Origin of the sequence: Kosakonia sp. YIM B13588 (assembly GCF_042788165.1) — a bacterium.
In the GTDB taxonomy this organism is placed as follows: Bacteria; Pseudomonadota; Gammaproteobacteria; order Enterobacterales; family Enterobacteriaceae; genus Kosakonia; species Kosakonia sacchari.
In genome coordinates, this window is the sequence record NZ_JBHZPO010000015.1 from 56602 (window position 1) to 110494 (window position 53893).

Consider the following 53893-nt stretch of genomic DNA (forward strand, 5'->3'; position numbering starts at 1 on the left):
GCGAGAAGTCGGCTTTTACCGACAAATCTTTCACTTTTGCCAGGCGGATAAAGCAGAAGCTCAGGTTGACCAGCGCACCGCCGCCCATAATCACTACATAGCTTGGCAACGCGGTATAGAGCGGATCGATACCCAGCGCAGCAGCGGCTTCGTGCATTGGTTTGGCGGCGTTCATCGCAAAGGACATCCCGGCAGAGAACACGCCGCACATCACCGCCAGCGCTAACCCTTTTCTCAGGTTGAACTCTTCGGCTTTGATGCCCATTTTGCGCTCTTTCAACTGACCGGCACGGGTGACAATGCCAACGCCAATCAGCGCTACCAGCACACCCAGCAGTGTCATCCGACCGCCTTCGGTGTTGATCAGCACGTCGAAGTGACCGTTGAGGATCGGCGTCATCAACGTACCGACAATCAGCGTAATGCCAATGGCAATACCAATGCCCATCGACATGCCTAAGTAGCGCATGGTCAGGCCATAGTTGATGTTACCGATGCCCCACATTGCGCCGAAAAGAAACACCGGCAGCAGAGTTGAGGCGCTAAACGAACTGAAATAAGCCCAAAAATCAGGCAATAACAGCGCGCTGATAGTCCAGGGAAGAATCAACCAGGAGACGATGCCGCCGATTGACCACATGGTTTCCCAGGACCAATTTCTTACCTTTTTAAACGGGGCATAGAAACAGGCTGCACTGGCTGCACCTATCAAATGCCAAAAAATACCCATCGTAATCGCGTTACTCATTTCACAATCCTCTTTGTTTTTATCGCCGGGATACGAGCAGCCGACCTGATGAGTGTAAAAATCGGTCAGAAGATTAACCTTGAGGCGTTTGCCGCGTTGCGTTGCAGGCTGGCAATGAGCACGTGATGAGGGTGAGCGGCTTCACAATTTCAATAACATAACCAAAAGTTATAACCTTATAAAAACTACGGCATTGATAAACATTTTCAATATCATTTAATTAACTATAATGAACCAACTGCTTACGCGGCGTTAACACAATAGCCGCTTACCCTTAATGGAGATGAATATGAGCTATACACTGCCCGCTCTGCCGTATGCATACGATGCCCTCGAACCGCATTTCGACAAGCAGACGATGGAAATCCATCACACTAAACATCACCAGACCTATGTGAACAACGCTAACGCCGCGCTGGAAAGCCTGCCGGAGTTCGCCAGCCTGCCGGTTGAAGAGCTGATCACCAAACTGGACCAGCTGCCAGCAGACAAAAAAACCGTACTGCGTAACAACGCAGGCGGCCACGCTAACCACAGCCTGTTCTGGAAAGGCCTGAAAAAAGGCACCACCCTGCAGGGCGATCTGAAAGCCGCTATCGAGCGTGATTTCGGTTCCGTGGACAATTTCAAAGCTGAATTCGAAAAAGCAGCGGCGACTCGCTTTGGCTCCGGCTGGGCATGGCTGGTGCTGAAAGGCGACAAACTGGCTGTGGTTTCTACCGCTAACCAGGATTCCCCGCTGATGGGTGAAGCGATCTCTGGCGCGTCTGGCTTCCCGATCGTGGGTCTGGATGTGTGGGAACACGCTTACTACCTGAAATTCCAGAACCGCCGCCCGGACTACATCAAAGAGTTCTGGAACGTGGTGAACTGGGACGAAGCTGCTGCGCGTTTCGCTGCGAAAAAATAAGCCGCTTTCGTCACGCATTAGCGCGTGAGTCGAAACCCCGCCAGGCGTTGCCAGCGGGGTTTTTTTATTCTTTTTGTCCGCCACAAAACAAAAGGAACGATGATCCTAAAATAATGAAATAATGTTTTGTTATGGTTGTTTGATCACTTTTCTCGCCTAAATCCGGGTCTACCCTCTCTTCATCCGCGCGGCTGTTGTTCCCTTCAACCGGAGTGCCTGCGCCATAAAAATCGAACGGTTTTTACAGGTGAAGATATGCAAATCAAGCGTGCAATAGAAAAAATCCCTGGCGGGATGATGCTGGTTCCATTGTTCATCGGTGCCTTGTGCCACACTTTTGCGCCCGGCGCAGGGAAATACTTCGGTTCATTCACCAACGGCATGATTACCGGCACGGTGCCTATTCTGGCGGTGTGGTTTTTTTGCATGGGTGCGTCGATCAAACTGAGCGCGACCGGTACGGTGCTGCGTAAATCCGGCACGCTGGTGGTGACGAAAATCGTGGTTGCCTGGGTCGTGGCGGCTATCGCTTCGCGGTTGATTCCCGAACATGGCGTGGAAGCGGGTTTTTTTGCCGGTTTATCGACGCTGGCGCTGGTGGCATCGATGGATATGACCAACGGCGGGTTGTATGCCTCCATCATGCAGCAGTACGGCACCAAAGAAGAGGCCGGGGCATTTGTGCTGATGTCGCTGGAATCCGGTCCATTGATGACGATGATTATTCTCGGCACTGCCGGCATCGCCTCTTTTGAACCGCATGTGTTTGTCGGTGCGGTGCTGCCATTCCTCGTGGGGTTCGCGCTGGGTAATCTCGACCCGGAATTGCGCGAGTTCTTCAGCAAGGCGGTGCAAACACTGATTCCGTTCTTCGCCTTCGCGCTGGGCAACACCATCGATTTAAGTGTGATAGCACAAACCGGGCTGCTGGGGATTTTGCTGGGCGTCGCGGTGATTGTGATTACCGGGATCCCGCTGATTATTGCCGATAAACTGATTGGCGGCGGTGACGGCACAGCGGGCCTGGCAGCCTCCAGTTCGGCTGGTGCTGCGGTGGCAACGCCGGTGCTGATTGCTGAAATGGTGCCGGATTTCAAAGCGATGGCGCCAGCGGCGACCGCGCTGGTGGCGACATCGGTGATCGTTACCTCGATCCTGGTGCCGATTCTGACTTCCGTCTGGTCACGAAAAGTGAAAGGGGCGGAAGCGGAAATGTCGATACGAAACACCGTGAAATAACAAAATGAGGCCGACCTTTACAGGTCGGCTTTTGCATTAGCTGATAGCAAAAACGGTGTCGATAATGTTGCACTGATCTTCATTGAGGGCGCCGCCGAAGTTACGGGCGACGGGTGTGCAATAACCAAATTTACGTGAGACGACGGTTTTGATGGTGGTAACAAAATCATCGCCGATGCTGTAGATGGACATAAATTTGCCGATCTCTTGCTGTACCTGATGCAGCGTTGCCAAATCACCTTGCCGCCACGCTTCCCGTGCTTTAACGAACAGCTCCGGCATCACGTTGTTTAAGCCCGAAATCACGCCAGCGCCGCCCGCCAGCAGATTGGGAATGAAGTATTCGTCGTAACCGCATAGCACTGCGAAATCATCGCGCACGTTCTTCGTTGCCAGAATCATATTGCGGGTGTGCGACTGGCAATCCACAGTGTCTTTAATGCCGACAAAATCGGGGAATTCGGCGGCCAGCGTTGCTACCAATTCGGGCGTTACATCGCAACCGGTTCGCGCCGGGAAGTTATAGGCAAACCATTTGCCGCTGATCGCTTTGCCCAGCGCGCGAAAGTAGCTTAAAAGCTGGTTGCTGGTTTGCCCGTAGTAATAAGGCGGCAGCACCATCACCGCTTCATAGCCGGTGCGGTAGGCTTCATCGGCCATCCACAGGATGTCGTTAAAACAGGTGGAAGAGACATTAGCCACCATCGAAATGGGCGACATGCCGCGCGCTTCACGAATCAACATTATTCGTTCATCCAGTGTGAAAGAGGCGAACTCGCCGATACTGCCCATCAGCAATACCACGTCTATTTTCGCCGCCGTCAGGCGGGTAATATGCTGCTTTAATCCATTGAGATCGATGTTGCCTTCACTGTCCATCGGCGTGATGGAAGGACACCAGACGCCGGAAAAGGGGATTGTTTGCGTCACGTCACTGCCTCCTCGATTAATGAAATCATGTTTCAAAAGCGTAAGGTAAGTGATAGCACGGCACCGCAGCGCGCACGTGCACGAATGTCTCATTTTTGCAGGTTTGGTCTGCGAACAATTGTGGTGTAATAACGTGATGAACGAAGCCTGTTGGAGGGAATATGCAACATCCGGTTGACGTGTTTGTAGGAAAAATAAGGGATTATCAGGGCAGCCGACCGAGCGCCATCGCAAAATTGCAGGTTGAAGGCGAACTCATGCTCACTGAAACCGGCATTGCCGGGGACGAGCAGGCGGAAAAAAGTTACCACGGCGGAACAGATCGCGCGTTGTGTCACTACCCGCGAGAACACTATGCGCACTGGGCGCAGATGTTTCCGCAGCAGGCGGCGTTGTTTTGCGCGCCCGCATTTGGCGAGAATCTTTCCACCAGCGGTCTGACAGAAAAAAATGTCTTTATCGGCGATATCTTTCGCTGGGGCGACGCGCTGATTCAGGTGACGCAGCCGCGTTCGCCCTGTTTCAAACTCAATTTCCACTTTGGCATCAGCGACATGTCAGCGCAGATGCAGTCCAGCGGCCGCATTGGCTGGCTTTATCGGGTGATTGCGGGTGGCAATGTGTCGGCGCAAGCGCCGCTGGAACTAGTTTCACGCGTGAGCGATGTCAGCGTCTATGACGCGGCGGCGATAGCCTGGTTTCAGCCGTTTGACGACGAGCAATATCATCGACTGCTGGCGGCTGCAGGGTTGTCGGCGAGCTGGACGCGTACGATGCAAAAGCGGCGTTTGAGCGGCAAGATTGAAGATAATTCACGCAGGTTGTTGGGAAAATAAAACGCCCCCTCCGGTGAGCGGAGAGGGCGAGTTATCAAGCGCGTTTATATAACGGCAGCCATATCGTCAGGCGCAAACCGCCGAGTGGGCTGTCGTCTGCTTTTACCCAACCTCGATGCTGCTGGATCGCGGTTTCGACAATCGCCAGGCCAAGGCCTGTGCCGCCGGACTCGCGATCGCGCGCTTCGTCGGTACGGTAGAAAGGGCGGAAAATCTGTTCCCTGTCTTCCGCGCTGACGCCGGGGCCGTCATCGTCCACGTTAATGGTGATGCCGTCTTTATCCACCGCGAAACTGACTTCGATTTTGCTGTGCGAGTAGCGCAGCGCGTTGCGCACAATGTTTTCAACCGCGCTTTCCAGCGCGCTGGGGTTACCGTACAGCGGCCACGGGCCCGGCGGGAAATTGATGGTCAGGGATTTGCCCATCTGCTCCGCTTCAAACGCCGCGTTATCCAGCACCTCATTCCACATCTGATTGGCTTTCACCGTTTCGCTGACCAGCGCGTTTTTCTGCTGATTGCGCGACATCACCAGCAGATCGTTGATCATGCTGTCCAGCCGCTGTGCTTCAGTTTCAATGCGTTCCAGCTCTTTGCTTTCGCCGCTGCGGCGACGCAGCAGGGCGGTGCCGAGCTGTAAGCGTGTGAGCGGTGTACGCAGTTCGTGCGAGATATCGGAAAGCAGTCGCTGCTGTGCGGTCATCATGCGTTCGAGCGCCGTCACCATCTGGTTGAAACTCGCTCCGGCGGCCAGAAACTCCTGCGGCCCGGATTCCAGTTCCGGATGCTGCCGCAAGTTGCCTTGCGCCACTTCATCCGCCGCATTTTTCAGCTTCCGCGCCGGTTTCGCCAGGCTCCACGCCAGCCACAACAGCAGCGGCGAGCTGATCAGCATGGTGACAATCAGCAGCAATAACGGGCGGTCAAACAACAGGTTGATAAAGTCAGATTGCGAACTGCTGGCGGGACGAATCAGATAGAGTTGGTAGTTATCTTCCCCGTCGCGAACGGAGAAGGGCCCTACCATTTCGACCCGGCCATATTTCTTCTTCTGCGGATGGTCGGAGTTGTCCGCCTGGCCGATGAAGTTACGGATGATCTGCATCTCGTTGCGTTCGGCACCAATGACGCGCCCTTCGCTGGTCACCAGCAGCAGACGTTGACCCGGCGGCGCCCATTTGTCGATGGCGCGGAAAAGCCTGCGCCACCACATCAGATCGTTCGGCGGGTCGTTCGACAGTTCCGCTTCAACATGCTGTTCAATCATCACGCCCTGACGCTGCTCGCTGTCCAGCAGCTCCGTCATCTGACGGGAGTCCAGCTTTGGCACCATCAAAACCAGCATCAATACCAGCGCCAGCGTTAACCAGAAAATGGCAAAGATGCGGGCGGTCAAACTTCCTATCATGAAGCGGACACCATCAGATAACCGCGGCCACGCAGGGTTTTAAACCACGGATGCCCATCTTTACGCTCCGGCAGTTTGCGGCGCAGATTGGAAATGTGCATATCAATAGCGCGGTCGAACGGCGTTAAACGTTTACCCAGCACTTCCTGGCTCAGATGTTCACGTGATACCACCTGGCCTAAATGTTGCGCCAGCAAGTAAAGCAGCGTGAATTCGGTGCCGGTTAGTTCCAGCGCCTGGCCTGCAAAGCTGGCTTCCTGACGACCCGGATTAAGACTCAGCGCGTCCACTTCAAGCGTGGGTGAGCCGTTATCATTGTTTTGCTGCTGCTCGCTCCAGTGCGAGCGGCGCAAGATTGCGCGAATACGCGCGACTAATTCACGATCGTTAAACGGTTTTGGCAGATAGTCATCCGCGCCCAGCTCAAGGCCGAGAACGCGATCGAGTTCGCTGCCGCGGGCGGTCAGCATAATGACCGGTGTCTGGTGTGTCTGGCGTAGCTCTTTAAGTGTGTCGATACCGTTTTTCTTCGGCATCATGACATCAAGCAAAAGCAGGTCGATGCTGTCGTCGAGGAGGTCGAGCGCCTGCTCCCCGTCATGGGCAACGAGCACGTTGAAACCTTCCATGTCGAGTAGCTCCTTTAACAAGGAAGTAAGCTCTCGGTCATCATCTACTAAAAGGATTTTATTCATTGTTTAAATACCTCCGAGGCAGAAATTACGTCATCAAGACTCGCTAATCCATGACTTTACGTTGTTTTACACCCCCTGACGCATGTTTGCAGCCTGAATCGTAGACTGATTATCGTTGAATCGTGAGACGAAAAGGTTACTGGAGTAAATGATGCGCATCGTTACCGCTGCCGTCATGGCCTCAACGCTGGCGTTTAGCACCGTTAGCCAGGCTGCTGGCGTCGTAACAGGCGATAACTGGCACCCGATTGATGGGTTTGCACAGCGCAGTGTTCAGAGCCATATGTTCGACGGTATTAATTTAACCGAACATCAGCGTCAGCAGATGCGGGATTTAATGAGACAGGCGCGGCACGATCAGCCTCCTGTAAATGTTAGCGAAATGGAGACAATGCATCGCCTTGTCACCGCAGAAAATTTTGATGAAAACGCTGTGCGCGCTCAGGCAGAAAAGATGGCGCAGGAGCAAGTCGCTCGTCAGGTTGAAATGGCGAAAGTCCGCAACCAGATGTACAACCTGCTTACGCCGGAGCAGCAAGCGGTTTTAAACCAGAAACACCAGCAACGGATGACGCAACTGCGCGAAATCGCACAGATGCAACAAAGTTCTTCGTCGACAGTTTTAAGTAGCAGTAGTACCCGGCATTACCAGTAACAAACCCTGTTTTCCTTGCCATAGACACCATCCCTGTCTTCCCCCACATGATGTGGGGGTTTTTTTTGCCCGCAATTCCACCGCTTAATTTCCCCATTGCTGTTGCCTGGCTTTCGTTATAATCCCTGCTGGATCCAAGCAGGAGCGTTTATGAATCAATCCTATGGGCGTCTGGTCACCCGGGCAGCGGTTGCGGCGACCGTCATGGCATCGTCACTGCTGGTAATTAAAATCTTCGCATGGTGGTTCACCGGTTCGGTCAGTATTTTGGCGGCGCTGGTTGATTCGCTGGTGGATATCGCCGCGTCGCTAACCAACTTGTTAGTTGTACGCTATTCGCTGCAACCCGCCGACGAAGAGCACACATTCGGTCACGGAAAGGCGGAATCGCTGGCGGCGCTGGCACAAAGTATGTTTATTTCTGGGTCAGCCTTGTTCCTGTTTTTGACCGGTATTCAGCACCTTGCTAAGCCTGAACCGCTTCGTGATGCTGGCATTGGTATTACGGTCACGTTGATCGCGCTGTTTAGCACTGTGATCCTTGTCACTTTTCAGCGCTGGGTAGTGCGGAAAACCCACAGCCAGGCGGTGCGGGCGGATATGCTTCATTATCAGTCTGATGTTATGATGAACGGCGCAATTCTCATCGCGCTGGGGCTCTCCTGGTATGGATGGCATCGTGCAGATGCATTGTTTGCGTTGGGTATTGGCAGCTATATTTTGTATAGCGCGTTACGCATGGGGTATGACGCAGTTCAGGCATTGCTGGACAGAGCTTTACCCGACGAAGAGCGACAGGAAATTTTCACCATTGTCACCTCCTGGCCGGGCGTCAGCGGCGCTCACGATCTTCGCACGCGGCAGTCAGGGCCGACCCGCTTTATTCAAATACATCTGGAAATGGAAGATAACCTGCCGCTCGTTCAGGCGCATCTTATTGCTGAGCAGGTAGAACAGGCGATTCTGCAACGTTTCCCGGGTTCTGATGTGATAATCCATCAGGATCCTTGTTCGGTAGTACCTCAAGGACGATAAGCACGTAGAGGCTTTCGTATTTCGTTGTAAAAAAGTGAGCCAGACCAACTTTTTGTGTATAAATTACCGCCATTTGGTCTGACCTGAATCAATTCAGCAAGCTGGGATTGATATACTATTTGCACCATAGCAGCATAGTTGTTCGCTCCCACAGGGGAGTCGCTTCGGGCCACAGAATTTTATTTTGCATTCCTAAGTTCAGAGGTAGTCATGATTAAAAAAATCGGTGTGTTGACAAGTGGCGGTGATGCGCCAGGCATGAATGCCGCGATCCGCGGTGTCGTCCGCGCAGCATTGACAGAAGGTCTGGAAGTAGCAGGTATCTATGATGGTTACCTCGGCCTGTATGAAGACCGCATGATCCAACTTGACCGCTACAGCGTGTCCGACATGATCAACCGCGGCGGTACATTCCTCGGCTCCGCCCGCTTCCCGGAATTCCGTGAAGAGCATATCCGCGCCGTGGCTATTGAGAACATGAAAAAACGCGGTATCGACGCGCTGGTTGTTATCGGCGGCGACGGTTCCTACATGGGTGCTAAGCGCCTGACTGAAATGGGTTTCCCGTGCATCGGTCTGCCGGGCACCATCGATAATGACGTGGCGGGTACTGACTACACTATCGGCTACTTCACCGCGCTGCAAACCGTGGTTGAAGCCATCGACCGCCTGCGTGACACCTCTTCTTCTCACCAGCGTATCTCCATCGTTGAAGTGATGGGGCGCTACTGCGGCGACCTGACGCTGGCGGCGGCGATTGCGGGCGGCTGCGAATTTATCGTACTTCCGGAAGTGGAATTCAACCGTGAAGACCTGGTCGCAGAGATCAAAGCGGGTATCGCCAAAGGTAAAAAACACGCCATCGTGGCGATTACCGAGCATATCTGCGATATCGACGAGCTGGCGAAGTACATCGAAAGCGAAACCGAGCGTGAAACCCGTGCCACTGTTCTTGGCCATATTCAGCGCGGCGGTTCTCCAGTGCCTTACGACCGCATTCTGGCTTCCCGTATGGGTTCTTATGCGATCGAGCTGCTGTTACAGGGTTACGGCGGTCGTTGCGTCGGTATTCAGAACGAAAAAATGGTGCATCACGACATCATCGACGCTATAGAGAACATGAAACGCCCATTCAAAGGCGACTGGCTCGACTGCGCGAAAAAACTCTACTAAATGCAAAAACGCCCTCAATAGCGAGGGCGTTTTTTTATCCTGATTTATTCCCCAAAGTTATAGCCAATCTTTTTTTATTCTTTAATCATTGGATGTCTTTCTGGCAGTCTGACGACATCAAAATCGATAACCTTAAGAGAGTGGGCGATGAATAAATGGGGCTTGGGGATTACATTACTGCTGGCTTCTACCAGCGTTCTGGCAAAGGATATCCAGTTATTAAACGTCTCTTACGATCCAACGCGCGAGTTGTATGAGCAGTACAACAAAGCTTTCAGCGCGCACTGGAAACAAGAGACTGGCGACAACGTTGTGATCCGTCAGTCCCATGGCGGTTCCGGCAAACAGGCAACATCGGTTATCAACGGTATCGACGCCGATGTGGTAACCCTGGCGCTGGCCTACGATGTTGACGCAATTGCAGAACGTGGCCGTATCGATAAAAACTGGATCAAACGCCTGCCAGACAACTCCGCTCCGTACACGTCGACCATCGTTTTCCTGGTGCGTAAAGGCAACCCGAAACAAATTCATGACTGGAACGATCTGATTAAACCTGGCGTTTCAGTGATCACACCGAATCCGAAAAGCTCCGGTGGCGCGCGCTGGAACTATCTGGCGGCCTGGGGCTATGCGCTGCATCAGAACGGTGGCGATCAGGCAAAAGCGCAGGAGTTCGTCAAGGCGCTGTTTAAAAACGTAGAAGTGCTGGATTCCGGTGCGCGCGGTGCGACCAATACTTTCGTTGAGCGCGGTATCGGTGATGTACTGATTGCGTGGGAAAACGAAGCGCTGCTGGCAACGAACGAACTGGGCAAAGACAAATTTGAAATTGTCACCCCGAGCGAATCTATCCTCGCGGAACCGACCGTCTCCGTTGTCGACAAAGTGGCAGAGAAGAAAGGCACTGAGAAAGTAGCGGAAGCCTACCTGAAATATCTCTACTCGCCGGAAGGTCAGGAGATCGCCGCGAAGAACTTCTATCGCCCGCGTGATGCGCAGGTGGCGGCGAAATACGCCAACGCGTTCCCGAAACTGAAACTTTTCACCATTGATGATGTGTTCGGTGGCTGGACAAAGGCGCAAAAAGAGCACTTCTCCAACGGCGGTACGTTCGACCAAATCAGTAAACGTTAATCTCCCCCCAAACGCCCTCGTAAGAGGGCGTTTTTGCTTTTCACCTGCGTAAAATCCAGGATTTCCAACTTGCCGTGCAATTTGCGCTATCATTCCGGTTCTTTCAGCAAAGGAAGCGGAAAAAATGAAAACAGTGCGTCGCATCGTCATTATTCTGTTGGTGCTGGCCTTACTGGCCGCGGCGGGAGCGTGGCTATGGTTTAAAAACAGCGGTAACCCGGATGCGCTGCGCCATATTGTCACCGAACAATGTTTACCGAACATGCGCGAGCATAACTCGCCAAAACCCTGCGCCCAGGTGAATCTGAAAAGCGGCTATGTGTTGATGAAAGATCGCAATGGGCCGCTGCAATTTTTGCTGATGCCGACGTATCGCATCAACGGCACGGAAAGTCCGTTGCTGCTGCAACCGACCACGCCCAACTTCTTCTGGCAGGCGTGGCAATCCCGCGATGTGATGAGCAAGTTGCGTGGCAGCGCGGTGCCGGATAATGCGATCTCGTTGACCATTAATTCACGCTCCGGGCGCACACAGAACCATTTCCATATTCATATCTCCTGCTTGCGTTCCGATGTGCGTACGCAACTGAATGACAATGCCGCACGTATCAGCAGCCAGTGGCTGGCGTTTCCGGGCGGCCTGCTCGGTCATCAATATTTAGCGCGCCGCGTGACAGAAGCGGAGTTGGTGCAACGCAGCCCGTTTGTGATGCTGGCTGAAGAAGTGCCGGAAGCAAAAGCGCATATGGGCCGCTTCGCGCTGGCAATGGCACAACAGGCTGATGGCTCGTTTGTGCTGCTGGCCACCGAGCGTGATCTGTTAGCGCTAAACCGCGCATCGGCAGAGGAAATTCAGGATCATCAATGCGATATCCTGAAATAACCCCACCATAATTCACGTTTACTCCGCCTGCCTGTCACCGTAGACTTGCTGAAAAAATCTACAGGAGACAGGCATGTCGCTCTGGCTTTCTCACCCTCTGTTCCTTCCCTCTGTCATTGTCGGCATCACCATCGTGCTGTGGGCAACCTCGTTATTGCCGGAATTTATCACCGCGCTGCTGTTTTTTACGGCGGCGATGGTGGCGAAAATTGCGCCTCCGGAGGTCATTTTTGGCGGTTTCGCTTCATCGGCCTTCTGGCTGGTGTTCAGCGGTTTTGTGCTCGGTGTGGCAATACGTAAAACCGGCCTGGCGGATCGGGCGGCGAGAGCGTTATCGGCAAGGCTGACCGACTCGTGGCTGCAAATGGTCGCAAGCGTCGTACTGCTCAGTTACGCACTGGCGTTTGTGATGCCTTCGAACATGGGGCGCATTGCGCTGTTGATGCCGATTGTCGCGGCAATGGCGGCGCGTGCGGGCATTAACGAAGGAACTCGTTCGTGGTACGGGCTGGCGCTGGCGGTCGGTTTTGGCACTTTTCAATTATCGGCGACCATTTTGCCCGCCAACGTGCCAAACCTGGTGATGAGCGGTGCGGCAGAAGGCTCGTACGGCATTCATCTAAACTATGTGCCTTATCTGCTGCTGCACACGCCGGTACTTGGTATTTTAAAAGGGCTGATTTTGATTGGTCTGATTTGCTGGCTTTTTCCTGGTCAGCCACGTGCGCCCCGCGAGCAAGCCCCTTCTGAACCGATGAGCCGGGCAGAGAAACGGCTGGCGTGGATGCTGGCGGTGGTGCTAACGCTTTGGGTTACCGAAAGCTGGCATGGCATCGGCCCTGCGTGGACGGGGCTTGCTGCTGCCTGCGTGACGCTGCTGCCGCGCGTGGGTTTTATCACGGGTGATGAATTTTCCAGCGGTGTGAACATTCGCACTTGTATCTATGTGGCGGGAATTCTCGGCCTGGCGATTACCGTGACGCAAACCGGGATCGGTAGCGCTGTCGGTGAAGCCTTGCTGCATGTGATGCCGCTCGATCCGGCGCGGCCGTTCACCAGTTTCCTGGCGCTAACCGGCATTACCACCGCCCTGAATTTTATTATGACCGCTAACGGCGTACCGGCGCTGTTTACTACGCTTGCGCAGAGTTTTGCCGACGCCACCGGTTTTCCGTTGTTGTCAGTGATCATGATTCAGGTGCTGGGATATTCCACGCCGCTGTTGCCGTATCAGGCGTCACCGATTGTGGTGGCGATGGCGCTCGGCAAAGTACCGGCGCGATCGGGGATGCTGCTCTGTCTGGCGCTGGCAGTGGTGACGTATCTGGTGTTGTTACCGCTGGATTACGCGTGGTTTAGCGTGCTGGGGAAATTGTGAGGTAAAACCCTCTCCCGGGCCGGGAGAGGGTAAACAGAATTACGCCTGTTTTGCAGCTTCTGCCGCTTTAACGATCACCGCGAAAGCGTCAGCTTTCAGGGATGCGCCGCCAACCAGTGCGCCGTCGATATCCGGCTGGGTGAACAGCTCAGCAGCGTTGCCAGCGTTAACGGAACCGCCGTACTGAATGATCACTTGTTCAGCCACTTTCGCGTCGGCTTTAGCAATGTGGTCACGGATAAATTTGTGAACAGCCTGCGCCTGTGCCGGGGTAGCGGATTTGCCGGTACCGATGGCCCAAACTGGTTCGTAGGCGATTACCGCGCCTTCGAATGCCGCCGCGCCCTGCGTTTTCAGCACGGCGTCGATCTGACGTGCGCAGACTTCTTCGGTTTTACCGGCTTCGTTTTCTGCTTCGGTTTCACCGATGCACAGAACCGGCGTCAGACCCTGCGCTTTCAGCACTGCGAATTTTTTCGCGATCAACTCGTCGGATTCTTTGTGGTAAGTACGGCGCTCAGAGTGGCCGATGATGATGTATTTCGCGCCAATATCTTTTAGCATTTCGGCAGAGGTTTCGCCGGTGAATGCGCCAGACAGGTTAACGTCAACGTTTTGCGCGCCCAGTACGATGTGGCTGCCGTCAGCGGCATGTTTAGCCAGATCGAGGTACATTTCCGGCGGAGCGATTGAGACAGCACAACCCGTTACGCCAGCCAGCTTGGTACGCAGGTTTGCAACCAGTTCGTTTACCATGTGGCGGCTGCCGTTCAGTTTCCAGTTACCCATCACTAAAGGATGTCGCATTTTTACTCTCCACGCGCTTGGCGAATTAAGGAATATGGCCGCCCCTCAGGGCAGCATGGTCTGTGAAACAGTATAGAGATTCATCCCCTGAAAGGCTTTGCTTTTTGTCATTTATTGTTCTCTTCCAGCGAATCAGATAGCGTCAGCTTAATCGGTTCAACAGCGAAGGTCAGCCCTTTTTCGCCGTTGTCTGCCACCACATAGCGAATCGCGCCTTCCGTTTCGGCGTAGTAAGGTTTGTTTTTGCCGTTAGTCAGCAATTTTTGCAGCTTTTGCGTACTTTGCGCCGCAGTTAGCGTCGGTGAAAAGGCGCGGATAAACGCCGCCATATACTCCTGAGCCTTTGCTTTTGCCGCTTTTTGCTCTGGGCCTTGCACCGGCAGCCAGGTTATCTGCATCGATTTGATTTTCAGCGTGCCGCGCTCCAGCGCCGTCGAGGCGTAGAGATAATCATTGATTTTCGTGGCTGCGCGCGTCAGGTTTGCCTGATCGCCCCGACTATCCACCGCGCGAAATTCACTGAGCGCCAGCGTCGGGTTATCGGTATTGAATTTCTCGCGAAACTGACTAATCGACTGATCAAATGTCGGCGCGCCCGGCAATAAATAGGGCGCAGTGGTGGCGGTCGGCGGTTCTTCTGCATGAATCGGCATGCTGAAAATCAGCGCGGAAAAGAGCAGCCAAATGGGATAACGCCATGCTTTCATTCACATCGCCCTCTGTTGAGTTTGCTCACGATTAAAACGATATCGGGCTGGCTTGTCAAAAACTCCCGCCGCCAGGGTAAACTACGCAGCACTACGATAATAAGGAGCCTTACATGGGCATACAGCAGTGGTTGTTCTCTTTTAAAGGGCGCATTGGGCGTCGCGATTTTTGGGTCTGGGTGATCCTGTGGGTGTTGAGTATGACGGTGCTGTTCACGCTGGCCAACGGCGGCATGCTCGATTTTCAGATGGCGGCATTTATCCTTGTATGTCTGATCTGGCCGACAACCTGCGTGATGGTAAAACGTCTGCATGACCGGGGTCGCCACGGGGCGTGGGGCTTGCTGATGGTGCTGGCGTGGATGCTGCTTTCGGGTAACTGGCAAGTGCTGGGCGGTACGCTGGAGTGGACGGTGGGACGTCTGATCCCGGTAGTGATTATCGTCATGATGCTGATTGACCTGGGCGCGTTTGTTGGCACCCAGGGGGAAAACAAATACGGCAAAGAGACGCTGGATGTGAAGTACCGTTGATCACCAATAGTGTTCGGCGGTGATATGCCCCGGGCGGCGGCGCAGGTGTTTTGCCATCTGCCGGGTATCTTTCAGTAACTGTGTGGTATCGCGCACCATTTGCGGGTTGCCGCACAGCATTACATGGCTGGTTTCGGCGTTCAACGCCAGCCCAACGGCCTCTTCCAGCGCACCGCTTTCAATCAGCGCCGGAACGCGCCCGGTCAGCGAACCGGAAAGGGTTTCCCGGCTAACTACTGTCTGAATCCGCAATTTCCCTTCGTAGCGCTTTTGCAGCTCCAGCATCAGCGGCAAATAACTTAAATCCGCCGCATAGCGCACCGCATGTACCAGCACCAGGTTTTTGAAGCGCTCCAGATCTTTGCCTTCCTGCAAAATCGACAGGTACGGCCCAATCGCGGTGCCGGTTGCCAGCATCCACAAGGTGTCGCAGTCCGGCACTTCTTCCAGCACGAAGAAACCCGCGGCTTCGCTCACCAGCAGCACTTCATCTCCCGGCTGGAGCGCGGCCAGGCGTGGGCTGAGTTTCCCTTCCGGCACGGTAACGAGATAGAACTCCAGATCGGGGTTGCTCGGTGCGTTCACGTAAGAGTAGGCGCGCTGTACGCGCTCGCCGTCAATTTCCAGCCCGAGCTTGGCGAATTGTCCGGCAGTAAAGGGGTGAACGGGGGCATGAACGGTGAGGCTGAATAGCGCATCGGTCCAGAACTGCACCTTTGTGACTTTTCCTGATACCCAGTCCGCCATGGTTTTCTCCTGTTCTGTAGCGTTGCCTTATCTTCGTGTCTGTCGGATGAGATTTCCAGCCCGCGAAGGCCGGAAAGCTCAATTGAACAAATACCCTTACAGTATATGACGCTGCACTTCCGGGTCTTTGCGATCCAGGTAGTGAATAGACTGAATACGGCGAATGGTGCGCGATTTGCCGCGGATCAGCAGCGTTTCGGTGGTGGCGATATTGCCTTTACGGGTGATGCCGTCCAGCAGGTCGCCTTTGGTAATGCCGGTGGCGGCGAAAATAACGTTGTCGCTGCGCGCCATCTCATCCAGACGTAGCACATTGCCCGCTTCAATCCCCATTCCGCGGCAACGTTTTAATTCGTATTCGCCGATACGACGGTTCTCTTCGTTGTCGCCTTTCACCTGATGGCGCGCCAGCAGACGGCCCTGCATATCGCCATCAAGCGCGCGGATGACCGCCGCAGAGACCACGCCTTCCGGCGCACCGCCAATGCCGTACAGGACGTCCACTTCGCTATCCGGCATGCAAGTGAGGATCGACGCGGCAACATCGCCATCGGGAATCGCAAAAACACGTACGCCCAGCGCCTGCATTTCGGCAATGGTGGCGTCGTGGCGCGGTTTAGCCAGAATAGTGACCGTCAGTTCGCTCAGCGGTTTGCCGAGCGCAGCAGCGACATTGCGCAGGTTATCAGCCAGCGGCAGATTGAGATCGATAGCGCCTTTCGCACCAGGACCAACAATCAGTTTTTCCATGTACATATCCGGCGCATTCAGGAAACAGCCCCTATCGCCGACCGCCAGCACCGCCAGCGCGTTGGCCTGGCCCATCGCCGTCATGCGTGTCCCTTCGATCGGGTCAACGGCGATATCGACTGCGTCACCTTTACCGGTGCCGACTTTTTCACCGATAAACAGCATTGGCGCTTCATCGATTTCGCCTTCACCGATCACGATGGTGCCGTCAATGTCGACATTGTTGAGCATGATGCGCATAGCGTTAACCGCTGCGCCATCCGCCGTGTTCTTATCGCCACGCCCCAGCCATTTGTAGCCAGCCAGCGCTGCGGCTTCGGTCACGCGGGAGAATTCGATGGCAAGTTCTCGTCTCATAACAAACTCTATAGTGAAAGAAATTGAGCGAAGTTTATCACAGCGAGAAGAGGAGGGTTTGTTGGGCAGCCCTCTCTCCAGGGAGAGAGGGCAAGGTTGAAGCCAATTACTCGTCGCGATCTTCCCACGCCAGTGCGCGTTTCACCGCTTTTTTCCAGCCGTCGTAGCGGAAGTTACGCTCGGTGGTTTCGATACCCGGGCGGAATTCACGTTCGATAACCGCTTTTTCCTGCAGCTCATCCAGATTCTGCCAGAAACCAACCGCAAGACCCGCAAGGTACGCCGCACCCAGCGCCGTAACTTCACGCACTTCCGGACGTTCTACGCGCGTGCCGAGAATGTCAGACTGGAACTGCATCAGGAAGTTGTTGGCAACTGCACCGCCGTCCACGCGCAGCGCGTGTAAACGAATGCCGGAATCTGCCTGCATCGCCTCCAGCACGTCGCGCGTCTGGAAGGCGATAGACTCAAGCGTAGCGCGGATAATGTGGTTCGCGTTGACGCCACGGGTCAGACCGAAAATAGCCCCGCGTGCATACGGGTCCCAGTACGGCGCGCCCAGGCCGGTAAAGGCCGGCACCACATACACACCGTTGGTATCTTTCACTTTGGTGGCGAAGTATTCGGAGTCGAACGCATCGCTGATAAGTTTCATCTCGTCACGCAGCCACTGAATGGATGCCCCTGCCATAAACACTGCGCCTTCCAGCGCATAGTTCACTTCACCTTTCGGGCCGCAGCCGATAGTGGTCAGCAGACCATGTTCGGATTTCACTGCTTTCTCGCCGGTGTTCATCAGCATAAAGCAGCCGGTACCATAGGTGTTTTTTGCCATCCCTTCTTTCACGCACAGCTGGCCAAACAGCGCCGCCTGCTGGTCACCCGCGATACCAGCGATAGGAATACGAGTACCGCCTTTACCACCAATGTTGGTCTGGCCGTAAACTTCAGAGGATTTACGCACTTGCGGCAGCATGGCGCGCGGGATATCCAGCGCTTCCAGCATTTTGTCGTCCCAGTCCAGCTCGTGGATATTGAACAGCATGGTACGCGAGGCGTTGGTGTAATCCGTCACGTGTACGCGGCCCTGGGTCATTTTCCAGATAAGCCAGGTATCAACGGTACCGAACAGCAATTCGCCGCGTTTCGCACGTTCGCGAGAGCCTTCAACGTGATCGAGGATCCATTTCACTTTGGTACCAGAGAAATACGGGTCAACCACCAGACCAGTGGCATTGCGTACATACTCTTCCATGCCGTCGCGTTTCAGTTTTTCGCAAATATCTGCGGTGCGGCGGCACTGCCAGACAATCGCGTTGTAAATCGGCTTGCCGGTTTCACGTTCCCAGACGATCGCGGTTTCACGCTGGTTAGTGATGCCGATGGCGGCGATCTCGTCGGAATTGATATCCGCTTTCGCTAACACTTCGACCAGCGTAGAGCTCTGCGATGCCCAGATTTCCATTGGGTCGTGCTCAACCCAGCCTGGCTTCGGATAAATTTGTTCAAACTCGCGCTGTGAGACGCTGATGATGTTGGCGTCATGATCCATCACGACGGCGCGGGAGCTGGTAGTGCCCTGGTCGAGCGCAACGATATATTTTTTGTCAGTCATGGTTATGTTCCCGTAGTCACATTACAGCGAAGCTTTTTGTTGAGTCGTGGAGGCGGTGCCTTTTTCTTCCGCCGCCTCACTGGTTCCAGACGGCAGATGGCGACCAATCAGTTTACGATAACCGAATGCGCCAAGCGCCGCGCCTACGATCGGCCCGAACAGCGGGACGAGGAAGTAGGGAATATCTTTGCCACCGGTAAAGGCAACGTTGCCCCAGCCAGCAAGCCAGGCGAATGTTTTCGGACCAAGATCACGTGCCGGGTTCATGGCGAATCCGGTCAGCGGGCCCATTGATGCACCGATAACCGCAATCAATAAACCGATCAGCAAAGGTGCCAGCGGGCCGCGCGGAATACCGTTACCGTCATCACCTAACGCCATGATCACGCCCATCAGTACAGCGGTAATCACCATTTCAACGGCGAAGGCCTGTACAAAGTTGATGTGCGGGTTCGGGTAGGTTGAGAAAATACCAGCCAGATCAAGGCTTTCAACACTGCCGCGCACCATATTGTGCGTGTGTTCGAAATCGAAGAAAAGATTGTAGTAAAGCCCGTAAACAAGTGCAGCCGCGCAAAACGCGCCGGCAAACTGAGAAATGATGAAGGGAACAACTTTGCGCCCATCAAAACTAGCGAAGAGCCATAATGCAATAGTCACAGCCGGGTTCAGATGTGCGCCGGAAACCCCTGCGGTCAGGTAGATGGCCATCGCCACGCCCAAGCCCCAGATGATACTGATTTCCCATTGGCCGAAGGTGGCGCCAGCCACTTTCAACGCCGCGACACAGCCGACACCGAAGAAAATCAACAACCCGGTGCCGAGAAACTCGGCGATGCACTGGCCTTTTAAGGTTGATGTCTGACTCATAATCGGATCCTGCAAAAGAGTAATGGTTATTGTTAGCACGGGCGATCGCTCCCCCATGATGTCGTGTAGACATAGTGTTAATTTATCGTTAACGAGCAAAAACGAGAAATATCGAAATTAAAATGTGTGTACTGCGTCAATAAAATGAGCGTTTTCGAGCGCTGAAGCGCGTTTTTGCACCATAGCGAAATGTGAGCTGAATCATTTTTGTAACCCAGGCCTTAACAATTTAGTGGTAGGCGCGCGCGTTGCACCAGGATGAGGACGAAAAGTGTTGCAAAGCGCAAACAGCGCGGCTCCGCGCTGGACAGGGGCTGGTGGGCTTCATACAATCGGGGACAAGCGAGATCCGCTCAATATCATAAGGCGTCGCCGATTTTCGGGACGGGGATTTTTAAAGACACGAATCATTCGGGTTGCAGGAAAGCGGCGACGCACCTGCAACGCGAAGAATCAAGTGTATATCCATCAGCGCCTTGCAACTCAGGAGAGGTATGACAATGTCATTAGAAGTGTTTGAAAAACTGGAAGCGAAGGTGCAGCAGGCGATTGATACCATCACGCTGCTGCAGATGGAAATCGAAGAGCTGAAAGAGAAAAACAATAGCCTGGCGCAGGACGTTCAGTCTGCTCAGCAGAGCCGTGAAGAGCTGGAGCGTGAAAACCACCAGCTGAGAGAGCAGCAACACGGCTGGCAGGAGCGCTTGCAGGCGCTGCTGGGACGTATGGAAGAAGTCTGATTACGCTTTTCGTGCTGTCGCGGCGTTAGCTGCGCGTATTCACCCCGGTGACTGTGTTTGCCGGGAAAACGGGCTTAGCTAAAGCGCGAGCGCGAAATTTGTAGTGAAAGTACCGATGTCGGATAAGCGAAACGCCATCCGGCAAAAAGAAAAAGGGCACCTGACGGTGCCCTTTTTTTACTCGATATCGAGGGGATCTTCGGAAAGGATAATGCCGGTGTTATCGGCATAAAGATGGTCGCCGGAGAAGAAGGTTACGCCGCCGAAATTGACGCGCACGTCGCTTTCACCGATGCCTTCGCCCGCTGCGCCAACCGGAATGGCGGCAATCGCCTGAATACCAATATCCAGCTCTTCAAGGTCGTCTACCTGGCGTACTGAGCCATAGACCACAATCCCTTCCCACTCGTTTTGCACCGCAGTGCGGGCGAGATCCGCGTCGATTAACGCACGACGCATTGAACCACCGCCGTCGACCAGCAAGACGCGACCACGGCCGTTTTGTTCGAGCAGATCGTACAGCAACCCGTTATCCTCGAAACATTTCACCGTGATGATTTGTCCGCCAAACGACGACCGTCCGCCAAAATTGGAGAACAGCGGTTCCACGACGTTGATCTCTTCCTGGTAAATATCACAAAGCTCAGAAGTATCGTATTTCATAGGATTAGCGTTCAGTTGCTGCGAGAACCGTCAGTATATCGCGCATCACGCGCTGTTGGCAAAATCATCAATTGTTCGTTGACATTTATCAGTTAAAAATGCGTTTGACTGATGATTATTCCTAATACAAACAATAAATTAGTTAACAGTGCGCCTTTTACCGTGCGTTCCAGCATCGGCGGCATGGCGCGCGGGTCAAGCTCGCGCAGCACAAAGCGCGCCTGTTTGATAAGCAGCGGCGCAGCCAGCACAAACAGCCAGCCCCACAGGCTTTGCAGCGAAAACAGGTTAAACAGCGCAAGGCATAACAGCGCACCAATCAGCAGACCGGCGTGGTAACGGCGTGCATTAATCGGTCCTAAACGGACGACAAGCGTATTTTTGCCGTTTTCGCGGTCGCTTTCGATATCGCGCAGATTATTGATATTCAGCACCGCCGTCGCCAGCAGGCCACAGGCGGTCGCGGGCAGAATAACGGCCGGGATCAGCATATGCGTCTGCAAATACCAACTGCCCATTACGCTTATCCAGCCGAAGAAAAGTAGCACCGAGATATCGCCAAGACCAAGATAACCATATGGACGTTTGCCGATGGTGTAAGTGATGGCGGCAATAATCGACAGCCCTCCGAGCGCAAGGAAGCCGATGAAATCCGCCATCGTTTGTGTCGCTGCGGTTACCAGCAGCAGCCCGGAGATACAGCTCAGCACGATGACAATCATCAGCGCGCGCTTCATCTGCGCAAGGGAGATTGCCCCTTTTTGCATGCCGCGCAACGGACCAATGCGATCCGGTTTATCGCTGCCTTTGACCGCATCGCCGTAATCATTGGCAAGGTTGGAGAGGATTTGCAGCAATCCTGCGGTGATAAGCGCGAGCACCGCCACCAGCGGATCAAAATAGCCCTGCCACCAGGCCAGCACTGTGCCAACGACAATCGCGGCGAAAGCCAGCGGTAATGTTTTCGGTCGCAGGCTTTCCAGCCAGGCCTGGGTGAGGCTAAGAGATTGCGTTTCGTTCATAAGGTCAGCCAACAAAAATGGGGGCATAAGCCCCCATCGAGTGTGATGAAAACGTTGTGACCGGGATTATAAGATAAAACGGCTCAGATCTTCATCTGCCACTAAAGCATCAAGATGCTTACTCACATAGTCTGCATCAATGATGATCGTCTCACCGCCCAGATCGCTGGCGTCATAAGAGATATCTTCCATCAGACGTTCCAGCACAGTATGCAAACGACGCGCACCAATGTTTTCGGTGGTTTCGTTCACCTGCCATGCGGCCTGAGCAATACGTTTAATGCCGTCGTCGGTGAAATCAATGTTTACGCCTTCGGTCGCCATCAGCGCTTTGTACTGTACGGTGACAGACGCGTTTGGCTCGGTCAGGATGCGCTCGAAATCTTCCGTGGTTAACGCTTTCAACTCAACGCGGATTGGCAAACGGCCTTGCAGCTCTGGGATCAGATCCGACGGGCTGGCAATCTGGAACGCACCAGAGGCAATAAACAGAATGTGGTCGGTTTTCACCATCCCGTGTTTGGTCGACACGGTGCAGCCTTCCACCAGCGGCAGCAGATCGCGCTGCACACCTTCGCGGGAAACATCCGGGCCAGAGGTATTGCCGCGTTTACAGATTTTGTCGATCTCATCGATAAACACGATCCCGTGCTGCTCAACGGCTTCGATAGCGTCCTGCTTCAGCTCTTCCGGATTTACCAGCTTCGCCGCTTCTTCTTCAATCAGCAGCTTCATCGCGTCTTTGATTTTCAGCTTACGCGGTTTCTGCTTCTGGCCGCCCAGGTTCTGGAACATGGACTGGAGCTGATTGGTCATCTCCTCCATGCCTGGAGGCGCCATAATTTCAACGCCCATCGGCGCGGCAGCGAGATCGATTTCAATCTCTTTGTCGTCGAGCTGGCCTTCGCGCAGCTTTTTGCGGAAAGACTGGCGCGCAGCGGAAGGTTCAGCGGCTTGTTCCGGCTGGCCCCAATTGTTTTTCGCCGGAGGGATCAACACGTCGAGAATGCGCTCTTCGGCCATCTCTTCCGCACGGTAGCGGTTTTTCTCGATCGACTGACTACGCACCATTTTCACTGCTGCATCGGTCAGATCGCGGATGATAGAATCCACTTCTTTCCCAACGTAGCCGACTTCGGTGAACTTGGTCGCTTCAACTTTGATAAACGGCGCGTTGGCCAGTTTTGCCAGACGGCGGGCAATTTCGGTTTTACCGACGCCGGTTGGGCCGATCATCAGAATGTTTTTCGGTGTGACTTCATGGCGCAGCTCTTCATCAAGCTGCATGCGGCGCCAGCGGTTACGCAGGGCAATCGCCACAGAACGCTTCGCCGCGTCCTGGCCGATAATGTGTTTGTCCAGTTCGCTGACAATTTCGCGTGGGGTCATTTCAGACATGGGAGATCCTTACGCTTTATAGGCTAATTCTTCGATGGTGTGGAAGTGGTTGGTGTAGATGCAGATATCGCCTGCAATTCCCAACGCCTTCTCAGCAATTTCACGTGCGCCAAGCTCGGTGTTTTCCAGCAACGCGCGGGCAGCGGCCTGGGCGTATGGCCCGCCGGAACCGATGGCGATCAGGTCATTTTCCGGCTGGATCACATCGCCGTTACCGGTGATGATCAGCGACGCGGTTTCGTCGGCTACCGCCAACAGTGCTTCCAGCTTGCGCAGCATGCGATCGGTGCGCCAGTCCTTTGCCAGTTCGACAGCCGCTTTCACCAGATGACCCTGGTGCATTTCCAGTTTGCGTTCGAATAATTCAAACAGAGTGAAGGCATCAGCCGTGCCGCCGGCAAAGCCCGCAATGACTTTGTCGTTATACAGGCGGCGGACTTTTTTCACGTTGCCTTTCATTACGGTGTTGCCCAGTGTGGCCTGGCCATCACCAGCGATAACGACATGGCCGTTACGGCGTACGCTTACGATTGTTGTCACGAGCAGACCCCTTGGTTACAAATGCACAATACAGCGCCCCGCACGGTGTACGGGGCAGAATGCAATTATAAATGGGGGGTGTTTTAGGGGTTTCAACCCCCGGCGGCAAGACGGATGCAGTTTGCGTGACCGGCCATTTTCAGGCGGCTGATGGTGGCATCGGCGCTCTCTTTACCTTTTACCGGGCCCATCACCACGCGATTCCAGCCGTTGTTGCTGGTAATACGCGAGTCGAAACCTTCAAATGCCAGCTGTGCACGTACCGTTTCAGCCTGATCCTGGCCTTTAAACGAACCGCACTGGATAAGCCAGCGGCGATCGTCTTTCTTCTCAGCCGTTTGCGGTGGTGCCTTCGGCGTTTCCACTTCACGCGTTACCGGCGCGGCTTGTTGCGTTTTCGGCGGCGTTGCAGCGGTATGCGGCGGCGTTTGCAGCAGATCCTGATACGGTTGCGAGGTGGTTGCCGGTTTTTGCTGCGTCGTGGTTTGTGTCTGGCGCGGCGGTGGCGTGGTCTGCGTAGTACGCGCCTGCTGCTGCATCGGCTGCTCCGTCACGCGCGGTTGCGTGCGTGGCTGCTGGGCCTGTACCGGCTGTGACTGCGTCCACTGCTGCTGCTGTTGCATCTGCACTTGCTGCTGCGCCTGGCGCTGGCGCTGCAGTGTCTGCTGGCGCTGCTCCGGCGTCTGTTCGTTCCACGGCACTTCGTTGAGCTGCGTCGGCTGCTGGCGCATGTCGGCCTGCATCTGCGCTAACAACTGGCGCTGCTCATCGGTCAACTGCTCCGGTTTTTGCACTTCACCACCGGCTGTCGGCTCGGTTGGCGCGCGTACGCCAGGCTGGCGGCTTTCCAGTTCTTTAATATAGCGCCAGCGCTCTTCCGGTTTCGGCGGCAGACCGTTGCCGGTCATTTTCTGGTTTTGCAGTGACTCGGATTCTTCTTTTTTGTGGTGCGTAATAAAGTACAAACCACCGATAAAGGCGACCAGCACAGCGGCCGCAATGGCGACCATAGCTGGAGAGACCGCAGACTTGCTGCGCTGTTTTTTCCTTGAGTTACTCGTCTTTCGCCGCGCAGGAGCCGACTGGCTGCGGCGTACATAATCTCGTTGTGCCACTATCGTTTCGCTGTATTTATTTCGTTTATCAGCCCGCCATGTTACTTAAGCGACGGGGTTTTGACCAGAAGAGGGCGTCTGAAAGCCCGCGCCTTTACTTCAGCGCCCGGGTGCTGCCGCGCAGGATTAATTCACACTCCAGCAAGCGCGAACCGCTACTTACGTTATGCCCCTGCAACTGCTCCAGCAGCAATAACATGGCTTCGCGACCAATCTGATAACGCGGTTGCGAAACGGTGGTCAGCGGCGGGTCGCAAAATTCAGCCAGTGAAATGTTATCAAAGCCGATGATCGATAAGTCGTCCGGTACTTTCAAACCCCGGCGTTTAGCTTGCGACAGCGCACCGAGCGCCATCACATCGCTATGGCAGAACACGGCAGTGGGAGGCTTCGGTAGCATCAACAATTGATCCAACGCCCGTGCGCCCGCCTCGAAAGTGAAATCGCCGCGCGTGATGTAATGCGGATCAACGGTCACGCCAGAGCGGCGCAACGCCTGAACATAGCCCTGCAAGCGGTAATGGCACAGCGGCATCTCTTCCGGCCCGGCAATACAGCCGATTCGCTGGTGGCCCTGTTCCTGCAAATAATTGACGGCATTAAAGGCGGCGGTCAGGTTATCGATATGCACCGTCGGCAGTTCCAGCTCCGGTGCGAATTCATTGGCCATCACCATAGGCGGTAAATTGCGTTGCTCTTCGATGCTGGCGTCAAACGGCAAACGTGAGCCGAGTAGCAGCATGCCGTCGATTTGTTTGGTAATAATCAGGTCGATAAAGGTTTTTTCTTGCTGATTTTGGTGGGCGCAGTCGCCAATCAGCACCAGATAGCCGTGTTCTGCAGCGGTCACTTCAATACCGCGAATAATCTCGCTGAAAAAGGGATCGCAAATATCCGGCACAATCACCAGCAGTGTGCGTGATTCATTGCGTTTGACGTTGCGTCCCATCGACTGAGGCAAATAACCCACTTCCATTGCCGCTTGTTCCACCCGGTTGCGGGTAGCCTGCGACACTTTTTCCGGGTTCATTAATGCACGTGACACAGTTGCCGTCGAAACCTTTGCTTTCATGGCAACATCTTTCATGGTCGCTGCCGCAACCTGATTTTTGGGTTTCACCTTGTTCTCCTCGCATGCACGGCGCAGGCGTTGTCACATTTTTATCAGATAGTTAAGCGCACCGGTTACAGAATTTTCATGAAAAGTGTGATGAAAGTTGAATTTTATATGTCGGCTCGCAGCCTTAACTTTCAATCGGGTCTACATCCAGCACCCATTTCACCCGCCGTGCGTCCGGCAGGGTGTTAATCAGGGCCAGCGCGCCGGTGACGATATGCTGCAGGCGAATACGGGAAGGGTGTTGTAGCAGTAACTGCCAGCGGTAACGACCGGCGCGTTTGGCCGCCAGCGCAGGAACCGGGCCCAGAACCCATAGCTGGTTGTCCGCCAGTGGGCTGGCTTGCAGCAGATTTTTAAGCTGTTGCAGAAACAGCGGTGCGTGCTGGTTGTTCTGATCTTCAGCGCGGATCAGCACATGACTGGTCCACGGCGGCAATTGCATGGTTTGCCGCTCCGCCAGCGCCTGTTCCGCGAAGGTGTCATAGCCTTTATGCAGCAGCGTTTGCAGAAGCGGATGTTCCGGGTGGTGCGTTTGCAGTACCACTTCGCCCTGTTTTCCCGCACGACCGGCACGACCAGAAACCTGGGTATAAAGCTGGGCGAAACGCTCGGCAGCGCGGAAATCTGCCGAAAATAATGCGCCGTCGACATCCAGCAGCGCAACCAGCGTAACATCCGGGAAGTGGTGGCCTTTTGCCAGCATTTGCGTGCCAATCAGAATGCGCGCGCCGCCGCGATGTACTTCGGCAAGATGCTGCTCCAGCGCGCCTTTGCGGCTGGTGGTATCGCGGTCAATGCGTGATAGCGGTACACCGGGAAACATCGGCGTTAACGCGTGTTCCAGCTGTTCAGTGCCAAGGCCAACAGGTAATAAATGTGTAGAACCGCAGGACGGACACTGACGCGGCACCGGGCGCTGGCTGTCGCAGTGGTGGCAGCGCAAATGCTGCTGCGCCTGGTGGAAAGTGTAATAGTGATCGCAGCGTGGGCATTCTGCTATCCAGCCGCAGTCATGACACAGCAATGCAGGAGAAAAACCGCGGCGGTTAAGGAACAAAATAACCTGATTCCCCGCCTGCAGATGCTGGCGCATACGGTTGATCAGCGCCGGAGCCAGACCAGCCTGTAACGGCTGGCCTTTCAGATCCAGCACATGCTGCATCGCCGGGCGCGCGTGGCCTGCGCGGCGAGTCAGGCGCAGCAGATGGTATTTGCGCGACCGCACGTTGTGCAGGGTTTCCAGCGCGGGCGTTGCTGAGCCAAGAATAATCGGGATCTGTTCGCTGTGGGCGCGGTAAACCGCCAGATCGCGGGCGTGATAACGCCAGCCTTCCTGCTGTTTATAGGAGCTGTCATGCTCTTCGTCGATGACGATCACGCCAAGGTTCTTAAACGGGGTAAACAGCGATGAGCGCGTGCCGATCACAATCGCCGCTTCACCGCTCTTTGCTTTTTGCCATGTTATCAGGCGTTCGCTGTCGTTCAGACCGGAGTGCAGCACTTCAACTGGCGCGTTAAAGCGCTCACGAAAACGGGCAATAGTTTGTGGTGTCAGACCAATCTCCGGCACCATCACCAGCGCCTGTTTCCCCTGCGCCAGCACGTTTTCCAGCACGCTTAAATAGACTTCTGTTTTACCGGAACCCGTGACGCCTGCCAGCAACCAGGCGGAAAAGCGATCGGCGGCGCTGTGAATAGCGCCAACCGCGGTGGCTTGTTCTGTGTTCAGGCGCAGCCGGTCGCCGCTCACGGAAAATGTTGTGCGCCAGTCGCTAAAGGCTGGCGTTTCGCTGTTCATCTCCGCCAGCCCTTTGGCGCGCAGCGCTTGCAGGGTAACGCTTTTCAGATCCAGCGCTGCCAGTTGATGCTGCCAGATTTTGCCTTTCCGCAGCGCCGAGAGCGCCTGTTGTTGTTTGGCTGATTTGACGCGGTTGATGTCCATTGCCTGGCCCTGCTCGGTCGCAAACCAGTAGCCCTGAAACTCCGCGCTGGCGGGCTTAGTCTGGCGCAGCAGAACGGGAAGGGCGTTGAACAATACATCACCGATCGGATGGTGATAATAATCCGCCGCCCAAAGTAGCAACCGCCAGACCGCCGGGGAAAAAACCGGTTCGCTGTCGAGCACCTCTTCCACGCTTTTGAGATCGGCCAGCGGCAACTCACTTTCTTCGCCAACCGCCATCACAATGCCGACGCGATGCTGGTTACCAAACGGCACGCGCACGCGACAACCCGCGCGCGCGGACATCTCATCCGGCAGCAGGTAATCGAACGTGCGGGGCAAAGGTACAGATAGCGCAACGCGGGCGACGGGCATCTCATCATCCTGACTTGAAAACTGGCGGGATAGTATACACATTGTTGCTACGGGCGAGCGGATCAGTTTGCATGTGCTGGCTAATTTCTGTATGATTCGCCGCCTTTGATGCGTTTTAAACGTGCCAAAGATACACTTACATATTAACTCGCGTGGTGTCTGGCGTTAGGGCTGGAAGAGCGACGCGGCCTTAAACTGAGGTTTCCCATGAAAAAAGGTATTCACCCGAATTATGTAGCGATTACTGCAACCTGTTCTTGCGGTAACGTAATCAAAACCCACTCCACTGTGGGTCACGACCTGAACCTGGACGTGTGCGGCAAATGCCACCCGTTCTTTACTGGTAAACAACGTGTTGTTGATACCGGTGGTCGTGTTGAGCGTTTCAACAAACGCTTCAGCATCCCGGGCAGCAAATAAGTTGCCAAAGAAAAAAGCGCCGAAAGGCGCTTTTTTTGTCTCTGAGGTTTGCCGAAGCGATGATTTTTTGTGATTGGCATCACAAAAATATTGCCCTGCTTAAAAAACGAGCATATCCTTTTCGCCATACACTCCTGTGACCCGAGCGAAAAAAATGAGCGATTTGCTGACGGCTGTGAAAAACGTATTTATGTCTTACCTGCTCTCACTGGCGGAAGTGCATCCGGAAGTTACGCGCTTCTGAGTGAGCCGATAAGATAAACAAATTGAAACAAAAAGGGCGGAAGATATCTTCCGCCCTTTTTTGTTGCGATCAGTATTCCCACGTATCCGGGTCGATCCCCAGTTCACGCATAATCACTTTTGCCTCTTCCGGGATTTCGTCGCTGCGCTCTTTTCGCAGGTCTTCATCGTTCGGCAGGGGTTGACCGGTAAACGCATGCAAAAACGCTTCACACAACAGCTCGCTGTTGGTGGCGTGACGCAAGTTGTTCACCTGACGACGGGTACGTTCATCGGTGAGGATTTTTAACACCTTAAGAGGAATGGAAACCGTAATTTTTTTTACTTGCTCACTCTTCTTGCCGTGCTCAGCGTATGGGCTGATATATTCGCCGCTCCATTCAGCCATGAGATACCTTTAATCCTCTCAGTCATTAGTCTAAAAGCCGGGCACCGCCGGGCCGTAATTCCGCGTAGTTTACCGTAGAGTCAACATGGTGACACGGTGTATCGCTCAGCTACCGGTACTAAAGCGAATAATTTTAACGGCTATTGTACTTTTGCTCAATCTATACGCAAAGAAGTTTAGATGTCCAGATGTATTGACGTCTATTGTCGCAATGTTTACTCTGTCGTGAGACTTTTCATCCATTAAGCCAGGAAGCCTTCACCATGACGCGTAAACAGGCCACCATCGCAGTGCGTAGCGGATTGAACGATGACGAGCAGTACGGTTGCGTTGTCCCGCCGATTCATCTCTCCAGTACTTATAATTTCACCGGCTTTAACGAACCTCGTGCGCATGACTATTCGCGTCGCGGCAACCCAACGCGTGATGTGGTTCAGCGTGCGCTGGCGGAACTGGAAGGTGGCGCGGGTGCGGTAATGACCAATACCGGCATGTCGGCGATTCACCTGGTGACGACCGTCTTTCTCAAACCAGGCGATCTGCTGGTTGCGCCGCACGACTGCTATGGCGGCAGCTATCGCCTGTTCGATAGCCTGGCGAAACGCGGTTGCTACCGGGTGAAATTTGTTGATCAGGGCGATGAACAAGCATTGAAAGCGGCGCTGGCGGAACAACCGAAGCTGGTGCTGGTCGAAAGCCCAAGCAACCCGTTGTTGCGCGTTGTGGATATCGCGAAAATCTGCCAGCTTGCGCGTGAAGCTGGCGCAATCAGCGTGGTGGATAACACATTCCTGAGCCCGGCCTTGCAAAACCCGCTGGCGCTGGGCGCGGATTTGGTGCTGCACTCCTGCACCAAATATCTCAACGGTCATTCCGATGTGGTGGCGGGCGTGGTAATCGCGAAAGATGAGGCGACTGTCACCGAACTGGCATGGTGGGCGAATAATATTGGCGTCACCGGCAGTGCCTTCGACAGCTACCTGCTGTTGCGCGGTCTGCGTACGTTGTCGCCGCGCATGGAAGTGGCGCAACGTAATGCTCAGGCGATTGTCGATTTCCTGCAAAAACAGCCGTTGGTGAAAAAACTGTACCACCCGTCTCTGCCGGATAATCAGGGGCACGAGATTGCTGCGCGTCAACAAAAAGGCTTTGGCGCGATGTTAAGTTTTGAGCTGGATGGCGACGAACAAACGCTGCGTCGTTTCTTAAGTGGTCTATCGTTGTTTACGCTGGCGGAATCATTAGGCGGGGTTGAAAGTTTAATCTCCCACGCCGCGACAATGACCCACGCAGGCATGGCGCCGGAAGCGCGCGCCGCAGCGGGAATTTCTGAGACGCTATTGCGTATCTCAACCGGTATTGAAGACAGTGAAGATCTAATTGCCGATCTGGAAAATGGCTTCCGGGTCGCAGCTGAGGGGTAAACATGAGTGTGATTGCGCAGGCAGGGACGAAGGCTCGTCAGCTGCACAAATTTGGTGGGAGTAGTCTGGCGGATGTGAAATGTTACCTGCGCGTCGCAGGGATCATGGCGGAGTATTCACAACCGGGCGACATGATGGTTGTCTCGGCCGCGGGCAGTACCACCAACCAGCTGATCAACTGGCTGAAATTGAGCCAGACGGACAGGCTTTCTGCGCATCAGGTTCAACAATCGCTGCGTCGTTACCAGAGTGATTTAATCAGCGGGCTGTTACCCGCTGCGATCGCCGACGGTCTGACCAGCGAGTTTATCCACGATCTTGAACACCTGGCGGTGCTGCTGGATGGCGGCATCACCGACGCGGTTTACGCCGAAGTGGTTGGCCATGGTGAAATCTGGTCGGCGCGTTTAATGGCCGCCGTGCTGAACCAGCAAGGTCTGGATGCCGCCTGGCTGGATGCCCGCGATTTCCTGCGCGCTGAACGCGCGGCACAGCCGCAGGTGAATGAAGGTGCGTCTTATCCGCTGCTGCAACAACAGCTGGCGCAGTATCCGGGCAAACGTATTGTCGTGACCGGCTTTATCAGCCGCAACGAAGCCGGCGAAACCGTACTGTTGGGGCGTAACGGTTCGGACTACTCGGCTACGCAAATTGGCGCACTGGGCGATGTCAGTCGCGTAACCATCTGGAGCGACGTGGCCGGTGTTTACAGCGCGGACCCGCGTAAAGTGAAAGATGCCTGCCTGTTACCGCTGCTACGCCTTGATGAAGCCAGCGAGCTGGCGCGTCTGGCGGCACCGGTGCTGCATGCGCGCACGCTACAACCGGTTTCCGGCAGCAATATCGATCTGCAATTGCGCTGTAGTTATAACCCGGAACAGGGGTCAACACGCATTGAACGCGTGCTGGCTTCCGGTACCGGGGCGCGGATTGTCACCAGCCATGATGACGTTTGCCTGATTGAGTTCCTGGTGCCATCCGGGCAGGACTTCAAACTGGCGCACAAAGAGATTGACCTGATCCTTAAACGTGCGCAGGTACGCCCGCTGGCGGTTGGCGCACATGCGGACCGCAACTTATTGCAGCTTTGCTACACCTCAGAAGTTGTCGATAGCGTCTTTAAACTGCTTGATGAAGCCGGTTTACCGGGTGAATTGCGTCTGCGTCAGGGTCTGGCGTTAGTGGCGATGGTGGGGGCGGGTGTTTGTCGTAATCCGTTGCACAGCCACCGTTTCTGGCAGCAACTGAAAGGCCAGCCGGTGGAATTTATCTGGCAATCTGACGAAGGCATTAGCCTGGTCGCCGTGCTGCGCGTTGGCCCGACGGAAAGCCTGATTCAGGGTCTGCATCAGTCGCTGTTCCGCGCAGAAAAACGTATTGGTCTGGTGCTGTTTGGCAAAGGCAATATCGGTTCCCGCTGGCTGGAGTTGTTTTCGCGCGAGCAGAGCGCGTTGTCGGCGCGTACCGGCTTTGAGTTTGTACTGGCGGGCGTGGTCGATAGCCGCCGTAGCTTGCTAAGTTATGACGGGCTGGATGCCAGCCGCGCGCTGGCGTTCTTTAATGATGAAGCGGTGGAACAGGATGAGGAGTCGCTATTTTTGTGGATGCGCGCCCATCCGTACGACGATCTGGTTGTGCTGGATGTCACCGCAAGCACACAGCTGGCGGAGCAGTATCTGGATTTCGCCAGCCATGGCTTCCATGTGATCAGCGCCAACAAACTGGCCGGGGCCAGCACAACCGACACCTATCGTCAGATCCACGATGCGTTTGAAAAAACCGGTCGCCGTTGGCTGTATAACGCGACGGTTGGCGCCGGTCTGCCGGTGAATCATACCGTGCGCGACTTGCGTGAAAGCGGCGATGCGATTCTGGCGATCAGCGGGATTTTCTCCGGTACGCTCTCCTGGCTGTTCCTGCAATTCGACGGCACCGTACCGTTTACCGATTTAGTGGATCAGGCCTGGCAGCAAGGGTTGACCGAGCCGGATCCGCGCGTTGACCTTTCCGGCAAAGATGTGATGCGCAAACTGGTGATCCTCGCCCGCGAGGCAGGTTACGACATCGAACCAGACCAGGTGCGCGTAGAGTCTTTAGTGCCTGCGGGTTGCGAAGAGGGATCGGTCGATCACTTCTTTGAAAACGGCGATGAGCTGAATGAACAGATGGTGCAGCGCCTGGAAGCCGCCCGCGAAATGGGGCTGGTGCTGCGTTATGTGGCGCGTTTTGATGCTAACGGTAAAGCGCGCGTCGGTGTTGAGGCCGTTCGCCCGGAACACCCGCTGGCGGCGGTTTTGCCGGGGGATAACGTCTTCGCCATTGAAAGCCGCTGGTACCGTGATAATCCGCTGGTGATCCGCGGGCCGGGCGCGGGGCGCGATGTGACCGCTGGCGCTATTCAGTCGGATATCAATCGCCTCGCACAGTTACTGTAGTTCCTTTCTTTTATCCTCTCCCTGAACCGGGAGAGGATGCTTTGCGGCATCATGAACTTTTTTCATCTTCGCTGAACATTCCTCACACAGAATAGTGATTTTCCTGTTGACGCCCCGATCGTTTTCCGTCATTTTTACATCTGGACGTCTAAACGTATAGAAGTTCACAAAACAACAGACAATGACATGCGATTGATGAGGTAAGGTATGAGCTTTTTTCACGCCAACCAGCGGGAAGCCCTGAATCAGAGCCTGGCGGAAGTTCACGGCCAGATTAATGTTTCCTTTGAATTTTTCCCGCCGCGCACCAGTGAAATGGAACAGACCTTATGGCACTCCATCGATCGTTTAAGCAGCCTGAAGCCGAAATTTGTTTCGGTAACTTACGGTGCAAATTCGGGCGAGCGCGATCGCACACACAGCATCATTAAAGGCATCAAAGATCGCACCGGGCTGGAAGCGGTACCGCATTTGACCTGTATCGATGCCACACGTGACGAGTTGCGCACTATCGCGCAGGATTACTGGAACAACGGCATCCGCCACATTGTGGCACTGCGGGGTGATTTACCCCCGGGCGGCGGTAAGCCGGATATGTACGCTGCCGATCTGGTGACGTTGTTAAAAGAGGTCGCGGATTTTGATATCTCCGTCGCCGCTTACCCGGAAGTTCACCCGGAAGCGAAAAGCGCACAGGCCGATCTGCTGAACCTGAAACGCAAAGTGGATGCGGGCGCGAGCCGCGCGATTACCCAGTTCTTCTTCGATGTGGAAAGCTACCTGCGCTTTCGCGATCGCTGCGCGGCAACCGGTATTGATGTTGAGATCGTGCCGGGCATCCTGCCGGTCTCCAACTTTAAGCAGGCGAAAAAATTCGCTGATATGACCAATGTGCGTATTCCGGCGTGGATGTCGCAGATGTTCGACGGTCTGGATGACGACGCGGAAACCCGCAAGCTGGTGGGGGCGAATATCGCCATGGATATGGTGAAAATTTTAAGCCGCGAAGGGGTGAAAGATTTCCACTTCTATACGCTGAACCGCGCCGAAATGAGTTACGCCATTTGCCACACGCTGGGCGTTCGCCCGGCAGTGTAAAAATCCAGTCAGTGGCAAAATCAAAGAAAAGCCGGATTGCGATCCGGCTTTTTTATGGCTCACTGAAAACCACGCCCTGTGCGCGTGGTCATCAACCGATTATAGCGCTGCATTGTTTTGGATTCATATCTCACAGGGTTTGCAGAGGCTCTTTTTAAGGGGTTTGGTACCCCCGTGAGAGCGCAACCCATACCGCCCTCGCTAAATCTGTATGCTATTCCCACTCTTCAAGAAAACGCTGCCCATACTGATCGGCGACCAGTAGCGCGGCATAGACCTGATCCGGTGTCGCACCGCCCGGCATATTATGAATGGTTTCCCCTTGCGCGCAGGCGGCTTGCGCCACGATGCGCATTTTCGCCGGAATATCCGTTTTGATGCCCAGTTGCGCCAGCGTAATCGGTAAGCCGACGGTATGGCACAGCGCTGCGACGGTTTCGATCTCTTCCAGCGGCGCGTTTTCCAGCACCAACTGGGTTAAGGTGCCAAATGCTACTTTTTCGCCGTGGTAGTAATGATGCGCTTCCGGAATTGCCGTGATGCCGTTATGAATAGCGTGTGCTGCCGCCAGACCACCACTCTCAAAACCGACGCCGCTCAGGTAAGTATTGGCTTCCACTACGCGCTCCAGCGCAGGCGTCACCACATGCTGTTCGGCGGCAAACATCGCTTTTTCACCCTCTTCAAGCAGCGTGTTGTAACACAGCTCCGCCAGCGCGAGGGCGGATTGTGTACACTGACCGCCCGCCATGGTTTTTGCGCCGCTGCGTGAACAAGCTCGCGCTTCAAACCAGGTAGAGAGCGCATCGCCAATCCCAGCCGCCAGCAAACGCGCAGGGGCTCCGGCGACAATTTTGGTGTCGACAATCACCCGATCCGGGTTGTTGGGCAGCAGCAGGTAGCGATCAAATTCGCCACTGTCGGTGTAGATAACCGACAGCGCGCTACAGGGCGCATCGGTCGATGCGATAGTAGGGGCAATGGCTACCGGTACGTGCATGAAATGCGCCAGTGCTTTGGCAGTATCCAGCGTTTTGCCACCGCCGATGCCGAGCACCGCGCCACAGCGGGCGCTTTCTGCCACACCGCGCAGGCGGTCAATTTCGTTTTGTGAACATTCGCCGCCGAACGGCGCAATTTCGCAGGCCAGCCCGGCATCTACCAGGCTTTTTTGCAGCGTTTCCTGCGCAAAACCGAGAACAAATTTGTCACCGACCACCAGCCAGCGATCGGCGAGCGGTTTGAGATAGTCACCGAGGCGGGTGATAACGTCTGCACCCTGGATATACTTGCCCGGCGACTGGATGATGCGGTCCATATACTGCCTCCTTACAGGTTGAGGTTGCCAAAAGCTGTTTTCCAGTCCTGTTCAAACTTCTCAATGGCTGACTCTACTGCGGGCGTATTGAGCATTTGTTGCGCTACATCTAATGGGAGCGTGATCGCTTCGCATCCGACCAACAAACACTCCAGTGCCTGGCGCGGCGTTTTAAAACTCGCGGCCAGCACTTTGCTCTCTGGCGCATGGAGTTTCAGCAGAGTTTGCAGCTCCTGCACCATGCGGATCCCATCTCCGCCCTGTGCATCGACGCGGTTAACATACGGGGCGACATATTTGGCACCGGCCAGCGCGGCAAGCAGCCCCTGCGCGGCGCTGTAAACTGCCGTACCCAGCGTGACAATACCCTCTTTTTTCAGTTGTTTGATGGCGGCCAGGCCTTCAGCAGTGACCGGAATTTTGACCACGATATCCGGCACGGCGTTATTGAGGCGTTTGGCCTCCGCCACCATGCCAACTGCTTCGCGGCTCATCACCTGGGCAAACAGCGTTCCTTGTGGGCCAATAACGCGTTGCAGGCGGGGCAATACATCCCACAGGGCGTCTTTACCGGCGGCGATAATGCTCGGATTGGTGGTTACACCCGCCAGCGGGTAAATGCGCGCCAGGCGCTCCACTTCCGCTACGTTTGCGGTGTCCAGATACAGTTCCATCATGCTTCCTCATATAGCGTTTCTGCACACAGCATAAGAGCGCGGGTTGCGTGACTGCCATATAACAAATCTGCCAAACACTGGACAAATGTGATCGAGAGAGCAAAGTGCGATCTGGTTCACAAGTTGCTTGAAAGCTGATGAAAAGAGGTCTTGTGGAGCGCTGTTAAAACAAACGTGGCATTTTTAACGTACAAAAATCCAGTGGTGGCGTTATTCGTCCAGCGGGGGCTTTTCGCTGAGATGGCTGTGATACTGCTGGCGGTATTCCGAGGGGGAGCGTTCTGTGTTTTTTCGAAACAGGCGGCAGAAGTAATTGCTGTCAACAAACCCGCAGCTGTGCGCCACTTCTTTGACTTTTAAATCGTATCCTTTGAGCAGCGTTTTAGCGTGCTCCAGCCGGGTATGCGTCAGATATTCGTTGAAGCCGACAGAACCGGTTTTTTGAAACAGGTGTGACAGGTAATTGGGTGAGATATAAAACGCCTGCGCTACCGATTCGCGGGTGAGCGGTAAAGCGTAATTTTCGTCGATATAGTCGCGAACGGCTTCGAACAGCGCCTGGCTGCGCGAAGCTGTTTGGATCTGGCTACCGAGTAAGTCATGACAATGGCTGAGCAGGCTGGTGACAATCAGACGTGCGGTTTGTTGTTCGTGCGGCTGCATCTGCATTTCATGCAGGGTTTGTAGCAGGAAGGAGCCGACGCGCGGGCCGCGACGCGCAACATGCTGTTTCGCCAGGTTTTGCAGCATGGCGCCATCCCACTGCGTGACGTTAAAACTGAGTTGTTGCTTGCCAAACAGCACGCTCAAGGTGGTGGCCGGGAGCTGCCATTGTGGGTGATTCCAGCTGCCTGCGGGAACATACAGCACGTCGTGCTGTGACATCCGCGCGGTTTCGCCATTGATACCCGTATCGGTCACCGTTCCTTCCAGCACAATCTCCAGGCGTGGAAAATCCACCTGACAGGCCTGCGCAGGCGCGGTTCCGGTCACGCCCGCAAAGCATATCTGCCGTAGCGGAGCCGGGCCGTTTATCAGGCGCGAGATAAGATGGCTGACATCGAGACTCATGGTGTCCCTTTGGTTGCTGGCGAAGGGACAACCTTAACTGGCAGGATCAAAAAAGGCCACAACCCGTGTGGCCTTTTGCGATAACAGCGAAATTAGCCGGTATTACGCATTCCCGCCGCCACCCCGGCGATCGTGACCATCAGCGCTTGCTCAACGCGATGATCCGGCTCTTTGCCTTCCTCTTCCGCAAGGCGCGAGCGGTGCAGCAGCTCGGCCTGCAACACGTTCAGCGGGTCGGTATAGATATTACGCAGCTGGATAGATTCGGCGATCCACGGCAGATCGGCCATTAAGTGCGAATCGTTGGCGATTGCCAGCACCACGTTGATATCCGCTTCCAGCAGTTTGCGCAGTTCGCTACCCAGCGCCCACAGTTCGGGTTTCACCAGCCGCTGATCGTAATATTCTGCCAGCCACAGGTCGGCTTTCGAGAACACCATTTCCAGCATGCCAAGACGGGTGGAGAAGAACGGCCAGTCGCGGCACATGGCTTCCAGCTCGCTCTGTTTGCCGTCTTCCACCACTTTCTGCAATGCCGCACCCGCGCCCAGCCAGGCTGGCAGCATCAGGCGGTTTTGCGTCCAGGCGAAGATCCACGGGATTGCGCGCAGCGATTCAACACCGCCGGTCGGGCGACGTTTCGCCGGGCGAGAACCCAGCGGCAGTTTGCCCAGTTCCTGCTCCGGCGTGGCGGAACGGAAATACGGTACGAAATCTTTGTTTTCACGCACATAGCCACGGTACATATCGCAGGAGATATCCGACAGCTCATCCATAATATGGCGCCATTCGGTTTTCGGCTCCGGCGGCGGCAGCAGGTTGGCTTCCATGATGGCGCTGGTATAGAGCGACAGGCTGCTGATGGTGACTTCCGGCAGACCGTATTTGAAGCGAATCATTTCGCCCTGTTCGGTAACGCGTAAGCCGCCTTTCAGGCTGCCTGGCGGTTGCGAGAGCAGCGCGGCGTGAGCCGGTGCGCCGCCACGGCCAATAGAGCCGCCGCGACCGTGGAACAGTGTCAGCTCAATACCGGCTTTCTCGCAGGTTTTGATTAACGCATCCTGCGCCTGATATTGCGCCCATGAAGCGGCCATCACGCCCGCGTCTTTCGCCGAGTCGGAGTAGCCAATCATCACCATCTGTTTGCCCTGGATAAAGCCGCGATACCAGTCAATATTCAGCAACTGGGTCATCACGTCGTCGGCGTTATTCAGGTCATCAAGGGTTTCAAACAGCGGCGCGACCGGCAGCGCGAAACCGATACCGGCTTCTTTCAGCAGCAGGTGAACTGCCAGCACGTCTGAAGGTGTCTTCGCCATTGAGATCACATACGCGGCGATAGATCCGCGCGGCGCTTCGGCGATCACCCGGCAGGTGTCCAGCACTTCGCGTGTCTCTTCGCTTGGCTCCCACTGCCGCGGCAGCAGCGGACGTTTAGAGTTCAGTTCACGGATCAGGAATGCCTGTTTATCTGCTTCCGACCAGCTTTCGTAGTCGCCAATGCCCAAATAGCGCGTTAATTCGCCCAGCGCTTCCGTATGACGGGTGCTCTCCTGGCGAATGTCAATACGCACCAGCGGCACGCCGAAACTCTTCACGCGGCGTAATGTATCGAGCAGTTCACCGTTGGCGATAATGCCCATACCACAGGCCTGCAACGATTTATAACAGGCGTAGAGCGGTTCCCACAGTTGTTCGTTTTGCGTCAGCAGCCCGGCCGGTTTCGGTAATTTCTGGCCTTTCAGGCGCGCTTCCAGCCAGGCCTGGGTGGCCATCAGATCGCCGCGCAGCTTCTTCATCAGGTAGCGATACGGTTCGCGCGCGCCTTCTGCGCCCGCCAGTTCGCGCAGCTCGTCGGTACACTCCACCATCGACAGCTCGGAAATTAGCAACTGAACATCTTTCAGGAACAGATCGGTTGCTTTCCAGCGGCTAAGCAGCAGGACATGGCGGGTGATATCGGCGGTAACGTTCGGGTTGCCGTCACGATCGCCGCCCATCCACGAGGTAAAACGCACCGGAACAAAGTCCACCGGCAGTTTGTAATTGAGGTTCTCTTCCAGCTGTTCGTTCAGCTCGCGCAGATAGTTTGGTACGCCTTCCCACAGGCTGTTTTCCACCACCGCAAAGCCCCATTTGGCTTCGTCTACCGGGCTTGGGCGGTTTCTGCGGATTTCATCGGTATGCCAGGACTGGGCAATCAACTGGCGCAGGCGGCGCATCAGCTGGTGGCGTTCATAATCAGCGATATCGCTGTTATCCAGCTGCTTTAAGCAGTTGTTCACTTCCACCATTTTGTGGATCAGCGTACGGCGAGTGATTTCGGTCGGGTGCGCTGTCAGCACCAGCTCCAGCGACAGTGATTCAATCGCGTTGATAATCGTGGCTTCGTTGAGATTGGGTTGGTCTTTCAGTTTTCTGATGGTCTGGGCAATCACTTCCGGGTTGCTGGCCGCTTCGCCTTTCGCTGAAATGCTATGGTATTGCTCAGCGGTGTTAGCAAGGTTCAGGAACTGGCTAAACGCGCGTGCTACCGGCAGCAGCTCGTCATTGGACAGATTCTGCAAAGTGGTGAGCAGTTCCTGACGGCTGGCTTCATTCCCGGCGCGAGAAGATTTGGACAGCTTACGGATTGTTTCTACCCGGTCGAGAATGTTCTCGCCGAGAGCATCCTTGATGGTATCTCCCAGCAGTTTGCCGAGCATACTGACATTACTACGCAAAGCGGAATATTGTTCGTTCATGTTACCCCAGACACCCCATCTCATTTTATTTTGTTATACCTGTCGTTGAGCAGATATAAGACACCGTCTTTTATAAAGCCACGTAAAACCCACCGCGTCAATTGTTGCGAAATCGCTTCAGCAAACGAATAAATGTCGGCAATTTACGAAATTTAATTCGCATCGTGTCCAATAAGTATTGCTTATGGGATCGTGACAATTGTCACGCTTTTTCGCACATAAAAACCCCCTCATACGAGGGGGGTAAAAAAGCGAAAATCACTTCAGTGCCAGCAGAAATGATGAACAACCTGGGTGATAAGTTCGCGCGTGGGTTTAATAAAGCGGGTTTCCAGGTATTCATCCGGCTGGTGTGCCTGGTTGATAGACCCAGGCCCCAGCACCAGCGTCGGGCAAAGCGTCTGAATAAAAGGCGCTTCGGTGCAGTAGTTCACCACTTCGGTCTCAACGCCGAGCAGTTTTTCTACCACTTCTACCAGTTGATGATCCGGCGGGCATTCGTATCCCGGAATCGGCGGATGCAGCTCGGAAATGGTCAAACGACCCGGCCAGCGAGAACTTACCGGCTCCAACGCATCGTTTAACAACCCATTGAGATCGTTAAGCGTCATGCCCGGCAGCGGACGAATATCCATATGCAGTTCGCAACAGGCGCAGATACGGTTTGCCGCATCACCACCGTGAATATGCCCAAGGTTCAGCGTCGGATAGGGCACGGTGAACGCATCATAGTGATAGCGTTCTTTCAGACTGTCGCGCAGTTGCAGAATATGGCCGATGGCATCGTGCATCAGTTCGATGGCGTTGACGCCGCGCGCCGGATCGCTGGAGTGGCCGGATTGACCAAGAATGCGAATCGCATTGGAGATATGGCCTTTATGCGCACGTACCGGCTGCAAAGAGGTCGGTTCGCCGATGATGGCGCAGTCCGGGCGCAGTTGCGTGTTCTCGGAGAAATAGCGCGCACCGGCCATGCTGGTCTCTTCATCGGCGGTGGCGAGCACATACAGCGGCTTGCTCAGTTTTGTCACATCGACGTCACGCAGCGCATCAAGAATAAAGGCGAAAAAGCCTTTCATGTCGGCAGTGCCCAGACCGTAGAGCTTGTTGTCATGCTCGGTCAGCGTGAACGGGTCGCGCGTCCAGCGCCCGTCATCAAACGGCACCGTGTCGGTGTGGCCGGTCAGCAACAGGCCGCCCGCACCGGTTCCGGCACTGGCGAGCATGTTGAATTTATTGCGGGTGCCGGGAACCGGCTGCACTTCAACCGTGAAACCGAGGTCGCCAAACCATCCTGCCAGCAAATTGATTAAAGACGCATTACTCTGATCCAGCGCTTCTTCCGTCGCGCTGATCGACGGCGTGGCTATCAGGGCGCGGTAGATCTCGATAAATGGTGGCAAATTCATTTTCATTGTTGACATACCTGAGTTCGTGATAGTATCAATATTCATGCACTAAATGTGAATAAAAATACATTAGTGTTGAGCGTAAAGGAACCCATGCGGCGACTTTGCTCAGCGACGCGGGATTGATGCCGAGTCTTTCCCTGGCACACATGACGTAAGAAGGTAAACCGCCCCAATGTTGAACACATTAATTGTGGGTGCCAGCGGTTATGCTGGTGCAGAGCTAGTGACCTATGTAAATCGCCATCCTCATATGAACATAACCGCTTTGACGGTTTCTGCGCAAAGTAATGATGCAGGAAAATGTATCTCTGATTTACATCCGCAGTTGAAAGGCATTGTTGATCTCCCGTTACAGCCGATGTCCGATATTGGCGATTTCCTCGAGGGCGTGGATGTTGTCTTCCTCGCCACCGCCCATGAAGTGAGCCACGATCTGGCACCAACCTGCCTGGCGGCGGGATGTGTGGTATTCGATCTCTCTGGCGCGTTCCGCGTTAACGATCCCGCGTTTTATGAAAAATTCTACGGTTTCACTCATCAGCACGCCGATCTGCTGGCACAGGCGGTGTACGGGCTGGCGGAGTGGAACCACGACAAACTGAAAGAAGCGCAATTAATTGCCGTGCCGGGTTGCTACCCGACGGCGGCGCAGTTGTCGTTAAAACCGCTGATCGACGCCGGGCTGCTGGATCTGAACCAGTGGCCGGTCATCAACGCAACCAGCGGCGTAAGCGGCGCGGGGCGCAAAGCGGCGCTTTCTAATAGTTTCTGCGAAGTGAGCCTGCAACCTTACGGCGTTTTCAACCATCGCCACCATCCGGAAATCGCCACTCATCTTGGCGCGAGTGTGATTTTCACCCCGCACCTGGCGAGCTTCCCGCGTGGGATCCTCGAAACCATTACCTGCCGTTTGCAACCGGGCGTGACCCACGCGCAGATAGCGGATGTGTTCAAACAAGCGTATGGCGATAAACCGCTGGTGCGTCTGTATGACAAAGGCGTTCCGGCGTTGAAAAACGTGGTTGGCCTGCCGTTCTGCGATATCGGTTTTGCGGTACAGGATGAGCACCTGATTGTTGTCGCTACGGAAGATAACCTGCTGAAAGGCGCGGCGGCGCAGGCAGTACAGTGCGCGAATATTCGTTTTGGCTATGCTGAAACTCAGTCACTTATTTAATTGAACAGGCGTGATGATGAACCCATTAATTATTAAGCTCGGTGGCGTACTGCTGGATAGCGAGGAAGCGCTGGAGCGTTTGTTTACGGCACTGGTGCACTATCGTGAATCTCATCAGCGCCCGTTAGTGATTGTCCACGGCGGCGGCTGCGTGGTGGATGAGCTGATGAAACAGCTTAATCTGCCGGTGAAGAAGAAAAATGGACTGCGCGTGACTCCGGCGGATCAGATTGACATCATCACCGGTGCGCTGGCCGGTACGGCCAACAAAACCCTGCTGGCGTGGGCGAAGAAACACCATATCGCCTCTGTCGGCCTGTTCCTCGGCGATGGCGACAGCGTGAAAGTGACGCAACTGGATGAAGATCTGGGGCATGTGGGCCTGGCGCAACCGGGTTCGCCGAAGCTAATTAATGCATTGCTTGATGGCAGCTTCTTGCCGGTGATCAGCTCTATTGGCGTCACCGATGAAGGTGAACTGATGAACGTCAACGCCGACCAGGCGGCAACCGCGCTGGCTGCAACGTTGGGTGCTGATCTGATCCTGCTGTCTGATGTAAGCGGTATTCTGGACGGTAAAGGCCAGCGTATTGCCGAGATGACGGCGGCGAAAGCGGAGCAACTGATTGCCCAGGGCATCATTACCGATGGCATGATCGTAAAAGTAAACGCGGCGCTGGACGCGGCGCGCACGCTGGGTCGCCCGGTGGATATCGCCTCCTGGCGTCATGCCGAGCAGCTACCCGCGCTGTTTAACGGTACGCCAATTGGCACCCGTATTCTGGCGTAATGACACAACAATTTATGTAGGCCGGGCAGGCGCAGCGCCGTCCGGCAAAGCGGATAAAGAGAAGGAAGCAAACTATGGCACTTTGGGGCGGGCGTTTTACTCAGGCAGCGGATCAACGGTTCAAACAGTTCAACGACTCTTTGCGCTTTGACTATCGCCTGGCGGAGCAGGATATCGTTGGCTCTGTGGCCTGGTCTAAAGCGCTGGTGACTGTTGGCGTGCTGACAGCGGCTGAGCAGCAGCAACTGGAAGAAGCGTTGAACAATTTGCTGGAAGAGGTACGTGCTAATCCGCAGCAGATCCTGCAAAGCGACGCGGAAGATATTCACAGTTGGGTGGAAGGCAAGTTGATCGACAAAGTGGGCCAACTGGGCAAAAAATTGCACACCGGGCGCAGCCGTAATGACCAGGTCGCGACCGATCTGAAACTGTGGTGTAAAGACACCATCAGTGAATTGCTGCTGGCGAATCGCCAGTTGCAGAGTGCGCTGGTGGTGACGGCGGAAAATAACCAGGACGCAGTCATGCCTGGTTATACGCACCTGCAACGTGCGCAGCCAGTGACGTTCGCGCACTGGTCGCTGGCTTATGTTGAGATGCTGGCGCGTGATGAAAGCCGCTTGCAGGATACGCTAAAACGCCTGGATGTCAGCCCGCTGGGCAGCGGCGCGCTGGCGGGAACGGCTTATGAAATCGACCGTGAGCAGTTAGCCGGCTGGCTGGGTTTTGCCTCGGCAACCCGCAACAGCCTGGACAGTGTGTCCGACCGCGACCACGTGCTGGAACTGCTCTCTGACGCTTCAATCGGCATGGTGCATCTGTCGCGCTTTGCCGAAGACCTGATTTTCTTTAACTCTGGCGAAGCGGCGTTTGTCGAGCTTTCTGACCGCGTAACCTCTGGTTCTTCACTGATGCCGCAAAAGAAAAATCCGGATGCGCTGGAGCTGATCCGTGGTAAGTGCGGCCGTGTACAGGGCGCGCTTACTGGCATGATGATGACGCTTAAAGGTCTGCCGCTGGCGTACAACAAAGATATGCAGGAAGACAAAGAAGGGCTGTTCGACGCGCTCGACACCTGGCTTGACTGTCTGCACATGGCGGCGCTGGTGCTGGACGGCATTCAGGTGAAACGCCCGCGTTGCCAGGAAGCGGCGCAGCAGGGTTACGCCAATGCCACCGAACTGGCGGATTACCTTGTCGCGAAAGGCGTACCGTTTCGCGAAGCACACCACATTGTTGGTGAAGCGGTGGTAGAAGCGATTCGCCAGGGCAAACCGCTGGAAGATCTGCCGCTTGCCGATCTGCAAAAATTCAGCGATGTGATTGGCGACGATGTTTATCCCATTCTGTCATTGCAATCCTGCCTTGATAAACGTGCGGCGAAAGGCGGCGTGTCACCGGTTCAGGTTGCGCAGGCGATTGTGGATGCGAAGGCGCGGTTGGTGTAAGTGGGGCGCGGTTTGCAAACAGGAGCCTGGCGTTACGCCGGGCTTTTTTATGCAAAAAAAAGCGGACTCTCAGGTCCGCAAAACGTTCACGTTGGCTTTAGTTGTTCAGAGAGAAACAGAGGGTAGTTGCCTCATCACGGGTCAAGCTGAGGTGCCGCTTCGTTTCTGGTGCTAATTATTGAACAGAATGCTTGATAGGGATAATCGTTCGTTGCTATGCTATCTATCGCCACGAACTATCGTGGCGACGGAGGATGAATAATGAATATTCGTGATCTTGAGTACCTAGTGGCGTTAGCCGAACACCGCCATTTTCGCCGTGCAGCCGATTCTTGCCACGTCAGCCAGCCCACGCTGAGCGGGCAGATCCGTAAACTGGAAGATGAACTTGGCGTAATGCTGCTGGAGCGTACCAGCCGCAAAGTGCTGTTCACCCAGGCGGGTTTGTTGCTGGTGGATCAGGCGCGCACCGTGCTGCGCGAGGTCAAAGTGCTGAAGGAAATGGCAAGCCAGCAGGGGGAAACGATGTCCGGCCCGCTGCATATTGGCCTGATCCCAACCGTTGGACCTTACCTGTTGCCGCACATCATTCCGCTGTTGCACCAGACTTTCCCGAAACTGGAAATGTATCTGCATGAAGCGCAGACGCATCAGCTTTTAGCGCAGCTGGACAGCGGCAAGCTCGACTGCGCGATCCTCGCGCTGGTGAAAGAGAGCGAAGCCTTTATTGAGGTGCCGCTGTACGATGAGCCGATGATGCTGGCGATTTATGAAGATCATCCGTGGGCGAACCGCGAATGTGTGCCGATGGCTGACCTGGCGGGCGAAAAGCTGCTGATGCTGGAAGACGGGCACTGCTTGCGCGACCAGGCGATGGGCTTCTGCTTCGAAGCGGGTGCGGACGAAGATACGCATTTTCGCGCAACCAGCCTGGAAACGCTGCGCAATATGGTCGCCGCCGGGAGTGGTATCACGTTGCTGCCTGCGCTTTCCGTTCCGCGCGAGCGCAAACGCGATGGTGTGGTGTATTTGCCGTGCATCAAACCAGAACCGAAACGTACGGTTGGGCTGGTTTATCGCCCAGGTTCGCCGCTGCGCAGCCGCTATGAGCAGCTGGCAGAGGCCATCCGTGGTGCGATGGATGGCCATTTCGACACGGCGTTAAAACAGGCGGTTTAAGCCATTTAGCGCCGCTACCCGGTAGGCTTCCGCCATTGTCGGGTAGTTAAAGGTGGTGTTAACGAAGTACTCAATGGTGTTACCGCCACCTTTCTGCTCCATAATCGCCTGGCCGATATGAATAATTTCGGCCGCGCGCTCGCCAAAGCAGTGAATTCCCAAAATCTCTTTCGTTTCGCGGTGGAACAGGATCTTCAGCGTACCGACATTCATGCCGACAATCTGCGCCCGCGCCAGGTGTTTAAACTGCGCGCGACCCACTTCATACGGCACTTTCATGGCCGTGAGCTGCTGCTCGGTTTTGCCCACGGAACTGATCTCCGGAATGGTGTAAATCCCGGTCGGAATATCTTCTATCAGATGCGCGGTGGCTTCGCCTTTGACCATTGCCTGCGCGGCAATGCGACCTTGATCGTAAGCCGCTGATGCCAGGCTTGGGTAACCAATCACATCGCCGACCGCATAGACGTGCGGCAGCGCGGTCTGGTACATGCTGTTAACCTTCAACTGACCGCGTCCGTCCGCTTCAAGGCCAATATTCGCCAGTTGCAGGCTATCGGTGTTGCCGGTACGGCCGTTGGCATAGAGCAGGCAGTCGGCTTTCAGTTTTTTGCCGGATTTCAGGTGCATAATCACCCCGTCATCCAGCGGCTCAATGCGCTCGTACTCTTCGTTATGGCGGATAACGACGCCGCTATTCCAGAAGTGATAAGAGAGTGAGTCCGACATTTCCTGATCAAGGAACGCCAGCAGGCGATCGCGGGTGTTGATCAGATCGACTTTGACGTTCATACCACGGAAGATCGATGCATATTCGCAGCCGATCACCCCCGCGCCGTAGATGATTACATGGCGGGGTTCGTGGTGCATATCAAGAATCGAGTCGCTGTCGTAAACGCGCGGATGGGCGAAATCGACATCGGCCGGACGGTAGGGGCGTGAACCGCAGGCGATAACGAACTTTTCGGCGGTGATGGTTTCGACCGTGCCGTCATGACACTCCAGCGCCAGTGTGTGGTCATCAATAAAGTGGGCGTTGCCTTCTAAAATTTCGCAGCGGTTACGCTCATAAAAGCCCTGACGCATGCGCGTTTGCTGATTAATCACGCTTTCAGCATGGTTCAGGATATCGGCGAAAGAGGAGCGAAGAAGGCGGGTGTGGTCACTGTAGAGCGGGTTTTGGTTGAATTCGATAATACGGCTAACGGCGTGGCGCAACGCTTTTGAGGGGATAGTGCCCCAATGCGTACAGCCGCCGCCGACATTGTGGTAACGCTCAATAACCGCGACCCGTGCTCCTTGTTTAACCAGGCCCATAGCTGCGCCTTCGCCGCCGGGGCCGGAGCCTATTACTATTGCATCATAATCGTAGGAATGTGGCATGGTAAGGCTTACCTGTTCTTATACATAAAAGCAACATAATACTAACATCAAAGCGGCGGTAACCCAATTATCGTTGTGCTCTTTTGCCACGAAAAAGAAGAAACTGCGCGTAAACAATCCGTCACAATCCAGTACAATCGGATCGGATTTATTCTCTGGTATAGTGCCAGCGGGCCCCTGGAAGGATTCAAACATCGTGATGGGTGTAAGAGCGCAACAAAAAGAGAGAACGCGGCGTTCGCTGATCGAAGCCGCATTTAGCCAACTCAGCGCGGAGCGCAGCTTCGCCAGCCTGAGCCTGCGGGAAGTTGCCCGTGAGGCAGGCATTGCGCCAACGTCTTTTTATCGTCATTTCCGGGATGTGGATGAACTCGGTCTGACCATGGTGGACGAAAGTGGGTTAATGCTGCGCCAGTTGATGCGCCAGGCGCGTCAGCGTATTGCGAAAGGCGGTAGCGTGATCCGCACGTCAGTTTCCACATTTATGGAATTTATCGGCAATAATCCCAACGCTTTTCAGCTCCTGTTGCGAGAACGCTCCGGAACGTCCGCAGCCTTTCGTGCGGCGGTAGCGCGTGAGATCCAACATTTTATTGCGGAACTTGCCGACTACCTTGAACTCGAAAACCATATGCCGCGAGCGTTCACTGAAGCGCAAGCCGAAGCGATGGTGACGATTGTCTTCAACGCCGGTGCAGAAGCGCTGGATGTAGGGGCGGAACAACGCAGGCAATTAGAAGAGCGACTGGTACTACAATTGCGCATGATTTCAAAAGGCGCGTACTACTGGTATCGCCGTGAACAGGAAAAACTGGCGCATCAACCGACGAGTGAAGGATGAGTAATGAAACAGTCTGGTCAAGATAAAGGTACGTTGCTGCTGGCGCTCATTGCTGGCTTATCGATTAACGGTACGTTCTCCGCCGTGTTCAGCTCTATTGTACCGTTTTCAATATTCCCGATTATTTCGCTGGTGCTGACGGTGTATTGTCTGCATCAGCGCTACCAAAATCGCACGATGCCGGTGGGTCTGCCAGGCCTTGCCGCCGCCTGTTTTATCCTCGGTGTGCTGATTTACAGTACGGTGGTACGCGCCGAGTATCCGGATATCGGTTCTAACTTCCTGCCCGCCGTTTTATCGGTAATACTGGTTTTCTGGATTGGTTTTCGTCTGCGCGGTCGCAAACACGAAGCCTCTGAATAAGCATTATCCCCTCTCCCTGCGAGAGGGGATTTTCATCCCCAATTAATTAAGCGTCGGAAATTATAAATCCGTTTGTTCTGCGCTTGCGAAATAAAGCCCCGGCAGAATTCATCAATAATTTATTAATTAAAAAAATCTACAATAAAACGCATTTCATCTGATGTACTGATTCGGCATTTTATTCGGTTGCCTGACGATCGTTTGATTCAGGCGGCAGGTTAAAATTAACTCTGGACATCCTGATGAAAAAAATAACACAACTTCTGTTAGCCACGGCCGGTTTAGTTATTTCGGTCGCCGCATCCGCGGATACAACAAAAACGAATGGGAGTGAACACCGTATTCCGGCGGTAAAGCTCATTAATACACAAGATAACCACTCAGCGTTTATTAAAGGTTCTGTTCCCTCGCTGGCGAAGCTCTCTTCGCAAAATCTCTACTTCAGCAATACGTTTGAAGAGTGGCAGAAAGGGGTACATCCGGCACCGAAGAAGCAATACGTGGTGACAATGAAAGGTAAGTTGAAGTTCAGGGTTAGCGATGGCTCAACCTTCATCATTGAACCCGGCACCGTTCTGCTTGCGGCAGACACGGCGGGCGAAGGTCATAGCTGGGATATTGTCGACGGTAAAGAGTGGGTTCGCGTTTATATTCCGGTGGGCGATGATGACCACTTTATTGCCGATAAATAACCAGTAAAATGCATTACTTCTCAGCCCTGTTTCATGCGGGGCTGATCTTTAATATCAGGATTAATATGCCTGACGATATAAATACCGTATCAGAACATTCACAAACTATTATAAAATAATGTTAGCGCGATCACGTTCCGCAATGGTCATTATTCTGATAAATAAATAGTTACGCGCAGCAGTCATTTCCCTCTCACCACTATTATTTGGCTGGCTTGATTCACAGGCCAGCCATCAAAGGAGTTGACGTATTTTATATAGCGTTATTCGCTTTTACGCGTCAGCAGTACGCCGCACTCCATGTGGTGCGTATACGGGAATTGATCGAACAGCGCCAGACGTGAAATATCGTGTGTCTGGCTCAATGTTTCCAGATTTTTACACAGCGTTTCCGGGTTGCAGGAGATATACAGAATTCGCGGATAGGCCTGCACCATTTTCTCGGTTTCCGCATCCAGCCCGCTGCGCGGCGGATCGACGAAAATCGTTTCGCACTGATAGCTCGCAAGATCGATACCCTGCAAACGGTTAAAAGCGCGCACGCCGTTCATCGCCTGCGTAAATTCTTCGGCGGACATGCGGATAATCTGCACGTTATCGATGTGGTTAGCCGCGATATTGTATTGCGCTGCTGCCACGGACGGTTTGGCGATTTCGGTAGCCAGCACGCGATCGAAATTGCGCGCCAGCGCCAGCGAGAAGTTGCCGTTGCCGCAATACAACTCCAGCAGATCGCCTGTTGAATGACGCGTAACATCCAGCGCCCATTCCAGCATCTGAATGTTCATGGCCGCGTTAGGCTGCGTAAAGCTGTTCTCCACCTGGCGGTAGATCATCTCTCTGCCACCGACCGGCAGACGCTCGTCAACAAAGTCCTGATCCAGCTCGATTTTGGTTTTAGTCGCACGACCAATTAACTGCACATTCAGATTCTGCGCGCGCAGCGCGTCACGCAGGTGCGCGGCTTCTGCCTGCCATTCATCATCCAGCTTTTTATGGTAGAGCAGGGTGACAATCGCCTGGTTGCTCATGGTGCTCAGGTAGTCAATCTGGAACAGCTTATGGCGCAGCGTTTTATTCCCGCGTACCGCCTCGATCATTACCGTCATTAATTGGTTAATCAGCTCGCTTGCTGCCGGAAAACTGTCCACCCGGATACGAGACTTGGTCTGCTGATCGAAAATGATGTGGTAGAGATCGTCGCCGTCGTGCCAGATGCGGAATTCGGCGCGCATACGGTAATGGCTGACCGGTGAGCGGAACACCTCCGGAAGCGGCGCGGAAAAAGGCATCATCATTGATTGCAGACGCACCACTTTTTCGGCCAGCTGGGCTTCGTACTGTTCTGTCGGCAGGTGTTCGGGGGTCATCATGCTTCCTGAGTGATTAAGAATAACGCGGGGATTGTAGGCATTGCTCAGACGATGTCCAGCCCCGGATATGAGCTAAATAGTCAGTTAGCAGTCTGGACATCCATATGTTACAGAATGTAGCATCCCTGTTCCGGTCCTGTGAGTTAAAAGGGAATCCAGTGAGAATCTGGGGCTGACGCGCAGCGGTAAGGATCAAGGTGAGAGAGCAGACACTGCCTGTTGGGTGGGAAGTCGCTTTCTTGATGTACCTCCAAGCCCGAAGACCTGCCGGTATACGTCGCATCTGGTTGACATCATCGCGTGCTATTGATGGAGCCTGCGGCATCCTTACTCTTTTGTGGATGCTTTCACAATGATTAAAAAAGCTTCGCTGCTGACGGCGCTCTCCGTCACAGCTTTTTCCGGCTGGGCGCAAGATAGCAGCTCAGACAATTTGGTGGTGACAGCAAATCGTTTTCAACAACCGGCTAAGACGGTGCTTGCACCGACAGAAGTGGTAACGCGTGAGGACATCGATCGCTGGCAGTCGCGCTCACTGGTTGATGTGCTGCGTCGCCTGCCTGGGGTTGATATCGCGCAAAACGGCGGGTTAGGTCAAACCGCCTCGGTTTATGTGCGCGGTACAGAAGCGAAACACCTGCTGCTGCTAATTGATGGCGTACCGGTCGCGCGCTCCGGGATTTCCAACGATCCCGAGCTGAATCAAATCCCACTCTCTTTAGTGCAACGCGTGGAATATATTCGCGGGCCGCGCTCTGCCGTGTATGGCTCCGGAGCGATTGGCGGGGTGGTTAACGTCATTACCATGACGGGCAATGAGAAATCGCAAATCAATGCCGGCGTTGGCTCGAAGGGCTATCAGACGTATGACGGTACGTTGCGTCAGCGCTTCGGTGACACCGTGGCGACGGCGGCGGGTTCTTATACCAGCACGCGCGGTTTTAACGTGCAGCCCGGCTCAACCTGGGATCATGACGAAGATCGTGATGGTTACCGCAATAAAACGTTCTGGGGCAGCCTGCAGCACAAATTCAACGACAACTTCGACGGCTTCTTTCGCGGCTACAACTTTAGCAACAACGTGGATTATGACCTCGGTAGCGCGCCGTTCTCAGCAGACTACAGCGCAGATGAACGCCAGCTGTTTGTGCAGGGTTGGGATACCGGGCTGAATTTCGCCCAGGGGATCTATTCGTCCCAGCTGCTGGCCAGCTACCAAAAAAGCAAAGACTACAACTACAGCAGCATTTATGGCCGCTATAACGATGGCACCACACTGGATGATATGGAGCAACGATACATTCAGTGGGGTAACAACGTTAATGTCGGCAAAGGTTCTGTTGGCGCGGGCATAGACTGGAAACAAGAGCGCCTGGTTTCATCGAATAAAACGACGCGCGATGCTTATGAGCGTGAGAATACAGGCTTATACCTGAACGGGATGCAGCAGTTTGGTGATGTCACGCTGGAAGCATCAGGCCGGGAAGATAAAGATGATGAGTTCGGCTGGCATGGCACCTGGCAGACCGCTGCCGGCTGGGAGTTCGTTGAGAATTACCGTCTGACCGTTTCTTACGGCACCGGCTTCTTGGCACCGTCTTTAGGTCAGCAGTTTGGCGCGAAGCGTTTTGGTATCGCTTCCAACCCGAACCTGAAGCCGGAAGAGTCAAAACAGTGGGAAGCGGGTATTGAAGGCTTAACCGGTCCGCTGGACTGGCGTTTGTCTGCCTATCGCTATGAGATTGAAAATCTGATCACCTACAGCGATACGGCTTACTACAACATTAACTCTGCCACCATTAAAGGCGTTGAGTGGACGGGCAGCGTGGATACCGGCATCTTTTCGCATCGCGTGACGCTGCAATATATTGACCCGCGTGATGATGAAACCAATGAAGTGCTGCCGCGCCGTGCGAAGCGTCAGGCGAAGTACCAGCTTGACTGGTCCGTATTGAATGTCGATATGGGTCTGGCCTGGGAGTACTTCGGTAAGCGTTATGACAACCGCACTTCAACCTATAATCCTGAGCAACGTATTTTGCCAAGTTATAGTACGGTTGATTTTTCTGCCTCATATCCTGTGACCTCTCATTTAACAGTTCGTGGTAAAATCGCCAACCTGTTCGATAAAGAGTACGAGACAGCATATGGCTACCAAACTGCAGGACGGGAATACACCTTGTCTGGCAGCTACACCTTCTGATGCACGTCCCACCGTGCTGGTATTTGACTCCGGCGTCGGTGGGTTATCCGTTTATGATGAGATCCGGCATCTCCTGCCGGATCTGCATTACATCTACGCGTTTGACAATGTCGCTTTCCCCTATGGGGAGAAAAGCGAAGCGTTTATCGTTGAGCGTGTTGTCGAAATCGTTACCGCCGTTCAGGCCCAGTACTCCCTCGCGCTGGCCGTTATTGCCTGCAATACGGCGAGCACCGTCTCTTTGCCCGCACTGCGGGATAAGTTCTCTTTCCCTGTCGTCGGCGTCGTGCCTGCCATCAAACCCGCCGCGCGTCTAACGGCAAACGGTGTGGTAGGGCTGCTGGCAACGCGGGGTACGGTGAAGCGTCCTTATACACACGAACTGATTTCGCGTTTCGCGAATGAGTGCCGGATTGAGATGTTGGGTTCGGCGGAGCTGGTTGTATTGGCGGAAGCGAAACTGCATGGGGAAACGGTCTCGCTGGATGAGCTGCGACATATCCTTCGCCCATGGCTGCGCATGAAAGAGCCGCCGGATACGGTGGTACTGGGATGTACGCACTTTCCTTTACTGCAAGACGAGTTGCTGCAAGTGTTGCCAGAAGGGACGCGTTTGATCGACTCAGGCGCGGCAATTGCGCGACGTACTGCCTGGCTGCTTGAACACGAAGCGCCGGATGCGAAATCTTCCGATGAGAATATTGCCTATTGCATGGCATTAACTCCTGAGACTGCGCAACTATTGCCCGTTTTGCAGCGCTATGGGTTCAAAAAGCTCGAAAAACTGGCGCTTTAGAGCAGTTTTGCGCAAAAAAGAGACGGTTGAAAAGTTTTTTGAAATTAGGGGTTGTCAGCGGGAATTAACTCCCTATAATGCGCCTCCACT

The 53893-nt window shown here is 54.5% G+C and carries 49 protein-coding genes and 1 riboswitch (1 of these 50 cut by a window edge); of the genes, 24 read left to right on the top strand and 25 right to left on the bottom strand.

Going from position 1 to position 53893, the window contains the following annotated elements; genetic code table 11:
• Positions 1-748, bottom strand: partial view of an L-rhamnose/proton symporter RhaT gene (gene rhaT, locus ACFX4U_RS20835; RefSeq protein ID WP_305737489.1) — the 5' portion only. The gene continues 287 nt to the left of window position 1, outside the view; 748 of the gene's 1035 nt are visible here — the first part of the coding sequence; the start codon lies at positions 746-748; its stop codon lies beyond the left edge, outside the window.
• Between the two features lie 289 nt (positions 749-1037).
• Here rhaT and sodA point away from each other — a divergent pair, with 289 nt between their 5' ends.
• Positions 1038-1658: a superoxide dismutase [Mn] gene (sodA, locus tag ACFX4U_RS20840; protein ID WP_017459659.1), complete on the top strand. Its 621-nt coding sequence runs from the start codon at positions 1038-1040 to the stop codon at positions 1656-1658.
• A 255-nt stretch (positions 1659-1913) separates the two neighbouring features.
• Positions 1914-2897 carry a 2-keto-3-deoxygluconate transporter gene (kdgT, locus tag ACFX4U_RS20845; protein WP_131412905.1) on the top strand — a complete coding sequence of 328 codons (984 nt, stop codon included), beginning with the start codon at positions 1914-1916 and terminating at the stop codon, positions 2895-2897.
• 36 nt (positions 2898-2933) lie between these two features.
• Here the strand turns inward: kdgT and ACFX4U_RS20850 are convergent, their stop codons facing one another.
• Positions 2934-3827: a dihydrodipicolinate synthase family protein gene (locus ACFX4U_RS20850; RefSeq protein WP_313508309.1), complete on the bottom strand. Its 894-nt coding sequence runs from the start codon at positions 3825-3827 to the stop codon at positions 2934-2936.
• A 161-nt stretch (positions 3828-3988) separates the two neighbouring features.
• On the opposite strand from ACFX4U_RS20850, the gene yiiM reads away from it, so the two are divergent.
• The gene (yiiM, locus tag ACFX4U_RS20855; protein ID WP_313508310.1) at positions 3989-4663 is read left to right on the top strand and encodes a 6-hydroxyaminopurine reductase; all 675 of its coding nucleotides are present in this window, start codon (positions 3989-3991) and stop codon (positions 4661-4663) included.
• A gap of 34 nt (positions 4664-4697) precedes the next feature.
• Here the strand turns inward: yiiM and cpxA are convergent, their stop codons facing one another.
• Positions 4698-6071: an envelope stress sensor histidine kinase CpxA gene (gene cpxA / locus ACFX4U_RS20860; protein ID WP_200553175.1), complete on the bottom strand. Its 1374-nt coding sequence runs from the start codon at positions 6069-6071 to the stop codon at positions 4698-4700.
• Positions 6068-6766: an envelope stress response regulator transcription factor CpxR gene (cpxR, locus tag ACFX4U_RS20865; RefSeq protein WP_305737486.1), complete on the bottom strand. Its 699-nt coding sequence runs from the start codon at positions 6764-6766 to the stop codon at positions 6068-6070. Before cpxR ends, cpxA begins: the two co-directional genes overlap by 4 nt.
• Before the next feature lie 151 nt (positions 6767-6917).
• Here cpxR and cpxP point away from each other — a divergent pair, with 151 nt between their 5' ends.
• The 6 genes from cpxP (at position 6918) to ACFX4U_RS20895 (ending at position 13027) form a co-directional block, all read left to right on the top strand.
• Positions 6918-7421 carry a cell-envelope stress modulator CpxP gene (cpxP, locus tag ACFX4U_RS20870; RefSeq protein ID WP_313508319.1) on the top strand — a complete coding sequence of 168 codons (504 nt, stop codon included), beginning with the start codon at positions 6918-6920 and terminating at the stop codon, positions 7419-7421.
• A 150-nt stretch (positions 7422-7571) separates the two neighbouring features.
• Positions 7572-8456 (top strand): CDF family cation-efflux transporter FieF, encoded by an 885-nt coding sequence (gene fieF / locus ACFX4U_RS20875; RefSeq protein WP_305737485.1) that lies wholly within the window; start codon positions 7572-7574, stop codon positions 8454-8456.
• A gap of 210 nt (positions 8457-8666) precedes the next feature.
• Positions 8667-9629, top strand: a complete 963-nt coding sequence (gene pfkA / locus ACFX4U_RS20880) for a 6-phosphofructokinase (RefSeq protein ID WP_061499376.1) — start codon at positions 8667-8669, stop codon at positions 9627-9629.
• A gap of 147 nt (positions 9630-9776) precedes the next feature.
• The gene (locus tag ACFX4U_RS20885) at positions 9777-10766 is read left to right on the top strand and encodes a sulfate ABC transporter substrate-binding protein (protein WP_131412893.1); all 990 of its coding nucleotides are present in this window, start codon (positions 9777-9779) and stop codon (positions 10764-10766) included.
• 124 nt (positions 10767-10890) lie between these two features.
• Positions 10891-11649, top strand: a complete 759-nt coding sequence (locus tag ACFX4U_RS20890) for a CDP-diacylglycerol diphosphatase (RefSeq protein ID WP_313508311.1) — start codon at positions 10891-10893, stop codon at positions 11647-11649.
• Between the two features lie 73 nt (positions 11650-11722).
• Positions 11723-13027, top strand: coding sequence for an SLC13 family permease (locus ACFX4U_RS20895; RefSeq protein WP_313508312.1), 1305 nt, complete (start codon positions 11723-11725; stop codon positions 13025-13027).
• Between the two features lie 39 nt (positions 13028-13066).
• Here ACFX4U_RS20895 and tpiA read toward each other — a convergent pair whose 3' ends face one another.
• Positions 13067-13834: a triose-phosphate isomerase gene (tpiA, locus tag ACFX4U_RS20900; protein WP_313508313.1), complete on the bottom strand. Its 768-nt coding sequence runs from the start codon at positions 13832-13834 to the stop codon at positions 13067-13069.
• A 107-nt stretch (positions 13835-13941) separates the two neighbouring features.
• Positions 13942-14541: a YiiQ family protein gene (locus ACFX4U_RS20905; protein ID WP_175274224.1), complete on the bottom strand. Its 600-nt coding sequence runs from the start codon at positions 14539-14541 to the stop codon at positions 13942-13944.
• 113 nt (positions 14542-14654) lie between these two features.
• On the opposite strand from ACFX4U_RS20905, the gene ACFX4U_RS20910 reads away from it, so the two are divergent.
• Complete coding sequence (locus ACFX4U_RS20910) at positions 14655-15074, top strand: DUF805 domain-containing protein (RefSeq protein WP_200553167.1); 420 nt, start codon at positions 14655-14657, stop codon at positions 15072-15074.
• Here ACFX4U_RS20910 and fpr read toward each other — a convergent pair whose 3' ends face one another.
• From fpr to ACFX4U_RS20930, 4 genes are all read right to left on the bottom strand, one after another.
• Positions 15075-15821 carry a ferredoxin--NADP(+) reductase gene (gene fpr, locus ACFX4U_RS20915; RefSeq protein ID WP_313508314.1) on the bottom strand — a complete coding sequence of 249 codons (747 nt, stop codon included), beginning with the start codon at positions 15819-15821 and terminating at the stop codon, positions 15075-15077.
• Positions 15822-15917: 96 nt separating this feature from the next.
• Entirely contained in the window at positions 15918-16928 is a 1011-nt protein-coding gene (glpX, locus tag ACFX4U_RS20920; RefSeq protein ID WP_313508315.1) for a class II fructose-bisphosphatase, read from the bottom strand.
• 106 nt (positions 16929-17034) lie between these two features.
• Positions 17035-18543, bottom strand: coding sequence for a glycerol kinase GlpK (glpK, locus tag ACFX4U_RS20925; protein ID WP_313508316.1), 1509 nt, complete (start codon positions 18541-18543; stop codon positions 17035-17037).
• A 21-nt stretch (positions 18544-18564) separates the two neighbouring features.
• Positions 18565-19413, bottom strand: a complete 849-nt coding sequence (locus tag ACFX4U_RS20930) for an MIP/aquaporin family protein (protein ID WP_200553164.1) — start codon at positions 19411-19413, stop codon at positions 18565-18567.
• Positions 19414-19907: 494 nt separating this feature from the next.
• On the opposite strand from ACFX4U_RS20930, the gene zapB reads away from it, so the two are divergent.
• A complete protein-coding gene (zapB, locus tag ACFX4U_RS20935; RefSeq protein ID WP_086873298.1) occupies positions 19908-20153 on the top strand; it encodes a septal ring assembly protein ZapB in 246 nt (81 codons plus the stop codon).
• 177 nt (positions 20154-20330) lie between these two features.
• Here zapB and rraA read toward each other — a convergent pair whose 3' ends face one another.
• From rraA to priA, 7 genes are all read right to left on the bottom strand, one after another.
• A complete protein-coding gene (gene rraA / locus ACFX4U_RS20940) occupies positions 20331-20816 on the bottom strand; it encodes a ribonuclease E activity regulator RraA (protein ID WP_017459639.1) in 486 nt (161 codons plus the stop codon).
• A 92-nt stretch (positions 20817-20908) separates the two neighbouring features.
• Positions 20909-21838, bottom strand: a complete 930-nt coding sequence (gene menA / locus ACFX4U_RS20945; RefSeq protein WP_313508317.1) for a 1,4-dihydroxy-2-naphthoate polyprenyltransferase — start codon at positions 21836-21838, stop codon at positions 20909-20911.
• A gap of 66 nt (positions 21839-21904) precedes the next feature.
• Positions 21905-23236, bottom strand: coding sequence for an HslU--HslV peptidase ATPase subunit (hslU, locus tag ACFX4U_RS20950; protein ID WP_305737478.1), 1332 nt, complete (start codon positions 23234-23236; stop codon positions 21905-21907).
• Positions 23237-23245: 9 nt separating this feature from the next.
• Positions 23246-23776 carry an ATP-dependent protease subunit HslV gene (gene hslV, locus ACFX4U_RS20955; protein ID WP_020455959.1) on the bottom strand — a complete coding sequence of 177 codons (531 nt, stop codon included), beginning with the start codon at positions 23774-23776 and terminating at the stop codon, positions 23246-23248.
• 92 nt (positions 23777-23868) lie between these two features.
• Positions 23869-24891 (bottom strand): cell division protein FtsN, encoded by a 1023-nt coding sequence (ftsN, locus tag ACFX4U_RS20960; protein ID WP_313508318.1) that lies wholly within the window; start codon positions 24889-24891, stop codon positions 23869-23871.
• Between the two features lie 94 nt (positions 24892-24985).
• A complete protein-coding gene (cytR, locus tag ACFX4U_RS20965; RefSeq protein WP_017459634.1) occupies positions 24986-26011 on the bottom strand; it encodes a DNA-binding transcriptional regulator CytR in 1026 nt (341 codons plus the stop codon).
• Between the two features lie 124 nt (positions 26012-26135).
• Entirely contained in the window at positions 26136-28328 is a 2193-nt protein-coding gene (gene priA / locus ACFX4U_RS20970; RefSeq protein ID WP_313508320.1) for a primosomal protein N', read from the bottom strand.
• A 207-nt stretch (positions 28329-28535) separates the two neighbouring features.
• On the opposite strand from priA, the gene rpmE reads away from it, so the two are divergent.
• Positions 28536-28748, top strand: a complete 213-nt coding sequence (gene rpmE, locus ACFX4U_RS20975) for a 50S ribosomal protein L31 (protein WP_007369223.1) — start codon at positions 28536-28538, stop codon at positions 28746-28748.
• Positions 28749-29061: 313 nt separating this feature from the next.
• On the opposite strand, the gene metJ is transcribed toward rpmE, so the two are convergent.
• The gene (gene metJ / locus ACFX4U_RS20980) at positions 29062-29379 is read right to left on the bottom strand and encodes a met regulon transcriptional regulator MetJ (RefSeq protein WP_007369220.1); all 318 of its coding nucleotides are present in this window, start codon (positions 29377-29379) and stop codon (positions 29062-29064) included.
• 263 nt (positions 29380-29642) lie between these two features.
• Here metJ and metB point away from each other — a divergent pair, with 263 nt between their 5' ends.
• The 3 genes from metB to metF all read left to right on the top strand — a co-directional run bounded on the left by metB (position 29643) and on the right by metF (position 34336).
• Complete coding sequence (gene metB / locus ACFX4U_RS20985) at positions 29643-30803, top strand: cystathionine gamma-synthase (protein WP_305737476.1); 1161 nt, start codon at positions 29643-29645, stop codon at positions 30801-30803.
• A gap of 2 nt (positions 30804-30805) precedes the next feature.
• On the top strand, positions 30806-33238 hold the full coding sequence (locus ACFX4U_RS20990; RefSeq protein WP_313510792.1) for a bifunctional aspartate kinase/homoserine dehydrogenase II: 2433 nt from the start codon (positions 30806-30808) through the stop codon (positions 33236-33238).
• Positions 33239-33445: 207 nt separating this feature from the next.
• Positions 33446-34336, top strand: coding sequence for a methylenetetrahydrofolate reductase (gene metF / locus ACFX4U_RS20995; protein WP_017459628.1), 891 nt, complete (start codon positions 33446-33448; stop codon positions 34334-34336).
• Between the two features lie 214 nt (positions 34337-34550).
• On the opposite strand, the gene ACFX4U_RS21000 is transcribed toward metF, so the two are convergent.
• The 5 genes from ACFX4U_RS21000 to argE form a co-directional block, all read right to left on the bottom strand.
• A complete protein-coding gene (locus ACFX4U_RS21000) occupies positions 34551-35654 on the bottom strand; it encodes a glycerol dehydrogenase (RefSeq protein ID WP_017459627.1) in 1104 nt (367 codons plus the stop codon).
• Between the two features lie 11 nt (positions 35655-35665).
• Positions 35666-36328 (bottom strand): fructose-6-phosphate aldolase, encoded by a 663-nt coding sequence (gene fsa / locus ACFX4U_RS21005; protein WP_305737671.1) that lies wholly within the window; start codon positions 36326-36328, stop codon positions 35666-35668.
• A gap of 213 nt (positions 36329-36541) precedes the next feature.
• Positions 36542-37402, bottom strand: a complete 861-nt coding sequence (locus ACFX4U_RS21010; protein ID WP_305737473.1) for an AraC family transcriptional regulator — start codon at positions 37400-37402, stop codon at positions 36542-36544.
• A gap of 92 nt (positions 37403-37494) precedes the next feature.
• On the bottom strand, positions 37495-40146 hold the full coding sequence (gene ppc, locus ACFX4U_RS21015; RefSeq protein WP_200553156.1) for a phosphoenolpyruvate carboxylase: 2652 nt from the start codon (positions 40144-40146) through the stop codon (positions 37495-37497).
• Positions 40147-40409: 263 nt separating this feature from the next.
• Positions 40410-41561 carry an acetylornithine deacetylase gene (argE, locus tag ACFX4U_RS21020; RefSeq protein WP_017459623.1) on the bottom strand — a complete coding sequence of 384 codons (1152 nt, stop codon included), beginning with the start codon at positions 41559-41561 and terminating at the stop codon, positions 40410-40412.
• Positions 41562-41730: 169 nt separating this feature from the next.
• Here argE and argC point away from each other — a divergent pair, with 169 nt between their 5' ends.
• The 4 genes from argC (at position 41731) to oxyR (ending at position 46152) form a co-directional block, all read left to right on the top strand.
• The gene (gene argC, locus ACFX4U_RS21025) at positions 41731-42735 is read left to right on the top strand and encodes an N-acetyl-gamma-glutamyl-phosphate reductase (protein ID WP_313511231.1); all 1005 of its coding nucleotides are present in this window, start codon (positions 41731-41733) and stop codon (positions 42733-42735) included.
• 13 nt (positions 42736-42748) lie between these two features.
• Positions 42749-43525, top strand: a complete 777-nt coding sequence (gene argB / locus ACFX4U_RS21030) for an acetylglutamate kinase (RefSeq protein WP_349350724.1) — start codon at positions 42749-42751, stop codon at positions 43523-43525.
• Between the two features lie 74 nt (positions 43526-43599).
• Complete coding sequence (gene argH, locus ACFX4U_RS21035; RefSeq protein WP_313511233.1) at positions 43600-44973, top strand: argininosuccinate lyase; 1374 nt, start codon at positions 43600-43602, stop codon at positions 44971-44973.
• A 261-nt stretch (positions 44974-45234) separates the two neighbouring features.
• On the top strand, positions 45235-46152 hold the full coding sequence (gene oxyR, locus ACFX4U_RS21040; RefSeq protein WP_017459619.1) for a DNA-binding transcriptional regulator OxyR: 918 nt from the start codon (positions 45235-45237) through the stop codon (positions 46150-46152).
• On the opposite strand, the gene sthA is transcribed toward oxyR, so the two are convergent.
• Entirely contained in the window at positions 46135-47535 is a 1401-nt protein-coding gene (sthA, locus tag ACFX4U_RS21045; RefSeq protein ID WP_044489539.1) for a Si-specific NAD(P)(+) transhydrogenase, read from the bottom strand. The two genes, oxyR and sthA, sit on opposite strands and share 18 nt — an antisense overlap.
• Before the next feature lie 196 nt (positions 47536-47731).
• On the opposite strand from sthA, the gene fabR reads away from it, so the two are divergent.
• From fabR to ACFX4U_RS21060, 3 genes are all read left to right on the top strand, one after another.
• The gene (gene fabR / locus ACFX4U_RS21050; protein ID WP_017459617.1) at positions 47732-48376 is read left to right on the top strand and encodes an HTH-type transcriptional repressor FabR; all 645 of its coding nucleotides are present in this window, start codon (positions 47732-47734) and stop codon (positions 48374-48376) included.
• A 3-nt stretch (positions 48377-48379) separates the two neighbouring features.
• Complete coding sequence (locus ACFX4U_RS21055) at positions 48380-48739, top strand: YijD family membrane protein (RefSeq protein ID WP_017459616.1); 360 nt, start codon at positions 48380-48382, stop codon at positions 48737-48739.
• A gap of 242 nt (positions 48740-48981) precedes the next feature.
• On the top strand, positions 48982-49431 hold the full coding sequence (locus tag ACFX4U_RS21060) for a hypothetical protein (RefSeq protein ID WP_305737471.1): 450 nt from the start codon (positions 48982-48984) through the stop codon (positions 49429-49431).
• Positions 49432-49694: 263 nt separating this feature from the next.
• On the opposite strand, the gene trmA is transcribed toward ACFX4U_RS21060, so the two are convergent.
• Positions 49695-50801, bottom strand: coding sequence for a tRNA (uridine(54)-C5)-methyltransferase TrmA (gene trmA, locus ACFX4U_RS21065; protein WP_318367057.1), 1107 nt, complete (start codon positions 50799-50801; stop codon positions 49695-49697).
• Positions 50802-50918: 117 nt separating this feature from the next.
• A riboswitch (cobalamin riboswitch) is annotated at positions 50919-51091 on the top strand.
• Positions 51092-51156: 65 nt separating this feature from the next.
• On the opposite strand from trmA, the gene btuB reads away from it, so the two are divergent.
• Together btuB and murI are read left to right on the top strand one after the other, a co-directional pair.
• Positions 51157-53007: a TonB-dependent vitamin B12 receptor BtuB gene (gene btuB, locus ACFX4U_RS21070; RefSeq protein ID WP_318367056.1), complete on the top strand. Its 1851-nt coding sequence runs from the start codon at positions 51157-51159 to the stop codon at positions 53005-53007.
• Positions 52952-53803, top strand: a complete 852-nt coding sequence (gene murI / locus ACFX4U_RS21075; protein ID WP_305737469.1) for a glutamate racemase — start codon at positions 52952-52954, stop codon at positions 53801-53803. Before btuB ends, murI begins: the two co-directional genes overlap by 56 nt.
• Positions 53804-53893: the final 90 nt, after the last annotated feature.

What these genes read in the sequence shown, in the direction of transcription:
- sodA (WP_017459659.1), top strand. Translation starts at nt 1,038, where the DNA reads ATGAGCTATACACTGCCCGCTCTGCCGTATGCATACGATGCCCTCGAA.
- kdgT (WP_131412905.1), top strand. Translation starts at nt 1,914, where the DNA reads ATGCAAATCAAGCGTGCAATAGAAAAAATCCCTGGCGGGATGATGCTG.
- yiiM (WP_313508310.1), top strand. Translation starts at nt 3,989, where the DNA reads ATGCAACATCCGGTTGACGTGTTTGTAGGAAAAATAAGGGATTATCAG.
- cpxA (WP_200553175.1), bottom strand. Translation starts at nt 6,071, where the DNA reads ATGATAGGAAGTTTGACCGCCCGCATCTTTGCCATTTTCTGGTTAACG.
- cpxR (WP_305737486.1), bottom strand. Translation starts at nt 6,766, where the DNA reads ATGAATAAAATCCTTTTAGTAGATGATGACCGAGAGCTTACTTCCTTG.
- cpxP (WP_313508319.1), top strand. Translation starts at nt 6,918, where the DNA reads ATGCGCATCGTTACCGCTGCCGTCATGGCCTCAACGCTGGCGTTTAGC.
- fieF (WP_305737485.1), top strand. Translation starts at nt 7,572, where the DNA reads ATGAATCAATCCTATGGGCGTCTGGTCACCCGGGCAGCGGTTGCGGCG.
- pfkA (WP_061499376.1), top strand. Translation starts at nt 8,667, where the DNA reads ATGATTAAAAAAATCGGTGTGTTGACAAGTGGCGGTGATGCGCCAGGC.
- ACFX4U_RS20885 (WP_131412893.1), top strand. Translation starts at nt 9,777, where the DNA reads ATGAATAAATGGGGCTTGGGGATTACATTACTGCTGGCTTCTACCAGC.
- ACFX4U_RS20890 (WP_313508311.1), top strand. Translation starts at nt 10,891, where the DNA reads ATGAAAACAGTGCGTCGCATCGTCATTATTCTGTTGGTGCTGGCCTTA.
- ACFX4U_RS20895 (WP_313508312.1), top strand. Translation starts at nt 11,723, where the DNA reads ATGTCGCTCTGGCTTTCTCACCCTCTGTTCCTTCCCTCTGTCATTGTC.
- tpiA (WP_313508313.1), bottom strand. Translation starts at nt 13,834, where the DNA reads ATGCGACATCCTTTAGTGATGGGTAACTGGAAACTGAACGGCAGCCGC.
- ACFX4U_RS20905 (WP_175274224.1), bottom strand. Translation starts at nt 14,541, where the DNA reads ATGAAAGCATGGCGTTATCCCATTTGGCTGCTCTTTTCCGCGCTGATT.
- ACFX4U_RS20910 (WP_200553167.1), top strand. Translation starts at nt 14,655, where the DNA reads ATGGGCATACAGCAGTGGTTGTTCTCTTTTAAAGGGCGCATTGGGCGT.
- fpr (WP_313508314.1), bottom strand. Translation starts at nt 15,821, where the DNA reads ATGGCGGACTGGGTATCAGGAAAAGTCACAAAGGTGCAGTTCTGGACC.
- glpX (WP_313508315.1), bottom strand. Translation starts at nt 16,928, where the DNA reads ATGAGACGAGAACTTGCCATCGAATTCTCCCGCGTGACCGAAGCCGCA.
- glpK (WP_313508316.1), bottom strand. Translation starts at nt 18,543, where the DNA reads ATGACTGACAAAAAATATATCGTTGCGCTCGACCAGGGCACTACCAGC.
- ACFX4U_RS20930 (WP_200553164.1), bottom strand. Translation starts at nt 19,413, where the DNA reads ATGAGTCAGACATCAACCTTAAAAGGCCAGTGCATCGCCGAGTTTCTC.
- zapB (WP_086873298.1), top strand. Translation starts at nt 19,908, where the DNA reads ATGACAATGTCATTAGAAGTGTTTGAAAAACTGGAAGCGAAGGTGCAG.
- rraA (WP_017459639.1), bottom strand. Translation starts at nt 20,816, where the DNA reads ATGAAATACGATACTTCTGAGCTTTGTGATATTTACCAGGAAGAGATC.
- menA (WP_313508317.1), bottom strand. Translation starts at nt 21,838, where the DNA reads ATGAACGAAACGCAATCTCTTAGCCTCACCCAGGCCTGGCTGGAAAGC.
- hslU (WP_305737478.1), bottom strand. Translation starts at nt 23,236, where the DNA reads ATGTCTGAAATGACCCCACGCGAAATTGTCAGCGAACTGGACAAACAC.
- priA (WP_313508320.1), bottom strand. Translation starts at nt 28,328, where the DNA reads ATGCCCGTCGCCCGCGTTGCGCTATCTGTACCTTTGCCCCGCACGTTC.
- rpmE (WP_007369223.1), top strand. Translation starts at nt 28,536, where the DNA reads ATGAAAAAAGGTATTCACCCGAATTATGTAGCGATTACTGCAACCTGT.
- metJ (WP_007369220.1), bottom strand. Translation starts at nt 29,379, where the DNA reads ATGGCTGAATGGAGCGGCGAATATATCAGCCCATACGCTGAGCACGGC.
- metB (WP_305737476.1), top strand. Translation starts at nt 29,643, where the DNA reads ATGACGCGTAAACAGGCCACCATCGCAGTGCGTAGCGGATTGAACGAT.
- ACFX4U_RS20990 (WP_313510792.1), top strand. Translation starts at nt 30,806, where the DNA reads ATGAGTGTGATTGCGCAGGCAGGGACGAAGGCTCGTCAGCTGCACAAA.
- metF (WP_017459628.1), top strand. Translation starts at nt 33,446, where the DNA reads ATGAGCTTTTTTCACGCCAACCAGCGGGAAGCCCTGAATCAGAGCCTG.
- ACFX4U_RS21000 (WP_017459627.1), bottom strand. Translation starts at nt 35,654, where the DNA reads ATGGACCGCATCATCCAGTCGCCGGGCAAGTATATCCAGGGTGCAGAC.
- fsa (WP_305737671.1), bottom strand. Translation starts at nt 36,328, where the DNA reads ATGGAACTGTATCTGGACACCGCAAACGTAGCGGAAGTGGAGCGCCTG.
- ACFX4U_RS21010 (WP_305737473.1), bottom strand. Translation starts at nt 37,402, where the DNA reads ATGAGTCTCGATGTCAGCCATCTTATCTCGCGCCTGATAAACGGCCCG.
- ppc (WP_200553156.1), bottom strand. Translation starts at nt 40,146, where the DNA reads ATGAACGAACAATATTCCGCTTTGCGTAGTAATGTCAGTATGCTCGGC.
- argE (WP_017459623.1), bottom strand. Translation starts at nt 41,561, where the DNA reads ATGAAAATGAATTTGCCACCATTTATCGAGATCTACCGCGCCCTGATA.
- argC (WP_313511231.1), top strand. Translation starts at nt 41,731, where the DNA reads ATGTTGAACACATTAATTGTGGGTGCCAGCGGTTATGCTGGTGCAGAG.
- argB (WP_349350724.1), top strand. Translation starts at nt 42,749, where the DNA reads ATGATGAACCCATTAATTATTAAGCTCGGTGGCGTACTGCTGGATAGC.
- argH (WP_313511233.1), top strand. Translation starts at nt 43,600, where the DNA reads ATGGCACTTTGGGGCGGGCGTTTTACTCAGGCAGCGGATCAACGGTTC.
- oxyR (WP_017459619.1), top strand. Translation starts at nt 45,235, where the DNA reads ATGAATATTCGTGATCTTGAGTACCTAGTGGCGTTAGCCGAACACCGC.
- sthA (WP_044489539.1), bottom strand. Translation starts at nt 47,535, where the DNA reads ATGCCACATTCCTACGATTATGATGCAATAGTAATAGGCTCCGGCCCC.
- ACFX4U_RS21055 (WP_017459616.1), top strand. Translation starts at nt 48,380, where the DNA reads ATGAAACAGTCTGGTCAAGATAAAGGTACGTTGCTGCTGGCGCTCATT.
- ACFX4U_RS21060 (WP_305737471.1), top strand. Translation starts at nt 48,982, where the DNA reads ATGAAAAAAATAACACAACTTCTGTTAGCCACGGCCGGTTTAGTTATT.
- trmA (WP_318367057.1), bottom strand. Translation starts at nt 50,801, where the DNA reads ATGACCCCCGAACACCTGCCGACAGAACAGTACGAAGCCCAGCTGGCC.
- btuB (WP_318367056.1), top strand. Translation starts at nt 51,157, where the DNA reads ATGATTAAAAAAGCTTCGCTGCTGACGGCGCTCTCCGTCACAGCTTTT.
- murI (WP_305737469.1), top strand. Translation starts at nt 52,952, where the DNA reads ATGGCTACCAAACTGCAGGACGGGAATACACCTTGTCTGGCAGCTACA.